This window comes from Cypionkella sp. PAMC25878 (assembly GCF_058135695.1).
In genome coordinates, this window is record NZ_CM176871.1 from 722,287 (window position 1) to 779,957 (window position 57,671).

Genomic DNA, 57,671 nt, shown 5'->3' on the forward strand with positions numbered 1-57,671 from the left:
GGGCGACCGTGGTGTGTTCGGTGGTCGATACCGCCGACGCCCGCCTGATCCGCAACATCTTTGATCGGATGGCGGTAGATACTTCGAACACCCGGCTGATGGTCGATCAGATCGCAGGCACGGGCAAGCGCGATGCTTTGGCGCGTTCGCTGCGCCTGATTGCAGGCGAGGCCCCAACCCGCCGCGATATCGTGTTGTTCGTCGATGGCGACAGCTGCGTGCCAGAAAACATTGTGGCGGCAACTGCGCCGTTCTTCACCAACCCCGATATGGGCGCTGTGACGACGGATGAAGAAGTCGAGATTCGCGCCACCGACATGCCGCTGTTCCGCGATTGGTTCATGCTGCGCTTTAACCAGCGTCAGGTGATGATGTCGTCGATGGGTCTGTCCGACCGCGTGCTGACCCTGACCGGGCGGATGAGCGTTGTGCGCGCTGATCTGGCCACCAACGCAGGCTTTATCAATCAGGTGCAAAGCGACTTTATCGACCATTGGCGGCTTGGCCGGGTGAACTTCCTGACCGGAGACGACAAATCCACTTGGTTCTGGCTGCTGAAGAACGGCTACAAGATGGGCTACCTGCCCGATGTCGCTTCGCTGTCGATGGAAAGCCAACCGCGTCCCGGTTTTGTCGATTCCGCCCTGACGCTGATGGTGCGCTGGTTCGGCAACATGCTGCGCACCAATGGCCGGGCACTGTCGCTATCCCCCAACAGCATCGGCTGGTTCACCTGGTGGTCGATCCTTGATCAGCGCGTCGGCATCTGGACCACGCTTGCGGGCCCGATCTCTGTCCTGTTCGGGGCGGTGTTTATTGAGCCGTTAGCGCTACCCGTCTACATCGCCTGGATCATGTTCACCCGCTACACCTACTGCTGGATCTTGGCGACGGTGCGGATGCAGCCCTTCCCGATCACCTATCCGTTCTTGCTGTACTTCAGCCAGATCACCGGGGCGGCCGTCAAAAGCTTCGTGCTGTTCCGCCTCGATCGCCAGCGCTGGACCCGGCAATCCGCCCGTAAAGCCCGCGTCGTAGCGCTCCCATTCCGCCAACGGCTGCAAGGCTGGTCGTCGGCTTTCTCCCACTCCCTCGCCCTTGGATGGCTGACTTTGGGTGTGGTTCTTCTGTCTGGCATTGTCTGAATTCGCGAAGGAATACGAAAATGGACACCAACACCGCTGAGAGCCAAACCATCGGCCACCTGCCCAATCTGCCCGTGCAGGGCGAGCATCCTTTGCTGGATATTCCCTTCGTCGTCGGCATCGACGGGCGGCAGTTCAAGGGCGAACGTCTGTCGCTGGTCGCCGCCGAAATCACCGGGCTGATGGATCCTGCCTTGGATGGCGCCACCCGCCTGATGCGCTTCATGTTCCCGTTCAAAGGCTTCAGCGTCACGCTGGAGGTGCTGGGGCAAGTGCAGTCCTTGGATCGTGGAAACGGTCACGCCACCGTCAATTTCGTTGATCCGGCGGGCGAGCATCTGCCGCAACTGCGCCATTTGATCAATTCTTACATCGCGGGCGATCTGGTCGCCTTGGGTGAGGTGATCGGCGTTGCGCCCTCGATTCCGTCCCCCGCCAACCGCGCGACGACCATGATCGCAAAGCGCCTGACGTTTAGCCGGGTCTTGGGCAGCGCTGGGCTGGCACTCGCCACTCTGGCTTTAGTCGCAGCGGTCGGCACCTTGGCCTATAACCGCATCTTCACCCTGCCGCTCGCCGCCCCCGGTCTGGCTGTGCAAGACGGCATGACGCTGACCGCGATCTCTGCGGGCCAAGTCGATTACGTCAACCTTGCCGCCGCCAAGGGCGAAGTCGCCTTCACCATCCGCGCCACCTCGGGCGAGATGCTGTCGATTGCGATGCCCTGCGACTGCAAAGCAACCGCCTTGGCCGCAACGGTCGGGGCCACCGTCAGCGCGGGCGAGCCGATGCTGAACGTTCATGCCGCCAATGCGCCGATGGTGCTGACGGCAACCGTGCCCGCCACCGATGTGCTGACCCTCGCCTTTGCCGATCACGTCAAGGTGCAGTTTGGTGATGGCAGCACGATCAACGCAGCTGTCGATCCCGCCAGCCTGCGCGCCGAAGCGACCAATGCGGGTCTGCCGGTGCGGTTGATCCCGGCCACTCCTTTGCAAGCCGAGCAGTTGGGCCAACTGGCCAAGCTGACCATCATCAAGAAACCTTGGTTCTAAGTCGAGCACTTCCCCCGTTACCACCTCTTTCAGATTTTTCCTTCGGGCAATGACCCAGCGGAGCGCGCAATGAAAACGTCGATTTACCCCTTGGTTCTGTGCGGTGGCATGGGATCGCGGCTCTGGCCGATGTCCCGAGTCGAGCAGCCGAAGCAGTTTCAGCCGGTGCAAGGCAAGGGCAGTCTGAGCTATTTTCAGACCACCCTGCAGCGTCACCGCGGCGGCGTGTATAAGTCACCGATCATCGTGACCAGCGCGGGGCAGACCCAGCTGGTCGCGCGTCAGATGCGCGATCTGCAACTGACGGGTTCGGTGATCGCTGAACCGATGGGCCGCAACACTGGCCCGGCGGTTCTGGCTGCGGCGCTGTCGGTGATCGCCGAAGACCCGGAGGCGCAGCTTCTGGTGCTGCCTTCGGATCACATCATCACCGGTGATCTGAACGCCACCGTGGTCGCCATGCAACAAGCCGCCGACAATGGCCGCATCGTGCTGTTCGGCGTCCCCCCAGCTTACCCCGAAATCGGCTACGGCTATATCGTCGATGGCGGCGGCTATACCAACTATCCCGGACTGCATCGGGTCGAAACCTTCATCGAAAAGCCACCCTATGAGCGTGCACAGGCGTTGATTTCCGGTGGCTATTCCTATTGGGCTTCCGGGATCAGCCTGTTCCGCGCCGATGTACTGATCGAAGAATTCCACCGGTTCGAGCCGGAAACCTTCTACGCCGTCTCCGCCGCTGTCAGTGCGGGCAAGCTGATCAACGGCGCGTTGCATCTTGAGGAAACCTCTTTCGTCAAAGCCAAATCCGAACCGACCGAGCGGCTGGTGTTTGAACGCTCCACCGCCGTCGCTTTGGCCCCTGCGCGGGACATTCAATGGGATGATGTTGGCGCGTGGAATGCGGTGCAGAAAATCTCCACCCGCAATGAGCATGGCAACGTGATCAACGGCGACGTGATTGCCTTGGATACGCAAAACTCGCTGATCCAAAGCGACTCTCGCTTGGTGGCGGTGATCGGTCTGCGCGACATGATCGTGGTCGATACGCCGGATGCACTTTTGGTAATGAACCGCGATCACGCCCAAAGCGTCAAGCAAGTGGTCGAGCATCTCAAGGGCATGAACCGCCCTGAAGTCTCCAGCCACCTTTTGCGCGATACCAACTGGGGGCAGGTCGAGTTGCTGGCCAAGGATGATGGCTATGATATGCGGATGCTGGTCGTGGCCCCCGGCGCTTCGCTGAAAGTTAACGGCACCGGCCACGGCCCCAGCCTGCTGACCTTCCTCAACGGCGGCGGCGTTTACGAGCGTGAAGGCAAAATGGTCGCGGTTGCGCGCGGCGACAGCGTCACCATTCCCGCCGATGTGACTTTGCCCCTGACCAATACCGGGTCGAAAGAATTGCGCGCGATGCAGCTTTTGATGACCTATGACGCCGAGAATGTCGCCGAAGTGGCGGCCTCGACCGTCAAAGCCGTGGCGTCTTTGTTCACCAAATCCGGACCTTTGAAACCCGTGACCGGGGCGGTGCAATAGGATGACCCGCATCTGGGCATATCTGGCGAGTGCTGTGCTGTTCAGCGCAAGCATAGGGCAAGCCGCCCCCAAGCTTGCCGACAGCGCCGCCTTGCACGCAGGCATCGCCGGATTGCAGCAAGACGCCGGCGGGATGAGCCCCCAAGGCTTCGCCTATGACGCGGTGGCGCAGATTGCCGGGCTTTATGGTTTGAAACCTGCGCCCCGTCCGCAAGCTTTTGCCGATGTGACACTGCCTTCGGGCGATGCCGCCAAGGTTGCGGCAGGGGATACCCAGATCGCGCTTACGCAGCTGTCGATCTCGGAAGGCACCAACAACCAGCTCCGCGTGCAGCAGGCCCAGCACAACAGCAAGGCCGGGATTTTCATCAGCGCGGGCGTGATCAGTCTGCAAGATCTGGCGACAGCGGCGCAAGCGCAGGGCATTGCGGGCATTGCGATGGCGGATGGCGTTGTCACGCTATCGCGTCCGCTGGTGATCTGGCAGGGCGCGACCTTGCTGATCCACCCTGGCGATGTGTTGCAGATGCAGGCGGCAGAGGGCGCTTTCCTTCTGAATTTCGGCAAACTTGACCTGCGCGGGGCTACTTTGCGCAGCGATGTCGCCGCCGACGCACCCGAGTCGCTGTATCGCCCCTTCGTGCTGACCTCAGGCTCCGGCCAAGTCTATGCCGAAGCCAATACGTTTCAAGCTTTGGGCATGGCCGAGCTTGGCCCCTTCGCGGGCTTCGTGATCTCAACCCAAGGCCTGTTCGCCTCGACCACCCCATCGGTGCTGCGCGACAATCGCTTTGAAGATATCGGCGGCGTTGCTCTGATCGGCACCAAAGCCGCGCAGGTGACGCAGAACGCGTTTCTGGCATCGCGCGGTGGCGCGCTGATCTTGGCGCAAGTCGGCGAAGGCGCGGCCTTGGGCAATACGATTTACGACACCAAAGCCGGGGCCGGCCTTCGGGTCACCGCGCGCTCGAAAGATATGCTGATCGCGGGCAATCTGGTGCTGGGCGGGCAGGGCAATGGCGTGCAAGTCGATGGTGGCAGCTTTGGCATCACCCTGCGCGGCAATGCAGTGCTGGACAACGCGCAGAGCGGGCTTACCGCCAAAACCGCCTCCTGCCTTTCGGTGCAAGACAACGTCATCGCCGCCAATGGCGCGGTCGGCCTGCGCTTGACTAAAACCGGATATGTCCAAATCGCAGGCAATGCGCTGGTCGGCAATGCAGGCTCTGCCATTGCCGTTGGCGCGCAGTTGACCAAAGCGCGGATGGAGTTGAACAGCAACTTGATGGCGCAAAACCAGATCGGTCTGACCGGCGCGGCTTTGCACCTTGTCACCCTGCGCGACAACGATCTGAGCGCGCAACTACCCCGCATTTTCGACGGTGAATTCGCCCAACATCAGGCCGCATTCCTCACCTCAGGCCGCACCGACCACGCGGCTGTTTTCCAGATTTCGAGCGCTGCGGCAGATGATGCCGACTTCGCCTCGATCTGCAGTCAGGAGTAACCTCATGGTCTTTTCATCGGAAACCTTCCTGTTTCTATTCCTGCCGCTGTTTCTGTGCATCTACTATCTGACGCCCGCCAAGGGCCGTTCGATGGTGATCCTGTTCGCGTCCTACCTGTTCTATGGCTGGTGGCGGTTCGACTTTCTGCTGCTGCTGTTCGGCACAACCCTGTGGACCTTCTACATCGGCCTGCTGATCGCCAAAAACCTCGACACCCCGCGCGCGAAAATGTGGTGTGGCATTGGGGTGGCGGGCTGTCTGGCCGTGCTGGGCGTGTTCAAATACCTCAACTTCTTCATCGACAGCCTCGCGCAACTGTTCGGCACTGATGCCGCTGGTTTGGGCGTGCATTGGCGCTTGATCCTGCCGATTGGTGTGTCGTTCTATGTCTTCCACTCGATCAGCTATCTGGTCGATGTCACCCGCAAAGACGCCGACGCGACGCTGAAATTCTTCGATTTCGCGGCCTTCATCGCGCTGTTTCCGCAACTGGTAGCAGGCCCGATCCTGCGCTTTAAGGATTTGGCCGATCAGTTCAAACACCGCACCCATTCGCTGGTGCTGTTTGCCGATGGCCTCGCCCTGTTCATCGTTGGCCTTGGCAAAAAGGTGCTGCTGGCCGATACCATCGCCCCCTTGGCCGACGTTGCCTTCACCACGCCGGACCCAAGCGCGGCCCTATCGTGGCTCGGCTCGATTGCCTATATGATGCAACTTTACTTCGACTTCTCAGGCTACTCCGACATGGCGGTGGGTCTCGGGTTGATGATGGGCTTTAGGTTCCGCAAGAACTTCGACATGCCCTATATCAGCCGCTCGATCACCGAGTTCTGGCGCCGCTGGCATATCTCGCTGTCGGTCTGGCTGCGCGATTACCTCTATATCCCGCTGGGCGGCAACCGTGTTGGCCCGACCCGCACCTATGTCAACTTGATGATCGTGATGGTGCTGGGTGGGCTGTGGCATGGCGCGAACGGTACGTTCCTGGCTTGGGGCATCTGGCACGGCGCTTGGCTCGCGATTGAGCGCGCCACCGGCTGGGCCAACCGCTCGTCCTTCATCGGCCTTGTGCAAACCCTGCTCTTGGTGCTGATCGGCTGGGTCGCCTTCCGCGCTGTCGACATGCACCAAGCGATGGATGTTTACGCGGGCATGATCGGCCTGCACGGCTTTGCCATCCCGATGGACGTGGCCTTCCAGATCAGCGGCGAAAGCATGGTGATGCTGGTGATTGCGATGATCTATTGCGCGGCTGAACCACACATCAACCGCATCGGCAAAGATATGTATTTCGCGCCGCAGGGAGGCATCGGCGTCAGCAGCAATGGCACGCTGACCGCCGCCACCTCGCTGCTGCCCGTCGCAGTTGTGTCGCTGATCGCCATGCTTGCGATCATGAAGCTGGCCGAGGCGAGCTTCTCGCCCTTCCTGTATTTCCAGTTCTGAAGGAGGATCGCCATGCAGCGCTTCTATCGGATATCTCGCTACTTCCTGCCGGTGATGTTTTTCGGCTACGTCCCCTTCGCCAATCTGGCGGTCTATGAAGAACCCGGCGGCAAGCTGGCGGCGTTTGACGTGGCCGCCCTGCGCGGCACCGTCACCCACAGCTTTGACACGCTGTACAAAACCGCGATGCCGCACCGCGAACCTTCGATCGGCGTGATGGGCGCGGCCCGCTACCTGCTGATCGGCGAAGGCCGTAAAGGCGTGGTCGTGGGCAAAGACGGCTGGCTGTTCACCACAGAAGAAACCCGGCCCTTGCCGAAAAGCCTGTCGCCCTCCGTCGCCAAAATCGCCGAGATCCGCGATACGCTCGCCGCCCAAGGCACCAAGCTGATCGTGGTGCCGCTGCCTGCCAAGGTTGATGTGCAAGCCGCTAAGGCCGCAGCGCCAGAACTCTCTGCCGAGATGGCAGGCTTCTACGCTGATCTGCTGGCGAAACTGAACGCCGCGCAAATCGAAACCGTCGATGCCCGCACGCCGCTGGTGGAACTGGTGAAAACCAAACCTGCTTTCTTCGCCACCGATACCCATTGGACGCTCGACGGTGCCGCCACCGTGGCCGCCGCCGTGGCGAAATCTGGCCTTATCCCGCTGGGCACCGCCGAGATGACGCGCACCGAAGAACCCAAAGCCGAATTCGCGGGCGATCTGGTGTCTTACGTCACAACCGAAGGCATCGCGCCGATGTTGGGCTTGGATCGTGAAGACGCCAACCCCTATGTCGTCGCAGCCCCCGCTGACACCTCCGACATCTTCGCTGCCGCCCAAGTCGATGTCGTGCTGATCGGTACCTCTTACAGCGCCAATCCGCATTGGAGCTTTGCCGAAGCCCTGAAACTCGACCTGCACCAAGACGTGTTGAACGCCGCCGAGCAGGGCCTTGGCCCGGTCAAACCGATGGACAAATACCTCGCCTCGGACAGCTTCCGCGACGCGCCACCGAAAGTGGTGATCTGGGAAGTTCCGCTACGCTACCTGACCGATCCCAAGCTGTGGGACGGCCATAAAATCGGGCAGGAGCTGGCAAGTGCAGATTAAATCTCTGATCATCGCCAGCGTGTTGCTGACCAGCTTTATGGCGACTCCGTTGCGGGTGCAGGCAGAAGATCGTGTGGTGCCGCCGACCGTGGTGTCAAAAGTCTATCCCAGCAAAGAAGAAAGAGCCGCGAAGTTGGCCGAAAGGTTGGCGCTGCAGAAGGCTGCGCGTTTAGCCGCCAAAGCCGCCAAACCTCCGGTTGCCCCAGTGTTGTCACGCCTGGAAACCCTGCACAAACGTATGATTGCCAAGGACGAATTGACCGCCAGCGAAATGCAGGAACTGGCGGATTCCGGTGATGGCCTTGCCGCGTTCTATTACGCCCGCAAGCTGGAAGAAAGCGGCAGAACCAGCGCGCTGCCCTCTGCCGTGCATTACTATGCGATGGCGTCTTATCTGGGCCGCGAATTCGCCATGAGCCGCATGATCGCGCTGATGAAATCGCCGGAAGTCACCCTGTCCGACAAACAGATCAAAAGCAGCAAGGATGCTCTGGTCAAGCTGGCGCGTTCTGGCAATACCGCAGCCGCACTTGGCCTTGCCGATATGTACGCCATTGGCCAACCTTTTGCCCAAGACACCGCCGAGTCGCGCAAATGGCTGATGCAGGCCGCCAAGGCAGGCGATGCCAATGCCGCGCAAAAACTGGCGCAAGCTGCGATCATGCCGCAAGACGGCAGCGCCCCCGATGTGCCCGCCGCCCGCGCGGCACTGGCGCTGATGATCGCCTCGAATGAACCCGGCAAAGTCGCGATGGCGCAGACCCTGCTCGCCCGACTTGACGCCACTGACCCCACGGAGGTTTCCCAATGAACGCAGCTTTCCGGCTCGCGGTGGCACTCGGCTTGGGCTTAACAGCCGCGCCCGCCTTGGCGCAAACCGCCTCAAACTTCGATTGTTCGGCCTATGAGTTCAACACCATTCTGCCTGCGATTGAAGGCAAAGACGGTGTGTTCTTCCGCACCTTCGCTGATCTGCGGATGCAGCATCCGCTGGACGAACGCACCGTGCATATGATGGGCCAGCTGGCGAAAGTGCTGAAAGAAAACGGCACCACGCTGATCTATGTGACCATTCCGACAAAGTCGCAGGTGATGCCGCAATACCTGCCCGCCCATGCCGCCGACTATGGCTTTCAGCTCGAAGTGGCGAATGCGATCTACACCGATTTCATCACCCGGCTGAACGCCGCGGGTGTCGAATCCCCCGATATGATGACCGCCCTGCGCAACAACAAAGGCGGCGAGCGCGCCTTGTTCGGCGACGACTTCCACTGGACCTCGCAAGGCGCGCGGCTGGGCGCACAAGCGATTGCCGAGCATATCAAGGCCGACCCGGCTTATGCCGATCTGCCGAAGCAAACCTTCGTCACTACCGCGATTGCGCCCGAAGTCGCCTTCTCGGGGATGCGCCGCACCCTGCAAGGCTATTGCGCGAAATCGCTGCCACCAACCGAGACGATGGCCTATAAAACCGAAGCCGTTGCCAGCACCGATGCGGCAGCGAGCGGCCTGGATATCTTCGCCACCCCCAGCGAGGTGCAGCCTGCGGTCCTGGTCGGCACCTCGTATTCCGACAGCCCGATCAACAATTTCGCGGGCTTTCTGGCGGAATATTCGCAACTGGAGATCGTCAACTACGCGATCACCGGCGGCAACCAGTTCGGCTCGATGACCTCGTATATGACCTCGGATGAATTCAAGGCACAGCGCCCACGCTTCCTGATCTGGGAAAATCCGATCTACAACAACCTAGCGCAATATGGTGCTGCGCCGATTGAAGAACTGATCGCCGCAGCGGGCAATACCTGCACCACCGCTTTGCCGATCACCAAGCTGGATGCCAACACGGTGGAGGCCTCGCTGGAAGGCCTCAAAGTCGGTGCTGATGATGCGATCTTTGCCGATTTCGGCGGCGAAGGTCCGCGCATCGCCAATTTTAGCATCGAAGGCGCCGATGGATTAATCCGGCACTCGAAAATAGAGCGCAGCCAAAGGTTGCGTTCTACTGGAAACTTCTACCTTGGGCTGTCGGCCTTCACGATGCCGAATATTACGAAAGTGACGGTGCATTTCGATCGCCCCGTCAGTGACTCCACGACCCTGAATTTCTGCGCGAATACCAAAGGAGACGCGTCATGAAGAAGAATAGCAGCTGGTTGATTGCCCTATGTGCGGGGCTTTGCGGCATGTATGCCACGACGGGGCTGGCTCAGGATGGCGGGCTCTATGAAGATGTGCCCGACCCCAGTGCCAGCTTTGTGCGCGTGGTCGCCGCCGCCCCAACCAATGCGGTGATCGACACCAAGACTTTCGATCAACTCGATGGCGGGATTTCCGGCTACGTTGTTGTCGCCAAACCTGGTGAGATCAAACTGGTGACCGGGGTGGATGACGCCACGGTCAAGGTCGAAGCAGGCAAGTATTACTCCTATATCATCGGCGCTGATGGCACCAAAACACTGGTGCCGGAAGACATCACGTCGAACCCGGCGCAAGCGGTGATCAGTTTCTTCAACCTCAGCGATCTGCCGAAGGTTGATTTGTATGTGCCTGCCGCCAAAGCGGTGGCCCTGCCGGGCGTGCCGATGAACGGCGCGGCCAATGTGGCGTTGAAAGCCCCGCTGACCTTGGACTTTGAGGTCCGTGACGGCGACAAAGTGCTGGCCTCCTTGCCTGCGGTCGATCTGCAACGTCGCGGCGGTGTGGCGATTGTGCTGCGCGGCTCTGCAGGCAACTACACCGTGGCGGGTTCAAACTCGACGCTTGCCAACTAAGCTTAATCGCCCAACCGCCGCGCGGATCATTCTGCGCGGCGGTACATCGGCAAAAGGATACACCATGACACGCGCCGCAGCCCTGCTTTCCCGCCCGTTCTTGCCGCTTTGCTTTGCCGCTCTGGCTGGCCTTCCCGCCTTTGCGCAAACCGCAGCCCCGCAAACCGTCGCGGTAAACTTTGAGCCGCCCCGGATCGAGGTGGAAAAGATCTGCGCGCCCAGCACGCCCGACGAACAACTCGCCGCTCAATGGGCCGCATGGGATGGCAAGACCCTGCCCGAAATGGCCCCTGATCTCATTCAACGCGATTTGCGCCGCCTGATGGATGCCGATGCAATCCGTTGGTTTGACACCATCGAAAAAGCCCAAAACCTGATGCCCTCGGTCGATCCGCAATTTGGCGCGGACAAGGCCCTGCTGGCGCGGGTAGAACTGCTGATCGCGGCGGGTCGTCTGAAAGAATTGACCAACCAACGCCTTGTCGATCAGCTGATGGCGACGGAAAACGGCGGCTCGCCCCGCTTGCAAAACATCCTTGCCGATTATCTGATGAACGGCACCGGCATCGCGGTTGATAAAGAAAAAGGTCTGAAACTTCTGGTCGCGGCAGGCTATGGCGGCAACGCCGATGCGCTGCTGAAGATTGTCGAATTGCAAGAAAAAGGCACGCAAATTCCCGGTTGGGACGTGCCCTCTGACATCGCCGTCACCATGGCCTTCGGTGCCTTGGTCGGCAAGATGGACCCGATGATCTGCGACCGCGTCGCCCGCATCGCCCGTGAATACATGAACGGCACCATCGTCACCCGTGACGTAAGTCTTGCCGAGAAATGGTTCCGCTTTGCCGCCGATATGGGCGATGGCGTCTCGGCTTGGAAAGTCGCCGAGATGCATATGCGCTCGGAAGATCTGGTGAAATCGAACGACACCCTGATCGCCTATCTGACCAAAGCCGCCGACGCTGGCCTGCCCTATGCTCAGGTGGCGCTGGGTCGCCTGTATGAACAAGGCGCTTTGGTCGGCAAGAAAGACATCGAACACGCCCGCGCGCTGTACGAGAAAGCCGCCAAATTCGGTGACCGTGCTGGCCTTTTGCGCAACGCGTTGTTCCTGCAATCGGAAGCGAAACTGGATGGCGCCTACCAGCCCGCCTATCGTGCCGCTCTGGAAGAATTCGCCAAACGCGCCGATGCCCCGGCTTGGATTTTCATCGCTCTGGGTGATTTTGAAATCGCGGACAAAGGCCGTTGGGGCGGTGAATCCGCCGCTGTCGCCTATTATGAAAAGGCCGAGGCGATGGGCGAGGCAAGCGCCACCAAACGCCTCACCCCGATCCGGTTCCGCTATGCCGACACGCCGAAGCAATTCTACCAAGTCATCGACGCGGTGATCGACACCGTCCACACTGGCGGTGAGATTGACCCGATGAACGGCCTGAAGGACGCCTTCAGTTGTCGTGCGCCACAGGCTCCGCAGCGCACAGAGGCGGAGTATTGGGAAGGCATCAGCGCCGCCACTGGCACAAAAACCGTCGAATTCAGCCCGGTCGATCTGTTGGCCCTGATCGCCAATCCCAACCCGCAAGACATTGCGCGGTTGCAAACACAGGCGCTTTACGGTCGCCCGACGGCCATTGCGCAATATATGGAAGTGCTGACGCGCAGCAATGCCGCGCCAGATGAGCTCGCTTTCTGGGAGTCCTATGCCAAACGTTTTGAAGGGGTTACCGCCGCACGCGGACGCTTGGAGCATAAGTTTGCCGAAATCGGCCAGAACCTGAGCGATCCCACCATCATGCTGCGCGCAGCGATTGCCGAAGGCGACACTTCCGCCGAAGTTGATCTGGCCGAGATCTTGCTCAAGCAAGATCCGCAGAAAAACGCAGCCGCTGCGCTTGCGGCGGTGGAGCCTATGGCCGAGATGGGCAATGGTGCCGCATTGCGGTTGCTGCCGCAGCTTGACCCCAAACGCTTTCCCGATCTGAAAACCGTCTACACCACCTACGCCGATGTGATCGAAGCGCGCGGCGACTTTGACGCCCTTGTGCTCGCATTGCCGTTCCAGCCCGACCTCGGGCGTCGCGACGATTACATGCACCGCGCCACCACCGCCACCGATTGCAGCTTTGACGAAATCAAAACCCTCGCCGATGCTATGGGGCAGTTGGGCGATCAGGCTGCCTTTACGAAATGGGTGGATGTGGCCGAGTTCCTCAGCGAAAATGACAGCTGGCGGCTGGTGCAACTCGGCGATCTGCTGCGGCTTTATGGCGGCGAGACGATGCAGACCGCAGAGTTGACCTTCTACCAGCGCGGCTATGACGGCGGCAACACCACCGCCATTCACCGTCTGCTTGACGTCTACGGCGATGCGGGTGCGCCGCAGTTCAACGCGGTGAAGGCAGCCGATCTCTACGTCGCGTTGGTCACCCACAGCCAACCCAAAGATATTCCCCGGGCGCTTTCCCGACTGGCGGTTGCCTCGCAGCCGATCCAAGACAATGCCTATGCCCGGCTTGACGTGCCAAAACTCTACCGCACCGCTGCCGAAGCCGGCAATCCCGCAGGGATGCGCGAATACGGCAAGCTGTTGCAGCTCAGCGCAAAATCGACGGCCGAGTTGGAGGCCTCGACACAATGGATATCCAAAGCCGCCGACGCGGGCGATGTCCCCGCCATGCTGACCTATGCTGACGCGCTGGCCTTCGGTCTAGGTGTGCCCGCCTCGCGGCAAGAGGCGCTGGTCTGGCTGCAAAAGGCCTCTGACGCAGGCAATACCGATGCCAGCGCCAAAGTGCGTAGCCTGACACTACAACCGGAGGTCAGCCAATGAGCGCCTGCATCACACGCGCGGTCTTGGTCTTGGCGCTGTTCAGCACCAGCCAAACCGCTTTCGCACAAACCGCCCCCGAACCCGCAGCAGAGGAGGTCAAAGCTTTCGCCTGCTTCGATCCGGTCCCCCCGGTGACAGAGCTTGCCATCCCAAGCCGCTATAAGGATGACAGCAAGAACCGCTCTGATTTCGACGCTGAAGCCAACGCCGCAGTCGAAGCTGCGCTGAATCCGGTCGATGATTTCATCAACCTTCTGGTCAAAAACGCCAACGCAGCACTTCAGATCACCGCCGCACCCGAGGTTGACCCAGAGACTCCGGTTGATCCCGCAGCCGAAGCCACTTCCGAAACCCCGCCCGATCTGGCCCAGCAAACCCTGATCGCCGATTGCGTGGTCGATCGCATCCACGACTGGGCCGCAGCCAATGCACTGGGCGACATGAAATCCCAAGGTGCGCAACTCTCGGTGCCCAGCCGGATTGGCGGCATTGCGATGGCCTACGCCCAAGTGCGCAGCCTTGCCACCCAAGACACTCGCCAGCCCGAGATTGAAGCTTGGCTGACCGCCCGGATGCAATCCAGCATGGTGTTTTTCGACACCGAAGCGCCGCCGAAATCGCGCGAAAACAACCTGCGCGCTTGGGCAGCTTTGGCTGCGGCGCAGGTCGGCTTGCTGCAAAACAACGAGGCGATGACCACTTGGGCCGCCGAGTCCGTCAAACTGGTGCTTTGCACCGCCACCCCAGAAGGCGCTTTGCCGAATGAAATGTGGCGCGGCAAACTGGCGCTGCACTACCAAATCCACGCCGTTGGTCCCTTGGTCGTCGCCAATGCGTTGCTGCAACCGACGCATCCCGATCTGCTGGCCACTTGCGACAACGCCCTGCTGCGCGTCGTCCGCTTCACCCTGAAAGCCGTCGAAGACCCCAAACTGGTCGAGGCGATCACCGACAAGCCGCAAAAGTTTGACCCCGCCACCGAGATGAAACGTGCCTTCCAATTCGCATGGCTCGCCCCGCTGGAAACCTTGGTGCAAGAACCCGAGTTCACCACCTTCGCGGCGAAGTTTGAGCTGCTCAGCAATTCCAAAATCGGCGGCAAGCAAAGTCTGCTCTGGCCCGCGCTGGACGCAAAAGACCCTGCGGCCACCGAAGAAGAACCCGCCACAACGCCATAACGGAACGGGTGGCTTTAGAGAGTTATGAACGGGGCAGGGGGCAATCCTCTGCCCCTTCGCTATGTTCCACTCGACATTGCGCGCAGATATTTTATACTTAAAGTAATTCCCGCCTCACCGGAGCCCCCCATGACCGAGGTCTATATCTGCGACTATATCCGCACCCCGATCGGGCGCTTTGGCGGCAGCCTGTCGTCCATCCGCACCGATGATCTTGCCGCCATCCCCCTGCGCGCCCTGATCGCTCGCAACTCCGGCGTCGATTGGGCCGCTGTCGATGATGTGGTGATGGGCTGCGCCAACCAAGCAGGCGAGGATAACCGCAACGTCGCCCGCATGGCCGCCCTGCTCGCAGGTCTGCCCATCAGCGTCAGCGGCACCACGATCAACCGCCTCTGCGGGTCAGGCATGGACGCGATCCTACTCGCCGCCCGCCAGATCAAAGCAGGTGAGGCCGATCTGATCATCGCAGGCGGCGTCGAGTCAATGTCCCGCGCCCCCTTCGTGATGCCCAAAGCCGAAACCGCCTTCTCCCGCGCCGCCGAAATCCACGATAGCACCATCGGCTGGCGCTTCATCAACCCCTTGATGCAACAGCAATATGGCACCGACTCGATGCCCGAAACCGCCGAAAACGTTGCCGAAGACTGCGCGATCTCCCGTGCCGACCAAGACGCATTCGCCCTCCGTAGCCAAGCCAAAGCCAGCGCCGCGCAAACCAATGGCCGCCTCGCCCAAGAAATTACCCCCGTCAGCATCCCGCAACGCAAGGGCGATCCCATCGTGATCAGCCAAGACGAACATCCCCGCGCCACCACCATCGAAGCGCTTGGGAAACTCGGCACCCCGTTCCGCAAGGGCGGCAGCGTTACCGCAGGCAACGCCAGCGGCGTCAATGACGGAGCAACTGCCCTGATCATCGCCTCTGCCGCAGCCGCCCACAAACACGGCCTCACCCCCATCGCCCGCATCTTGGGCGGGGCCACCGCAGGCGTCGCCCCCCGCGTGATGGGTCTTGGCCCGATCCCGGCCAGCCAGAAACTCATGGCCCGCCTGGACTTCACCCCATCCGACTTCGCTGTGATTGAACTCAACGAAGCCTTCGCCAGCCAAGGACTCGCCACCCTGCGCGCGCTTGGCATTGCCGACGACGACCCCCGTGTGAACCCCAACGGCGGTGCGATTGCCCTCGGCCACCCGCTCGGCATGACCGGCGCCCGCATCACCGGCACCGCCGCTTTGCAACTGCAACCCGGTCAGCGCGCGCTGGCGACCATGTGCATCGGCGTCGGTCAAGGCATCGCCATCGCGCTAGAGCGGGCATAGAAAAACCCGCCGCACCCTCACAGTGCGGCGGGCCTTTTCATTTCAACGGCTCAAGAAAACCGCTTCTTCCAGAACCACCGCCGCCCTTCGCGCAAGCTACGATTAGAGCGGCTGACCAGCATCAACAACGACGGCGTCACGATCAGCGTCAGGATCGTTGCAAACGCCAGCCCATAGACAATCGCCGACGACAGCGAAATCCACCATTGCGTCGAGGGCGCGCCAATCGTCGTCTCGTGGCTGAGCAGCTCAAGGTTCAGCCCGAATGCAATCGGGAACACCCCGAAAATCGCCGTCAGCGCCGTCAGCACCACCGGACGCGCGCGTTCACGACACGTCTCAAGCACCGCCTCGATCTTATCCATGCCCTCATGCCGCAACTGGTCATAGGTGGCGATCAGCACGATGTTGTTGTTCACCACCACCCCGGCCAAGGCGATCACCCCAATCCCGGTCATCACCACACCAAACGGCTGGCCCATGATCATCAGGCCAAGGAAGACGCCGATGGTCGACATCAACACCGCCGACAGCACCAAGCCCACCGAAATAAACTTGTTGAACTGCGCCAGCAGCACGACGAAAATCAGGAAGACCGCAGCCCCAAACGCCTTGGCCAAAAACGCCCCGGCTTCCGCCTGCTCCTGATCTTCCCCGGCCATATTCCAGCGCATTCCGGCCTTGGTATAGCCGCCAGTGGCAAACTCGGCCTCGATCATCGCCTGCACCTCGCCGCGCACCTGATCCGGCTGCACGCCTTCCGCCGCTGCAATCCCGGCCTGCACGGTAATGGTCCGCGCGCCACCAAGTCGGGTCAGCGTGCCCGTGGTCGCCGCCGCACTTCGCGTCACAAAGTTGGAAATCGGCACCGGCCCATCCGGCGTTTCAATCCGCAACTGATCCAGCGCAGCAATCGTGCGCTGTTCGGGCGGCAGACGCAGCACGATATCCACCGGATCATCCGACCCCGCCGGGCGATACTCCGACAGTTTCAGCCCCGATGTCACCATCTGCACCACAGCCCCAACAGCCGCAGGCGAAGCGCCATAACGCGCCGCCTCACCCCGATCGACCTGCAACTCCCAATCCACCCCCGGCAAGGGCAAACCGTTCGACACATCAATCACATTCGGAATAGCCTTCAGCTTCAGCGCAATCGCGCGGGCTGCATCATTCAACCCCGCCGGATCATCCGCCGACAGCTGAATCTGAATGGCTTTCCCCGTGGGCGGCCCCGCCGCAGGCACCGAGACTTCGATATCCACCCCCGGAATGCCCTGCATCGCCACCCGCAGATCGGCCAGAATATCATTGGCAGGCTTGCGCTCACGCCAATCAATAAACTCATATTGAATGGTGCCAATCGTATCGGCAGGCGCTTCACCGCCGCCCTGTCCAGCGCTGCCCACCCGCGTGTAAACCGTCTTCAACCCCGGCCAGCCCAGCATCCGAGACTCGGCTTGACGCACCAACAGGTCCTTTTCGTCAATCGACAGGTTGCCGCGCGCCTTCACATACAAAAGGCCATAATCCGGCTCGACATTCGGGAAGAACTCCACCCCGTTGCCGAACTTAGTGTAGCTGTAAGGCACCGCCACCAGTGTCGCCACCGCCAGAAACAACACGGTAAACGGATGCCGAATAGCCTTTCCCACCACCCACATATACGCTCCGTCCTTATGCTGGGGCGGATGCGCAAACGGCTTGGCAATGATCGCGCCCAAGGTTGGCACAAAGATCAGCGCATACAGCATCGACGCCGACAAAGTCGCGATCAGCGTGATCGGCATGTATTTCATGAACTCTCCCACCACCCCCGGCCAGAACAACAAGGGCGAGAACGCCGCGATCCGCGTTAGGGTCGAGGCGATCACTGGCCCCGCCATCCGATGGCTGGCCTCGGCAAAGGCATCGCGCTTGTCCATGCCCTCGCCCATCCGGCGCTCGGCATATTCCACCACGATGATGGCATCATCCACCAGCATCCCCACGGCGAGGATGAGGCTGAACAACACCACAAGGTTCACCGTCAACCCCGCCATTTGCAGCCCCAAAATCCCCATCAGGAACGAGGATGGAATGGCCAAACCGATCAGGATCGAAGACCGCACCGACAGCGCATACAGAATCACGATGAACACCAGTACCACCGCCGTCAGCACCGAGTTTTGCAAGTCAGACAGCATCTGCCGGATCGTGGTCGACTTATCCTGCGAAAACGATACCACCACCCCCGGCGGCATCTGCTTTTGCAATTCGGCGGTCACGGTCTTCACCTTATCCACCGTGTCAATCAGGTTCGAGCCGATCCGCTTAGACACCTCAATCGCCACCGCCGATTTGCCATCCAGCCGGGTGATGGTCTGAGGGTCTTTCAGCGCAGGCCGGATTTCCGCCAGATCGCTGACCCGCACAATCGCATTGCCTTCCGCCACCACCGGCAGCCCGGCCAAATCCTGCACGGTCTCAATCAGCGACGGCACTTTGATCGCATAGCGCCCCTCGGCGCCCTCCAACGACCCCGCCGCGATCAGCCGATTGTTGGCATTAAACCCGGCGATCATCGTATCGGGCCGCAGCCCGTAGGATGACAACTTCGCCGGATCAATCACGATCTCAACCACATCATCACGCACACCCTGCAAGGCGGCATCCAGAACGCCCGGAATATCCTCAATCCGGTCGCGCAACGCCCGCGCCGTGGCGTTCAGCGTGCGTTCCGGCACATCGCCCGACAGAGTGACAACCAGCACCGGAAACTCCGACAGATTGACCTCGTTCACCGTAGGTTCATCGACCTCGGCAGGCAGATCGGGCCGCGCATCATCAACGCCATCCTTCACATCCGACTTCGCCTTGGCCAGATTCGCCCCGGCCTGAAACTCCAGCAACACGTTGCCGCCGCCCTGATAGGCGGTCGCGGTCATCTTCTTGATGCCCTGAATAGACTTCAGCGCGGTTTCCATCGGCCGCAGCAACAGTCGCTCTGAATCCTCAGGCGAAATCCCATCCAAAGACATCGAGACATAGATGATCGGAATCTGAATATCCGGCTCCGCCTCTTTCGGGATCGAGTAATAGGCCAGCCCCCCTGACAAGATCAGGAAGATCAGCACCGAAAGCGTCAGCCGCGCATTGCGGATTGCAAGTTCGACCAGCTTCATTTCAGCGCCTCAGCCGCTTGCGCCGGGGTCAGCTCCGACACCGTCACCACATCGCCATCCGACACCAGATCCTGCCCCGCCACGATCACCCGCAGATCGGTCGGAACCCCGGTCACCACCATCCCCGCTTCGCCATCATCAATCACCGTCACTGGCGCAAACGCCGCTTTGTTGTCCGGCCCCACCACCCGCAACCCGATCACGCCATCCTCATTGATCGTGATGATTGACCGCGGCACCACCACCGCAGGCACCGCCGCCGTATACAGCCGCACCTCTGCCGTCATCCCCGCCGGGATCGCATGATCGCCGTTCGGCAAGGCCACCTCAACCCCAAACGTCCGGGTTTTCTCCGAGGCTTGCGCCGACACATGCCGCACCACGCCCTCCATCTCAACGCCGTCCACCAGCCGCACCTTGGCCTTCGAACCGATGGTCACAAACGCCACATCGCGCTCGCTGACTTCCGCCTTCACCACAATCGGGTCCAGCGCCAGAATCGTGGCAATCGCCGCCCCGGTCTGCACCCATTCGCCCAATTCCACATCCACCGTATCCACGGTCCCGGCAAACGGCGCTTTCAGCAGCAGCCGATCCTGCGCCGCATTGGCTTGCGACAACCCGGCCTCTGCCGCCGCCTTCGCAGCCCTGCGGGTGATCAACTCCAACTCGGGCAGGCTACCCTTGTCATACAAAGCCTGCCCCACCCGCAAAGTTTCCGTCGCCTGCTCCAAAGCCGCCTGCGCGGTATCCACCCCGGCGATCACTTCCGAGCCTTCCAACTCCACCACCAAGGCATCTGCCGCAATCTCGCCGCCCTGCGCGACACCCAGCTTATGCACGATCCCCGAAGCCCGCGCCGCCAGCACCGCCTGCTTATCCGCCTCGGTCGCCCCCGAAATCCGGATCTCCCGCGCATAGTCGATAAACATCGGTGCCACCGCCGCCACCGTGCGCCGCGCTGCCGCAGTCTCGGTTCCCGCAGTTTCCGCCGCCTCAGTCGCACCGGCTTCCGCAGCCGGAGCAGTCGCGTCCTTTTTCAATTCCTCGCTGCCCACAGCCGAGAATTCCCCGGTTGCCACCCAAGCGGCGGCGGCGACAAAAACGACAATGGCAGTGATCCGATGGGCGGTAAAAAATGACATGAGTGCAACCCTGACTGGTTCCGAAAATCCGCAGCAATGCGCAGGCTTCCGCTTTATCTGTTTCGATCACCAAGAATTTATGTCTTTGCCACAAAGGTCAATGCAGCGCATCGCTTTGGCCGCGCTATTTGAACGGCACAGTTCGGTTTAACGGCTCAATCGGCCTTTGGCTCGGCCAAATCCGCCAGCGCAATCAGCATCTCGATCAGTTGCGCCGTGCGGGTGGGGCCATAATCTGCCTCCAACTGCCGATAAATCGCCGTCGAATCCGGTGCCACCAGTCCCAACAATGCCCGCCCTTCGGGTGCAATCGACAGCATCACCCGCCGCCCATCGCTGGCATCGCGCGCGCGCGCAATCAAGCCGCGCTCGGTCATCGCCTTGATCATCCGCGTCAGGGACGGCGCAAGGATATTCGCCCGCACCGCAACTTCGGTAGCATCCAAGGCCTCAACCTCACCCAAAACCCGGATCACCCGCCATTGCTGCTCATTGATATCATGCGCTGCCAGCATCGGACGAAACCGCGTCATCACCGCCTCGCGCGCGCGCAACAGCGCCATCGGCAAAGCATGGCGCGTGTCGCGCGGAGGGGGGTTTTCCTGGCTCATCCCCCAACTATCGCCTTTGTGCCGATTGGCGCAAGCCGCCAAAGCCTGACGGTTGCGCAGCGGCATCATCCGCCCCCTGTCCCGTGCCGCCATTCGTGCTATGAAATCCCCAACCGCCGCTTCGACAACCCCAGCAGCAAGGACCGCCCATGCCAGCCTCCAAAAACCACCTGAAAGCGGCGCTGGCTGCAAAGATCCCGCAATTCGGTATCTGGCTGAACCTCGCCAGCCCCTATTCCGCCGAACTGCTGTCGGGCTGCGGCTTTGATTGGCTGCTGATCGACGGCGAGCATGGTCCAAACTCGATCCCCACTATGTTGATCCAAGCCCAAACCGTCGGCTCCCGCACCAGCACCGTCGTGCGGATTCCGGTGGGCGAGACGCATCTGGTCAAACAAGTCCTCGACCTTGGCATCCAAACCGTGATGGTGCCGATGATCGAAAACGCCGCCCATGCCGAGCAAATGGTGCGCGCGATGAAATACCCACCCGAAGGTGTGCGCGGCTTGGGTGCGGCGGTGGCCCGTGCTGCCGATTTTGGCCGTGTTAGTGACTATTTGGCGACCGCCAACGCGGAAACCTGCCTGATCCTGCAAATCGAAAGCCGCGCGGGTCTGGTTGCCTTGCCCGAGATTCTGACCCTCCCCGGCATCGACTGCATCTTCATCGGCCCCTCCGATCTTGCCGCCGATATGGGCTTTCCGGGCAACACCGCCGCGCCCGAAGTGCAAACCGCCATCGACGCCGCGATGCACCAAATTATCGCCAGCGGCAAAGCGGCGGGGATTTTGACCTTTGATCTGGCGCTTGCCAAACATTACCGCGAGATGGGCGTGACCTTGCTCGGCGTCGGGGGCGATATTCCCCTGCTGCTGAACGCCGCCAACGCCTTGGTCGCCGCCGCGCGCGAATAGGCTCTAACCCGCCTGATTACGCGCCCGAAAAGCTGCCAGCTCTGCCGCTGTCGGCGCTTTCCCGGTGAAGATCAGCACATAGTCTGGGATGTTGTGCAGCCGGAACTCCAGCGATTCCTCGGTCCGCATTGAGATATATCCCACCTGCGTCAGATACACAGTCTGCGCCCGCACCCGAGCCTCATGTTGCGGGTAAGAAAACGTCTCGAACATGGCAGTTAGAGCCTGAAGCCGCGCCAAATCCGCCGCCTTCAACACCTCTGCCAGAGCGCTATCCGTCAGCGCCCAAGTCCTGATCGCAAACTCCATCCGGCTGTCAAACAGCGCCGGCGTGATCCAGCAATCGTTGACGTTCAGCATGGCCTCCGCAATCGTCTGCGCCGGGGCCTGCGTGCGGGCGATCAGATTGGCAGTGTTTTGGCTTTGCCAACGCGCGATCAGCCCGGCCAAAAGCGCCTCGCGATCCGCGAAATGCCAATAGAAGCTGGTGCGCGACAGCCCCAGCTTGGCGGCCAAAGGCATCACCTTCACCGCCTCAACCCCGCCATCAACCAGCAAGTTATAGGCCGCGTCCAGCCACACTTCCGGCGTGCCGCGCCAACCACGTTCCGATGTTTGTTCCATGCTCATGGTCCCAACCTAAAGCCCGCGCCTGCGCATATCAACCACCAGACAAGAAAACTTGACACATATGTCGATTTCTGTTTTGCTGCCAAAAACCCCAGCCCCCGCGAGGCCAAAATGTCCGCCGATCCCCTGCTGCAACCCTACAAGCTCAAGCACCTGACCCTGCGCAATCGCATCATGACCACCAGTCACGAACCGGCCTACCCCGAGGACGGGATGCCGAAGGATCGCTACCGCCTCTACCACCTCGAACGCGCTAAGGCGGGCGTTGCCCTGACGATGACCGCAGGCTCGGCAGCGGTGTCGAAAGACAGCCCCCCAGTGTTCAACAACATCCTCGCCTATAAGGATGAAGTCGTGGCTTGGATGAAAAAACTCACCGATGATTGCCACGAGGCGGGCGCCGCCGTGATGATCCAATTGACCCATTTGGGCCGTCGCACCCGCTGGGACAAAGGCGATTGGCTGCCGGTTGTTGGTGCCAGTTCCGCCCGCGAACCCAGCCACCGCGCCTTCCCGAAGGTGATCGAAGACTGGGACATCGAGCGCATCATCCAAGACTACGCCGATGCAGCGGAACGTATGAAAGAAGCCGGCCTCGATGGCGTCGAGTTCGAATGTTACGGCCATTTGATGGACCAATTCATGTCGCCCTTCACCAACAGCCTCGCCGCCCCCTATGGCGGGTCTTTGGAGAACCGCGCCCGTTTCGCGATGGATGTGCTCGCCGCCTGTCGCAAGCGGGTCGGGGAAAACTTCCTGCTCGGCGTCCGCTACACCGCAGATGAGGTCGAACAGGGCGGCATCTCCGCCGATGAAGGCGTCGAAATCGGTAAAATGTTCCGCGACTCGGGGCTCGTTGATTTCCTGAACATCATCAAAGGCCGTATCCATACCGACCCCGCGATGACCGATGTGATCCCGATTCACGGCATGAAATCCGCGCCGCATCTGGACTTCGCAGGCCGCATCCGCGCCGAGGTCGGCCTGCCCACCTTCCACGCCGCCCGCATCCCCGATGTCGCCACAGCCCGCCACGCCATCGCCTCGGGCCAGCTGGATATGGTCGGCATGACCCGCGCCCATATGGCCGATCCGCATGTGGTGCAAAAGATCGTCGAGGGCCGCGAGGATGACATTCGCCCCTGCGTCGGTGCCACCTATTGCCTTGACCGCATTTACCAAGGTGGCATGGCTTTGTGCATCCACAACCCCTCAACGGGGCGCGAAGAAACCCAACCGCATGCCATCGCCCCAGCCATAACCAAGCGGCAAGTGGTGGTGGTCGGTGCCGGTCCGGCAGGGCTTGAGGCCGCCCGCGTCGCCGCCGAGCGTGGCCACAAAGTCACCGTGTTTGAGGCAGCAAGCCAACCCGGCGGCCAAGTCCGCCTCACCGCCCAAACCAAACGCCGCGCCGAATTGATCGGCATCATCGACTGGCGCATGGCGCAATGCGCGGCGCTTGGGGTAGAGTTCCGCTTCAACACTTGGGCTGAAGCCGCTGAGATTCTCGCAGAAAACCCCGATGTGGTGATCATCGCCACGGGTGGGATGCCAGAAAAAGACATCCTGAAATTCGGCAATGACCTGACCGTTTCGGCTTGGGATATCCTGTCCGGCGATGTGAAACCCGGCAGCAACGTTCTGCTCTACGACGACGCGGGTGATCACGCCGCCCTGCAAGCCGCGCAGACCCTCGCCGAAGCCGGAGCAAAAGTCGAAATCATGACCCCCGACCGCACCTTTGCGCCGGATGTGATGGCGATGAACCTCGTGCCCTACATGCGTGCGCTGCAGGATAAACCCGTCACCTTTACCGTGACGTATCGCCTGACCGGAGTGGAGAAAGACGGCAACCAGATCAAAGCTACCGTCGATTCCGACTATATGACCCTGGGCAAAACCGCGCATTACGATCAAATTGTCGTCAACCACGGCACCCAGCCCTTGGCCGACATCTACTTTGATCTCAAACCGAAATCCGTCAACCAAGGCGCTGTCGATTACGAGGCTTTCATCGCAGGCCAGCCGCAAACCTATGGCGGCGGTCCCGCAGGCTTCCAACTGTTCCGCATCGGTGACGCGGTAGAGGCCCGCAACATCCACGCCGCGATCTATGACGCCTTGCGGTTGGTGCGGGAAATCTGAACCAACATCCCGACGCGCCGCAACCTGGTGCGTCGGTCTACGCCAGACGGTAGCAGCGGCTTTGCTTGTCAAACCCGACGATCCGCTGCCCCCGCGCCATCCGCTCTTGCAACGCCTGCCGCAACTGTATCCGCAGGGCCGAGGTCGCTGCCATATCCTGTGCCAACAGCGCGTCGAGGTCCTGCGGCAAAGCCAACGCTAAAACCTCGCCATAAACGCTCATATCAACATCCCCCAAAGCCCGCGCCGCGACCACCTCTGAATCAAGCACCCAATCGACCAACAAACGGTCCGAGGCGATGCCGCGATTGATCCCCTCCATCTCGCCATAATAATCCACCAGATAGCGGCCCGATTGCGCGCCCAGACGGTGAATATTCAGTGCCGCGTTGACGTGGCGCAAGGGATCATAGGTCCATTGCACCAGCGCAATACCCCGCGCCAAACACCAGTCGCGCTGATAGAATTTCAACCGCACGCCCAGCCCAAACCCGCGCGCTTCAGGCAGCACCGCCAAGCGATGCGAATGCTGTACCGCAGTGTCGCGCGACGGCAGGCCAAAGATATAGCCCATCAACACATCGCCCGCAAAAGCCCCGCCAACCAACCCGCCCAAGCCCTGCACCACCATCATCAGATCGGCCGGATCGGGCTGATCCCCCGCGCCCCAGACGCTGCGCTGCAAGTCTTCAGCGGCGCGAAACTCGTCCATGCCCGCCAGGTCGCGAAAGGTAAACTCGCTCATGCCGTGATGCTTTCAAAGCTGAGCGTGGCGGTTTTCAGGTAATCGAGATCAAGGCTCACCCCAATCCCCGCCCCCTGCGGCACCGGCATCCGCCCTGCCACGGTTTCCAGCTTTTGCGCGATAATGTCGCGGGTGAAATAGCGGCTGGCGGATGAGGTATCGCCCGGCTTGGTGAAATTCGGCAGGGTGGACAAATGGATATTATGCGCCCGCCCTATCCCTGATTCCAGCATTCCGCCGCACCAGACCGGCACCGCAAACGCCTCACACAGATCATGGATGCGCAAGGCGTTGGTATAGCCGCCAACCCGGCCCACCTTGATATTGATCACCCGTGCCGCCCCCGTTTGCAGGGCCTTGCGGGTATGATCGACGGTGCGGATACATTCATCCAGACAGATCGACGTGCGCAGCCGGGTTTGCAGCGTGGCATGGTCGTGAATGTCATCCCAAGCCAGCGGCTGCTCAATATAGTCCAGATCAAACCCATCCATCTGCTGCAACAGCGCGGTATCGGCCAAAGTATAGCAGGAATTAGCATCCACCGTCAGATGTGCGTCGGGAAATTCCGCCCGCGCCGCCCGCAGCAATTCAAGATCATGCCCCGGTTTCACCTTTAACTTGATCCGTTGATAGCCCTGCTCCAGATGGCTGGCGATCCGCTGCATCGTCGTGGCAATCGGCCCGATCCCCAATGAGACCCCAACATCAATCGCATCGCCCGACCCACCCAGGACGCTTTGCAGTGGCAAGTTCAGCGACTTCGCCCACAGATCCCAGAACGCCATCTCGACCGTGGCCTTCGCCATATGGTTCGCCCGCCACGGCACCAGCTTGCGCGCCAATTCCTGCGGATGCGCAAAGCTTTGTCCGACCAGTTGCGGCAGCAACACATCGCGCAACAGCCCCATCGCCCCCGCCACGGTTTCCTCCAGATAATCTGGCAGCGGGTCCATCACGCCTTCGGCATAGCCCTCAATCCCATCGGCTTTCAGCACCAGCAGCGGAAAAACCTTCTCAGTCATCGTGCCGGTGGCAATGGTGAACGGCGTCACCAGTGGCAGGCGCACAAGGCGCAGATCGGCGGCGTCAATGCGCAAAGGCGCGAGGGTCTGGGTCATGGCTGGCCTCCTGTCAGCGGTGCCGTCACGCTAGATTTATTTCAGTTTACTTGCAAGATTGACCGAATGACAGAATCCTGACAGTCTTTCGGGATACCCAAAAGGAACCCCGGATTTGCCGCAAGACGACCCGCCTTTTTCGGAAGTCCAGACCGCCGCCTTGGGCGATCTGCGGCAACGCCTGACGGCGGCGCACGCCGATGGCACCCCGTCAGATCGCGCCATTGCCGGGTTTCTGCTGGCCAATCTGCAATCGCTGCCGTTTGAAACCGCCGCTTCGGTCGCGGCAAAGGTCGGAGTGTCAGAGGCGACGGTCGGCCGGTTCTGCCGCACCTTGGGCTATCGCCATCTGAAAGACCTCAAAGGCAGCCTCCAGCTTGATCTGGGTGATACCGCGTGGCTGATCGGCGATCGGCTGCAAGATTTCCATCGCCGCAGCCACAGCGGCAATGCCGAGCTTTCGCGCGCGCTGGAACGCGAGATGGCCGCGCTTGTCGCGGTCTACGAAATGGCCGCCAGCCCTGCCTTTGATGCCACCGTCAAGCGCCTGTCGCACCGTCGCTCGGTCTGGGTCGCAGGCTTTCAGACCGAACGCGGTCGCGCTGCCGAACTCGCCCACAACCTGCAATACCTGCGTGCGGGCGTGCATCTGTGCGATGTCGCCGCCGGCCACTTTGCCGAAGTTTTGCTGGACGATCCCGGCGAAACCACCCTCGTTCTGATTGATGCCCGCCGCTATTCCCGCCTGACCCGCGATCTGGCCTTGGCCGCGCGCGATGCGGGCATCCCGGTGACGCTGATCACCGATCCCTATTGCGCATGGGCGCATGACACCGTCACCGAAGTCTTCGCCGTGCCCACCGATCTGAACCATTTCTGGGACGCCACCTCGGCGATGTCCTCGCTGATAGGCCTGATGATCAACGGCGTTTTCCGCGAACTCGGCGCGCAGGTAGAGGCGCGCATGGCCCGCGTCTCGGCTCTACACGGCAGCTTTATCGGCCATATCGGCTCGGCCCGCGGCCCCACCAAGCCCACAACATAACAAACAAAAAACCAACAAAGGAGGATCTGCCATGACCATGAGTATCCGCAAAACGCTTCTCTCCGCCAGCGTCAGCCTGTTCGCGCTGTTCGCCGCCCAAGCCGTCAGCGCGCAAGAAGCCGTGTTCGTGCTAAACACCAGCGAGGTCGGCGCGCCCACCTATAACCCGATCAAAGCCAACAACCTGAACAAAGCCACCACGCTGATCTTCGACCGCATGGTCAGCCAAGCGGCCGATCTGTCCTATCATCCGTGGCTGGCTGAATCCTGGGAAGAAGCCCCCGATGGCATGTCCTGGACCTTCCATCTGAAGCCGGGTGTGAAATTCCACAACGGCGAGCCGTTCAACGCCGCCACCATCGGCCCGTGGCTGGAAGCCTTCAAGGGCAGCGAAAACGCCTACATGACCGAAGCCATTGCAAAGGTCGAAGTGGTTGATGATCTGACCGTCAAGCTCGTGATGGCGCGGCCAGAGCCAAACATGCTCTACAACCTGTCCTCCAGCTTTATGTCGGTGATCGAGCCGAAATCCTACGCCGCCTTGGGCGACAATTACGGTGTGACCGAGGTTTACGGCACTGGCCCGTTCAAGCTGGAAAGCTTCACCGTCGGCCAGGAAACCGTTCTGGTGCGCAATGACGATTACACTTGGGGCTCGCCCTTGGCGAAAAACGCCGGGCCCGCTCATATAGCCAAAATCACCTTCCGCGAAATCGCGGAGGATTCCACCGCGTTTCTGGAGCTGAAAACTGGTGGCGTCGACATGCTGCTGGGTGTGCCCGCTGACCTGCTGTCAGAGGTCAAAAAAGAGCCTAACCTTGCGGTTTTGACCCTTCCGGGCCAAGACGTGTACTACATGCCGATCAACGTCACCAAAGCCCCCTTCGATGATATCAAAGTCCGCGAGGCTGTGGCTAAAGCGATCAACCAAGAAGAAATTCTGGCCTCGGTGTTCGGCGGCATCGGCTCGGTTGCTGACACCTTCCTGATCTCCGCCCTGCCGGAAAGCCATGTCGCAGACAGCGCGAAAATCCACTACGACCCCGCCCGCGCCAATGCCCTACTGGACGAAGCCGGTTGGGTGATGGGGGCCGATGGTGTCCGCGCCAAAGACGGTGTGCCGCTGAAAGTCAGCCTGTGGACCCAAAGCGACAGCATCTTCCGCCGTCTGACCGAAGTGGTGCAAGCGCAGCTGAAAGCCGTGGGCGTAGAGGCCGAAATCACCACCTTCGACAGCTCGATGATCCGCGATCAATACAAAACCGGCACTCAGCAACTCGCGGTGCGGTCCTATGATTGGGACAATGCCGATATCGTCGATTGGTTCTTTGGCGCAGACCGTCTGGGCTATCCGAACATCTCGATGTTCAACGATCCCAAAGCCGAAGAACTGCGCAAAGCGGCCATGACAGGCTCGAAAAACATGGCCGAGCGGGTCGCCAACTTCACTGCCTACCATGAATATGTGCTGACCCAATTCCCGATGGCGCCGATCTATCAGCCGGTCGAAAGCGTCGCCTATAACGCCGACCGTCTGGTGATGCCCGAGGTGCTGAACGCCTCGGCGATGGGTTCGGTTGCAGTGATGGACATGGAAGTGAAGGAATAACGGCGCAGGGCAGGGGACACGGCCATGTATTCTTATCTGATCCGTCGGGTCTTGATGCTTGTGCCGGTGTTCCTTGCCGTCTCGCTGGTGATATTCCTGATCCTGCATTTCATCCCCGGCGATCCGGTCGACAATCTGTTGAAGGTCGGATCGTCCCCCGCGGCTCGCGCCGAGATGGAAGCCCGATATGGTCTCGATCAGCCCCTACCCGTGCAATACGGCATCTGGCTGTCCCGGGTGATGCAGGGCGATCTCGGTACCGCCATCGTCGCCCGCCGCCCGGTGTCTGATCTGATCCTGCAAGCCCTGCCGCACTCGCTGCGGCTGGGTGGGCTGGCGCTGCTGTTCTCCTCCGTGGTCGGCGTCGGCCTAGGCGTTCTAGCCGCCCTAAACCGTGACAAATGGCCGGATAGAGCCGTAATGGGCGGAGTCCTGCTTGGCTCCACCATGCCCAGCTTCTGGCTTGGCCTGATCCTGATGCTGATTTTCTCGGTCTGGCTCGGCTGGTTCCCGGTGTCCGGCGCGCGCAGCGCCAGCGCCTTGGTCTTACCCGTGCTGACCATCGGCTTAGGCGGCACCGCCCTCGTCGCCCGCATCACTCGCGTCGCGATGATCGAAGCCTCTGGCCGCGATTTCGTCACCCTGCTGCACGCCAAGGGTCTCTCTGCCCTGCGCATCCAACTCCGCCACGTCCTGCGCCACGCGCTGATTCCAGTAGTCACCATCCTCGCCCTGCGCATCGGCTGGATCTTAGGCGGTGCGGTGACGGTCGAGGTCGTCTTCGCCCGCCCCGGCCTTGGCACCCTGCTGATTAAATCGCTCAGCCAACACGATTACCCCGTGGTGCAAGCCTGCCTGTTGATGCTGGCGATGGCCGTTATGCTTGGCACCCTCTTGGGCGACATCCTACAAGCCGCAATGGACCCGCGCGTCCGGGCGGCCCTCGCATGACCCTCCCCGCCCCACTCCGCGCGCTTAGCCGCCCCGCAGGTGCCCCGGCTGGCCTTTGGCTGATCCTTGTGATCCTCGCGGCTATCGCCGCCCCGCTGCTGACCCCCTATGCCTATGATATTCAAGAGCTTCCCTCCGCGTGGCAGCCCCCCTCGGCAGTCCATTGGCTTGGCACCGATGAATTCGGTCGCGATCTGCTGACCCGCCTGATCTACGGCGCGCGCACCTCGCTGTCGGTCAGCAGCATCGCCATTTCCATCTCCGTCCTCTGCGGCATGACCCTCGGTGCCGCCGCCGCATGGTTCGGCGGCTGGTTCGACCGCGCCGTCACAACCGTGGTCGATCTGACATGGAGCTTCCCCGAAATCCTGATCGCCCTCATCTTGGTGGCCATCATCGGCCCCGGCACCACCGGCACCATGGTCGCCATTTCAGTCGCCTATCTCGCGCAATTCACCCGCCTGACCCGCGCCCAGATCATGACACTGAAAGGCGAAACCTTCATCGAAGCCGCCGCGAGCCTTGGCGCGGGCAACGGCCACATCCTGTTCCGCCACCTGCTGCCGAACGCCCTCGCCCCCGTCTTGGTCAGCGCCATGCTGGCGACCGGAGACGCCATAATCTTGGAAGCCACCCTCGGCTTCTTCGGCCTCGGCGCACAACCCCCCGTCCCATCCTGGGGCGGCATGATGTCGGCAGGCTCGGCCCTCGTGTTCAAAGCGCCCTGGATCATCATTTTCCCCGGCCTTGCCGTCGCCATCACCGTCGTCGCCATCAACCTCTACGGCGATGCGCTGATCGCCGAACTCGACATCCGCGCCCGGATGCGGAGGGCGGTATGAGCGCGCTGTTGGAACTGCAAAACGTCAGCGTTGCCATTGGTTCGGCCCAGTTGCTGGATGGCGTTAGCCTAAAGCTAGAACGCGGCCAAACCCTCGGCCTCGTCGGCGAAAGCGGCTCCGGCAAATCCCTGACTGCCATGGCCGCAATGGGCCTGCTGCCCCTGATCGGCGGTCGCGTCAGCGCTGGTTCGGTGCGGTTTGACGGCCAAGACGTTGCGAGCCTAACCGACCCCCAACGCCGCGCCCTGCGTGGCCGCCGCATCGGCTTTGTCACCCAAAACCCGATGACCGCGCTTGATCCCGTGCAGCGCATCGGCGCGCAGATCGACGTGGTCTCGCGCCTGCATCTTGGCCTGACCAAACAAGCCGCCCGCGCCCGCACCCTCGATCTGCTGACCCAACTGCGCATCCCCGAAGCGGCCGCCGTGGCCGAGGCTTGGCCGCATCAGCTGTCCGGCGGCATGAAGCAACGCATCGTCATCGCCATGGCTCTGGCAGGCGACCCCGAACTGATCGTCGCGGACGAGCCGACCACCGCGCTAGACGTCACTGTGCAGGCCCAAATCATCCAAATCCTCGCCGCCCTCATGCGTGAAAAAGGCGTCGCCCTGCTGCTGATCACCCATGACATGGGCGTCGTCGCGCAAATCTGCGACCGGGTGGCGGTGCTCTATGCGGGCCGTCTGGCAGAGGAAGGTGCCGTCGCCCCGATCTTCTCCGCTCCGCAGCATCCCTACACCAAAGCCCTGATCACCTGCATCCCGCAAGAAGGTATGGCGCGCGGCACCCTGCGCGGCATCCCCGGCGCAGTCCCCTCCGCCCACCAATACCCGACAGGCTGCCGCTTCCATCCCCGCTGCGCCAAAACCACTGCCGAATGTGCCCAGCAAACCCCATCCCTGACCACCCGAGGCAATGGCCAAGCCGCCTGCCTGCACCTGCCAGAGCCCGCGCAATGACCGCCCCGATGCTGCAGATCGATGCCCTCACCAAACGCTTCCAAACCGGTGGCGGCTTCCTCAAACGTCCGCGCGCCATGCTCGCGGTCCGCGATGTGTCCCTAACCATCGCCAAAGGGGAAGTTGTTGGCGTCGTCGGTGAAAGCGGCTGCGGCAAATCCACCCTCGCCCGATTGGTTTTGCGCTTGTTAGAGCCTACTTCTGGCCGTGTGTTGATGGACGGCACCGACCTGACCCACCTCAACCCCAGCGCATTGCGCGCCGCCCGTAAGCGCATGGCGATGGTGTTTCAAGACCCCTATTCCTCGCTCGACCCGCGCTTTTCCGTCACCGATGTACTGACCGAACCCTTCACCGTGCAACGTCGTCCACTACCCCCCGGTCAGATCGCCGAGATGCTCACCGCCGTCGGTCTGCCGCCCGAAATGGCCACCAGCCACCCGCACCAACTCTCCGGCGGCCAACGCCAACGCGTCGGCATCGCCCGCGCCCTCGCGCTGCGCCCCGAATTCGTGGTGCTCGATGAACCAACCGCCTCTTTAGATGTCTCTATTCAGGCCCAAATCATCGACTTGCTGGCGGGCCTGCGCGATCAGATGGGCCTGACCTACCTGTTCATCAGCCACGACCTTGGCCTTGTGCGCTATTTCTGTGACCGTATCGTGGTGATGTATCTCGGCGCTGTGGTCGAAGTCCTGCCCACCGCCCATGCCAAACCCCGCCACCCCTACACCCGCGCCCTGATCGACAGCGGCTTCGCCCCCGATCCCACCCGCCGCCGCGCCATCGCGCCCCTCAGCGGTGAAATCCCCAGCCCCTTCGATCTCCCCCCCGGCTGCGCCTTTGCCGGGCGCTGCCCGCGCGCGTCGGACCGTTGCCGCGCCGAGCGGCCCGTGCTGGACGTAACCACTCACCCCACCGCCTGCTTCCACGCGCTTTGAAAGCCCAAACATGCCCTTCCACATCCTGACTGGCTCTTTCGTTCACGAAAGCAACACCTTCAAACGCGGCGAAACCAGCCTGCAAGACTTCCGCAACGATGTGCTGGACGAGGGCCAACTGGCCATAGACCGCTTCGGCGATGTCAATGAAGAACTCGCCGGTTTCCTCGACATCGGCCGCAGCGCGGGATGGCAAATCACCCACACCGTCTCCGCCCACGCCACCCCCGGCGCGCGCGTCTCCCGCGCAGCGTTTGACCATATCGCGGGCCTGATCTGCGACGGCGCGCGCCAACATCGCGACACGCTCGACGGCATCCTGCTCAGCCTGCACGGCTCGATGGTGCCGACGTTCTGCGAAGATGGCGAGGGCGAACTCCTGCACCGCCTGCGCGCCATCGTCGGCCCGGATATGCCCATCGCCGTCACGCTCGATCTGCACGCGATGGTGACGCCCGCGATGGTCGCGGCAGCCCAGATCATGGTCAGCTACAAAACCTATCCGCATATAGACATGCGCGAAACCGGCCGCCACGCCGCTCGCCTGCTGGATGCGACCCTACGCGGCCAAACGAGGCCCATTACCCTGCGCGCCCACCTGTCGATGCTGGATGAAGCCAACGCAGGCCGCACCGATGTGCCACAAACCGCCGCCCTTTATACCCGCGCCACGCAGCACGAATCCGAGCCCGGCATCCTCGCCGTCTCGATCAACGCAGGCTTCGCCGAGGCTGATATTCTGGAAGCTGGCCCCACCGTTCTGGTCAGCTACGACCAAAACATCCCCAGCGCTGCCCCGCGCGCGCAACAGATTTCCAAAGCCTTGGCCGACACGATTTGGCAGCAGCGCGACTCTGTATCAAACGATTTCCTCACCCCCGCCGCCGCCGCCCTGCAGGCCCGCGATTTTGACAGCAGCAAAGGCCCGCTGATCATCGCCGACTACGCCGACAACCCCGGCGCAGGGGCCTACGGCGACGCCACCGCGCTGTTGCAGGCGCTGTTTGACGCCAAGGCCACAAGCGGCGCTTTCGCCCCGATGATCGACCCGCAGGCCGCAGCCATCCTGCATCGCCACAAAGTCGGCGATCATGTCACCCTCGCACTCGGTGGCAAGCAAGACCCCAGCTTTGGCGGCGGCCCACTGAACGTAACGGGCGAAATCATCCACCTGTCGGATGGCAGCTATACCGGCAACGGCCCGATCCTCGGCGGTATCACCCACAGTTTCGGCCCCACCGCCGTGCTGCGCGTTCAAGGTATAGATATTCTGGTCGTCACCCAACCCGGCCAGATGCTCGATCTGATGCAAGTCCGCACTTTCGGCATCGAACCCGCAACCCAGCGCTTTCTGGTGGTGAAATCCATGCAACACTTCCGCGCCGCCTTCGAGCCGATTGCAGGCAAAGTCATCGTCTGCGACAGCGGAGCCCTCGCCACCCCGCAAGCCCACCTGCGCCCCTACACCCGCGTTCGCCGTCCGGTCTGGCCACTGGATCGCACCGGGTTTGGAACCTCATAAAATGCTCTAAACGGCCCATAGGCTCAATTTTTAACTGGTAGCTTCCTCAAAGAACCGCACCATCCGGGCCGCGATCACGTCACGATCTGCAGCCACATCCAAACTCGTCCGCGCCTGCACCGCCACCTCCGCTGGCAATTTATCCGCATATTCTGCCACCAACGCCGTCATGAACCCCTGCGTCATCTCGGGATGATACTGCGTGGTCAGCACCCGCCGCCCCATCGCAAAACTCCCCACCGCACAATCAGCATTTCCCCCCAACACCACCGCCCCGCCTGGCACGCACAGAACTTGCTCTCTATGCGCCGCATAGAGCCGTATCTGTACGCCTTCCATCATCGTCTCCACCGCGCCAAACACCCAGCCACCGGGGTTCTCGCCCACCACGCCCCCCAAGGCCACAGCAATCGCCTGATGCCCAAAGCACGCGCCAAACAGCGGTTCCCCGCGCGCCACGATCTGCCTGATCAGCCCCAACAACCGCCCCACCCAAGCGTCAGAATCATGCACCGAAGCCGGACTGCCGGTGATGATCCAGCCATCAAACCGATCCGCTTCTGCCGGAAAATCCCCGTCCTTCACCGAAAAAGCACTCACCCGCCAACCGGGTCGCAACCCCTGCAACAGTGCCGCGAACTTCGCCCCATCTTTCGGATGTCTCTGCGCAAAGTCACTCTCGTCGGTGTTCGCCACCAGCACCGCAATATGCATAATCTTTCTCTTTACATATTTATGAACATGTATAGCATATTTATAAATTGACCACATGGCAAGCGAGGATGAATGACGCTCTGGACCCCCACCGACGATGGCCATGCCGATCTTTCCAGCCATGACGCCTTCGCACAAGGCGCGCCGCTGAATACCTTCGCCCGCCTGCGCCGCGATGATCCGATGCACTGGACGGAATATGCCCAAGGCGAAAACTACTGGTCCGTCACCCGCCACGCCGACATTCTCGAACTCAACCGCCAAACCGACCTCCTGTCCTCCGCCCGTGGCATCCGCATCGAGGATCAGAGCTACGAAGAATACCTCGCCCGCCGCACCTTTCAGGAAACCGATGGGGCTGAGCATATGGCCACCCGCATCCGCGTCGCCAAAGCCTTCTCGCGCCCGGTGATCGCGCAATTCGAACAGGTGATCCGCGACATCTGCATCGACATTCTTGACCACACCCTGCCGAAACTCACTTTCGACGCCACCGCAGAAATCGCCCGCCAACTGCCGATGCGGATGCTGGGCCGCATCATGGGCACCCCCGACGCCGATCTGCCGTGGCTGGTCGCCAAAGGCGATGCGCTGATCGCCAACACCGACCCCGATTTCACCAGCCATGTCCTCGACAAGATGACCACCGACGAATTCCGCATGATGCCGTTCAACTCGCCAGCGGGCGCGGAACTTTTCGTCTATGCCAAAGACCTGATGGCCCGCAAAGCCGCCTCGGGCGACCGATCCGGCATCCTGCCGCTGATCATGGAACCCGCCGCCGATGGCACCACCATGCCCGAACATGAATTCCGCAATTTCTTCTGCCTGTTGGTCGCTGCGGGCAACGACACCACCCGCTATTCCATCGCCGCGGGCCTGCAAGCCCTCGCCCATCAGCCCGAACTGTTGCCCCTGCTGCAAACCGACACTGTCTGGGACACCGCCCCCGATGAAATCATCCGCTGGGCCACTCCCGCGATCTATTTCCGCCGCACCGCCACCCGTGATTTCGACTACCACGGCAAGCAGATCAAAGCCGGGCAAAAGGTGGTTTATTGGTGGCTCTCGGGCAACCGCGACGAGAACGCCTTTGACACCCCTTGCCGCGTCAACCTCGCCCGCCAAAACAACCGCCACATGGCGTTCGGCCAAGGCGGCCCGCATGTTTGCCTTGGCATGTGGCTCGCCCGCTTAGAGGTGCGTGTGCTGTTCGAAGAACTTGCCAAACGTATCCGCAAGATCGAACCTGCCGGGGATCACAAATACCTGCGCTCGAATTTCGTCGGCGGTCTGAAATCCTTGCCCGTCACCGTCACGCTCAACTAAGCGACCAAAAAAGCGGCCATCAGAGCCGCCTCAGGGAGTTACCATGACCGATCACCCCCAGCGCCTGCGCGCGATGTTTTGCGATCACCTCTCAATCATGCGCGGCAAATACCTGCCTGCCAGCAAGTTAAAAGACGATGAAAGCCGCTTCGCCCGCCCGACGTTTTCGGTGCATTACGACAAAGACCTGCTGATTGAGGCTCCCGGCACCATGTGTCTCGAAGGCCTCCCCGACATGACCCTGCGCTGGAACGGCAACGAAATCCGTCAAGGTTGGGAGCCGAACACCAAAGTCGTCACCGGAGACCTCTATGCCGCCGACGGCACGCCGATCCCGATGTGCCCGCGCACCGCCCTGAAGCGCGCCGTCGCCGCGTGGGAGAAACACGGGCTGACCCCGAAAGTCGGAATCGAGTTGGAGGCTTACGCCTTCATCCGCCGCGATGATGGCCAGATCGTGCCCTATGACACCCCCGGCGGCGTGGTCTACGGCACCGGAAACTTCACCGACCCGCGTCGTTTCACCGATGCAATCTGGAACAAAGCTCAAGACATCGGCCTGCCGCTGGATCTGATCACCGCCGAATATGACACGCCGCAATATGAATTCACCCTCACGTTCAACAGCGCTGTCCAACACGTTGATACCGTCGTGCTGTTTCGCCAAATGGCCCGAGAGATCGCCTGGGATCATGGCATTATCCTGACTTTCCTGCCGAAACCGATCCCCGGGAAGGGCGGCAACGGCATGCATATCAACCTGTCGCTCACCGATGCCAAAGACCACAACGCGCTGGCCAATGGCGATCATGGCGACCCTGCCAACCTCAACCCGCTCGCCAAAGGCTGCATCGCCGGATGGATGCAGCATCACAAAGCTATGGCCGGCCTGATCGCCCCCAACGCCCAATCCTATAACCGCCTGCAGCCCGCCAGCCTGTCGGGCTATTGGTGCAACTGGGGCGGTGACAACCGCAACGTCACCGTGCGGCTGAGCGCCGAGGGCGGCAAGAAAGCCCGCCTCGAACACCGCATGGCTGACGCTGCCGCCAATCCCTACACTGCCGTGGCAACTGTCTTGCAAGCCGCGCTGCTCGGCTATGAAAACCACTACGCTTTACAACCGATGGAATCCGGCAACGGCTTCTCTTCCAACGATGCCAAACACGGCACCGCGGCCTCCCTCTCCGACGCCCTCAATGATCTGGACTCCGACGCCATCCTCACCACGGCCGTGGGCGCGGGCTTGGTCGAAAACCACCTTTATATGAAACGCGCCGAAGTCGAAAAAACCGCCGCTCTTTCCCCCGACGCCCTGCGCGATTGGTACATTTGGTATCTGTAACCCGCCAATGCTTTCAAATCGGTAAACGTCCAAGCGGGCCGCGCTAAAAACTGCAAACCAACCCTCCAGCCCTTCACATTGGTCTAAATATCCCGGGGGTCCCGGGGGCTTGCCCCCGGCATCTCCGCCAAACCGGAGCCTGAAATGCAAGCCACCTGGCACCTCCCCAACGGCAAAACCGTCACCGCCGAGGTCAAACCCGGCCTCAACCTGATGGAAGCCGCCGTCGCCAACAATATCCCCAACGTGATCGGCGAATGCGGCGGCTCGCTGTCCTGCGCCACCTGCCACGTCGTCGTTGATCCCGCATGGACCAGCCGCGTAGGCCGACCCAGTACCTTCGAAGATGACATGCTCGACGTCACCGACGCCGACCGCCAACCCACTTCCCGCCTATCCTGCCAGATCAAAATGACCGAAGCGCTCGACGGCATCATCCTGCATGTTCCGGGCTAAGCGCCTATGGGTAGGGCGGGTTCACCGCGCCGCCCGATGCGCCGCTCGACCCCTCAAGCCACCACCAAGCCCAACTGCGCCACCAGTTCCGCCGCCTGTTTGCGCGACACGACCGCGCCGCGAAACTTGCCCGCATCGGCGATCTTCAATCCGCCCAAATCGGCACCCCTTAAATCGGCACCCTCAAACCGCGCCCCGCTCACATGGGCCTCGCGCAGCGAACAGCGCTCAAACACCGCCTCGCGGAAATCGCAGCCCGCCAAATCCGCGCCCGAGAAATCCACCCCCTCCAGCACCGCACGGCGCAAAACCACCCCCCGCAGCCGCGCATCCGCCAGCAGCGTATCGACCAACACCAGCCCCAAAGTCCCCGCCTTGGCCAAATCCGCCCCGGTCAGCTTGCAGCCCTCAATCCGCGCCCCGGTCAGCACCGCTCCTTCAAACCCCGCATTGTTGAAATCGCAGCCCTGCAGCACCGCCTCCCCCAGCCGAGCCGCCGCAAACCGCGCGAACCCAGCCCTGCAGCCGACAAACGCCACCCCCTCCAGCACCGCCCCAATAAAATTCACCGCCTTCAAGCTACAGCGCTCAAACCGCCACCCCGACAGATCCACTCCCGCCAGATCCGCCCCCTCCATATCACACCCGCGCAACACCGCAGGCCCCGCCAAGGCCATAACCTCGGCCCGCCCCAACACGCCGCCCTCCACCGCAGTCATCGCTTGCATTCCCCCACACGCCCCGCCATCACCACCCAAACAACCCCAAGGCCCGTCATGACGCTCATCCCCGCCTGGATCAACGGCACCCTCACCCCCACCGACAAGCTAGAGGTCCACCGCCTAGGCCTGCGCCACAAAGCCGTCTCGGTCTTCGTCCTCTCGGGTGACCACATCCTGATCCAACAACGCGCGCTATCGAAATACCACACCCCCGGCCTCTGGGCGAACACCTGCTGCACCCACCCGCACTGGGACGAAGCCCCAATAACCTGCGCCCACCGCCGCCTGAACGAAGAACTAGGGCTATCAAACCTAACCCTCACCCCCGCCGGCCAAGTCGAATACCGCGCCCCCGTCCCCCCCGACATGATCGAACACGAAGTCGTCGACATCTTCACCGCCCAAGCCCCCCGCACCCTCAAAATCACCCCAAACCCACACGAAGTCCTCACCACCGCCTGGGTCCCGCTCCCGAAACTCCTGCACGACACCCAAACCACCCCAGAAATCTTCACCCCCTGGCTGCGCATCTACCTGCACGACCACCCCCACATCCTACAGAACGCCCAACAAACCCAACCTTAACCACGCCCCGGCACCCTGACCCGAACAGGAGGCCACATGATCACCACCGAAATCACCCAGATCCCCACCGCCGAAATCCTCGACCAAGCCCTGCTGCGCGACCGCTCCCACCTCGACACCGCAGCCCTCGAAGACCTCGCCCAATCCATCCACCGCGACGGCCTGCGCCAACCCATCGAGGTCTGGGCGCTTTCCCAACCGACCGAGACCCACCGCTACGGCCTGATCTCCTGCCTGCGCCGCCTCACCGCCACCCGCCTGCTGCACAGCCGCAACCCCAGCTTGCACACCACCATCCCCGCCTTCCTGCGCACCCCCGCCTCGATCCCCGACGCGATGGCGCAAATGATCGCCGAAAACGAAATCCGCGAAAACCTCACCCCGTGGGAGAGGGGCCTCACCCTCGCCACCTGCGTCACCCAAGACCTGTTCCCCAGCATCGACGCCGCCATCGCCGCCCTGCACCCCACCGCCAGCAAACAAAAACGCACCCGCCTGCGCACCCTCGCCCTTGTGGCAGAGGAGTTGGAGCACTGTTTCACCACCCCCGAACTGCTCTCGCAAAGCCAGATCGAGCGCCTCGCCGCCTGCCTGCGCGGCGGCCTCACCGACCTCATCCACCAGATTCTAAAGGAAAACCGTCGCGCCAGCCTGCCCAGCCAATGGGCCGCCCTGCTCCCCACCCTGACCGAAGCCCTAGCCCCCGAGTCCGACCCCACCCCCACCAAACCCGGCCGCCCGCGTCGGCTGCTGACCCTGAAACAGGGGCTGACGATAAGGCGAGAGAAATGCATCGGTGGCTGGTCGCTGAAATTCACCGGCCCCCACGCGCGCAGCGGGGGCTTGATGGACGACGTGATGGACGAGATCGAGCGGTTGTTTCAGCCGGAGTAGGGGGGCAGTGTGTTCCGTGTCAAAACTTGGCGAACTTTTTTCTCATAATATCGAAAGTATTTATGCAGGAAATATTTCGAGAAACGCATAAATTTGGCAGTGGCACTCGTTTTTTAGCTCCGACGATAGGTACTTCGTGCGTTACGATTATACCGCCAAGGACCTCAGCTTTTGCTATAAGCCACGGATCTGCGCCAGAGAGAAATTTCTCGACGCCGGGTGTGTTGTAGTCCGATGTACTTAACTCCGCAGCAATGTGGGCAAAGGCTAGCTGCGTTTGCTCATCATCAACAGGCAGTATCCAATCCGCATTTTTGCGAGCTTTGAACCAGTTCCCAAGTTCATCGTCTTTGACTAGAAGTTCATCGCGCACGGGTATGATTGTTCTCACATCCTCACCGACCACACGCTCCATCCAACTCCAAAATGCGGGAACAAGATCAAATGCATAGTAGCGATTTTTGGCCTCAATAAAGATGTTCGCATCAAATAAATACACGCTAGGGTCCAGACTCATTGATCGTCAAAGCCAGAACAAGACGGTTGCGGCGAGAGCGACGGCGGAGAGGAAGACTTTTGGGCATCTGTCGTAACGTGTTGCCACCCGCCGCCAGTCTTTGAGACGGCCAAACATGATCTCAATCCGATTGCGGCGTTTGTATCGGCGTTTATCGTATTTGACAGGCTTCGCGCGTGACTTCCGGCCGGGGATGCAAGGCGTGATCCCCTTGTTTTTCAGGGCGTCTCGGAACCAGTCGGCGTCATAACCCCGGTCAGCCAGCAGCCACGTCGCTTTGGGTAAGCTGCCCAGTAAGGCCGCAGCGCCGGTGTAATCGCTGACCTGACCTGCGGTCATGAAGAAGCGGATCGGTCGGCCGTTTTCGTCAGTGACGGCATGCAGTTTGGTATTCATGCCACCTTTGGTCCGGCCAATCAGACGACCGCGCCCCCCTTTTTCACCCCAAGGCTTGAAGCCGTGCGGTGCGCCTTGAGATAGGTCGCGTCGATCATCACCGTCTTCGGGACCGCCGCCTCGGAGGCCAACCCTTCCATCATCCGGGCAAAGACGCCCATGTCGCCCCATCGCTTCCAACGGTTGTAAAGCGTCTTCGCCGGGCCGTATTCCTTCGGCGCGTCAGACCAACGCAAGCCATTGCGATTGATGAAGATAATGCCGCTCAAGACCCGACGATCATCGACACGCGGCACCCCGTGGCTCTTGGGAAAGAAGGGTTTAAGTCGAGCCATCTGCTCGTCCGTCAGCCAGTAAAGGTTGCTCATTGCTCAGTCTCCTTGCGGAGCCTGAATCACGGCTGCGTTGCAAAATCAATAGGTCCTGACCCTAGGGCTACATCCTTTCGTAGATTTCTTTGAGCTTACCCGGTTGCACTCCTAAGAGCGAGGCCGCCTGCCGCAACAGCATACTTCCACGCATTGCTTCCTGCACAACAGCTCTAGTGAAGTTTCTACCATTTCTAATCGGTAAGGTGTTAAAGAAATTTCCACCACTTTTCTTGCGTTCTTTTAGTATCTGCCATCTTTGTTGTTCCGAGGCGTAGAAAGCACGATACACATCATCGTTTATAAAACCATAGTCTCTAGCTCTACGCGCAACAACGATTCGGCTCACTTTGAAATGGGCCGAAATACTATCCACCTGATCATTTAGACTTAAGCGTGTAATCCACCGCGCTCGAAATTCGACTTCAGGTGTGAGAAATTCCGCAGCAACTTTGTTGCAGAATTTTTCTATAGAACTGCGTGTTCCAAAATCAGGTTCATCCAATCGGATACTAGATACCCCAGATTCTCCAATCCAAAGATGCGCCAGTTCATGAGCAAATGTGAATATTTGCGCAGAGGTGCTATCTTGCCCATTGATTATTACTAATGGGATGATTGGGTCCGCTATTGCCATTCCCCTAAATGCAGCGACGGAAAGAGGTCGATGGGTATTGCTGCCGACAATACCAGTACGCATCACCCATATTCCTCGCGTTTCAGCACAAGCCATCAAATAGGTTAAATAATCTTCGTAGTTACTAGATTTTGGCCTTGCGGAATCTCCGTGCAACTCGATCAGAATATCTGCTGCGACGATTTTGGGGTCGCTCTGCAAGGTGTATCTTTTTATGAACGGAATTGGATCATACCCATTCAACTCTTTGTATTCTTTGTACCAATCCCTTTTGAACATCACGTCACCCAACAGAGTTTTGGTGTTGATGTCCATTTTGCGCTGTTCGCCACCTACTGTTCGGAAATCAGGGAGAAGAGTTTGCTCGATAGGAGGTGTGGGCAGATATAGGTAGCCAAATGGGATGCTCAGCACATCGGCCAGCTTTTGAGCTTGTAGGAACGTAGGGCGATCCGAACCTTCAAGCCAAGCTGTGACCACTTCTGGACGAACATTTAGACGTACCGCAACAGCGTCAGGCGTTGCATCCGCCCGACTCAACGCCCAAACTATAATGTCTTTATTTATCAGTGCTTTAGACATAATGTGCGACCATTCCTCTGACTTGAGTATATAGGCCGAAAATTAATTTAATTGCACCTTTTGCCGAGAATGTTGCCGGTTTTGGGGAGAATGTTGGCCGTTGCGACATTTTCGACTCAATGTCGCAACCGACACATCAAGCGCGGCCATGTGGACACCACAAGTCCCCCAAACCTTAACAAATCCTTAAATCCACCACCCCAACCCACTGATATAAAACAACAAAAAAAGGTCCCGAGTTGGGGCCCTACCCGATCCGCCCCCGAACCCCGCCGGTCTGACCCCGGTCCAGCAAAAGATGGTCGGCCAGAACGCAGGCCATCATCGCCTCCCCCACCGGAACCGCCCGGATCCCCACGCAAGGGTCGTGCCGCCCCTTGGTGACCAGATCAATCTCCGCCCCCGTCGCATCAATCGTCGCCCGGGGGGTCAGAATAGACGAGGTCGGCTTCACCGCGAACCGCACCACCACCGCCTGCCCGCTGGAAATCCCGCCCAAGATCCCCCCCGCATGGTTCGACAAGAACTCCGGCCCGTGCGCCCCCATCCTGATCTCATCCGCATTCTCAACCCCGGTCAAAGTGGCAGCATCGAACCCGTCGCCAATCTCGACCCCCTTCACCGCATTGATCGACATCATCGCGCTTGCCAGATCGGAATCGAGCTTCCCATACAACGGCGCCCCCAACCCCGCAGGCACCCCCGAAGCCGTCACCTCAATCACCGCCCCCACCGAATTGTGGTCCAGCCGCAACCCATCCAGATAGTCAGCCCACTCCGCAACAGCCCCCGGATCAGGACAAAAGAACGGATTGCTCCCAATCACCGCCGCATCAAACCGCGACCGATCAATCCCCATCACCCCCATCCGCACCATATACCCCGAGATCTTCAACCCCGGTACCAACGAAGCCAACACCGCCCGAGCCACCCCACCAGCCGCCACCCGCGAAGCCGTCTCCCGCGCTGAACTCCGACCACCCCCGCGATAATCCCGGATCCCGTATTTCTGATGGTAGGTGATATCCGCATGCCCCGGTCGAAACGCCTGCGCGATGTTGCTGTAATCCTTGCTGCGCTGGTCGGTGTTCTCAATCATCAACTGAATAGGCGTCCCCGTCGTGCCCCCCTCAAACACCCCCGACAGAATCCGCACCTCATCCGCCTCTTTCCGCTGCGTCGTAAACTTCGACGTCCCCGGCTTGCGCTGATCCAACCAAGGCTGCAAATCCGCCTCCGACAGCCGCACCCCCGGAGGACAGCCATCCACCGTGCAGCCAATCGCAGGCCCGTGGCTTTCGCCCCAAGTGGTGACGCGAAACAGATGACCGAAGGTGTTCAGGCTCATGCGCAGGCTCCTCTTTGCACCCCCAATAAGCCAAGCACTGCCCCCGATAAACCCTTAAAACTCCAACGCCCCCTGTGCGCTGCCGTCAACCTCCTTCGCCGCCTTCTTAAACCCGTCATCCCTGCGAGCGGGTAAACGCACCGCCCGGTCGCGCAGCGCCATGGCATGCTCTATCGTCACGATCTGGATGCGGGGAACCGCGGCGAAACCGGGCAGCTCATACAGCCCCGCCCCCGCCGCTTCGGTGATCATTGGTTTCGACGGCTCGGTCAGGGTCAGAAACACACCCTCCCCGGCACGCTCGCGCTCGATCACCCCACGCAGATCGCGGATCATCGCCACACCGACGTTATCGCCCGCCTTCACCGAGACAATCGGCGCCCTCAGATTTCGCGCCGAAATACAGGTTGCCATCAATGCCCTTATCCGCGCCCTTCTTAGAAAGGTTGCCCGGTTGCGCCGCAATCAGTGACAGCGCCCATTTTTCAAACTCGAAGTAGTAATTCTTGTCGTCGCGGCCCCGCGACGCGAGGTTGCGCGCGCCCTCGATATCCTGCGGCACGCCGTGGGTGAGGAACTGCACGCCTTCAAACGCATCGCGCAGCCGCTTTTCGATCAGCCCGATGGCAAGATGCGTCACATCAATGCCAATCCACTGCCGCCCGAGTTTCTGCGCCGCATGCACCGTGGTGCCGCAGCCGCAAAACGGATCGAGCACCACATCGCCGGGATTGCTCGAGGCGTTGAGGATACGCTGCAAGAGGGCGACGGGTTAACATGATGGGGAGGCACCCTATATACAGCTGCGGTACCCATACGCGAACGCTCATATGAACATATTCGAAGCAGCAATTTGGACGAAAGTTTCTGGCGAAGTTAGCCGCCACAACTCGCAAATATGTCGGGCCCCGTGCTAGGGTCCAGACTCATTGATCGTCAAAGCCAGAACAAGACGGTTGCGGCGAGAGCGACGGCGGAGAGGAAGACTTTTGGGCATCTGTCGTAACGTGTTGCCACCCGCCGCCAGTCTTTGAGACGGCCAAACATGATCTCAATCCGATTGCGGCGTTTGTATCGGCGTTTATCGTATTTGACAGGCTTCGCGCGTGACTTCCGGCCGGGGATGCAAGGCGTGATCCCCTTGTTTTTCAGGGCGTCTCGGAACCAGTCGGCGTCATAACCCCGGTCAGCCAGCAGCCACGTCGCTTTGGGTAAGCTGCCCAGTAAGGCCGCAGCGCCGGTGTAATCGCTGACCTGACCTGCGGTCATGAAGAAGCGGATCGGTCGGCCGTTTTCGTCAGTGACGGCATGCAGTTTGGTATTCATGCCACCTTTGGTCCGGCCAATCAGACGACCGCGCCCCCCTTTTTCACCCCAAGGCTTGAAGCCGTGCGGTGCGCCTTGAGATAGGTCGCGTCGATCATCACCGTCTTCGGGACCGCCGCCTCGGAGGCCAACCCTTCCATCATCCGGGCAAAGACGCCCATGTCGCCCCATCGCTTCCAACGGTTGTAAAGCGTCTTCGCCGGGCCGTATTCCTTCGGCGCGTCAGACCAACGCAAGCCATTGCGATTGATGAAGATAATGCCGCTCAAGACCCGACGATCATCGACACGCGGCACCCCGTGGCTCTTGGGAAAGAAGGGTTTAAGTCGAGCCATCTGCTCGCCCGTCAGCCAGTAAAGGTTGCTCATTGCTCAGTCTCCTTGCGGAGCCTGAATCACGGCTGCGTTGCAAAATCAATAGGTCCTGACCCTAGATCGGAAGCAGCGGTTTAATCACTTGCCATAATTTGTCGGCGGCCCCCACCAATGCTGTCACCCCACTAACTTTTTCCGAGATTGCTTTCATAACTGCCGTGATAGTTGCTGGCTTGCGTTTTCCGACTATTTCCTCTGCCAGAGTTTCAGTTAGTTCAATGATTTCAGTTTGCTGTGCGACGTCCAATTCTTTAGATGTAATCACAGCTTCTGTAAGGCTCTTAATATATGTGCCGACTTCCTCTGCATCTGAGGCCTTCGACAGCGTGATGGCAGCATCGATTCTTTGAATCGAGCCGGTATTTAGCACCCCGATTTGCGACTGAGATATACTGATGTTGTTCAATGTGTGACTCCTCATCATCGCCTGAGCGAGGGCTTGCACAGGCATTCTTCCACCCTGACTTGGATAGCCCGTAACCATCTCCATGTCGTTCAAAGCTTGATTCATCATCGCGGCATTTTGGAGAAACTGCATATTCATGATGTGCGACCATTTTCCATAGCAATCTAGGCAGACGGGAATGCTGTTGTTTTCGCCAATCAAATACATCGCTGGACGGTCGCACTGATGGCATTTCATTGCACCAATCTTCCTCTAATCGTCTGTCGCTTACTTATTAGCATGGCGAGAAGCGTCTGAGTCACCGCGCTTTACTGGACTGGATCGTTTCGTCAAACGCCTCTATCTGCGCGGCAGACTCCGCGCCCGCTGGCCCTTTGAACAGCACATTATAGCTGGCGTTCGAGTTGAACGGCGGGTCAAGGTAGATCAGATCGACGCTTTCATCGCGGATAGACTCGCGCAGCACTTTCAGGTTGTCGCCGTAATACAGATGGTTCATCCCGCCCCCGTGTGGGCCAGGTTGACCCGACCCAAATCCCATTCTCGCAGCCGATGGTTAAGGCAAGGTTAGCCGCGCCAAGGGGCTATCGCAAGCCGCCACAAGGCCTGCACAAAACGCAAAATCTGGCGGCGGCAGAGCGGGCAAAGCTTAACAAATGATGAATCAGCATAGGCTAAGTCCTTGATATATATATTCTGAAAATTCTGCCACACGTGGACACGCCACGGCCAAAACTCCCCCTTGCACCCATCCACGGTTTCCCTATGCTCTGGCTTACCTCGGGGTGCCCAGGGTCGTTTCCCACAAACGGCCCGAAGGCTGAGATGCAGCGATGCGGACCCGTTGAACCTGAACCGGATCATACCGGCGGAGGGAAGGTGCTGGATCTCTCCATCCCCGACCATTTCCGTCGCAACGTTGGAGAGAAAGATGACCACCAAACTCCTCGCTGCGGGCCTTGCATTCCTCGCCTCGCCCGCGCTGGCTGACACGCCCGTTCTCACCGTGCTGACCTACGACAGCTTCACCTCGGAATGGGGCCCCGGCCCGGCGATTGAGAAGGGATTTGAGGCGACCTGCGGCTGCGACCTGAAATTCGTCACCGCAGGCGATGGTGCCGCTTTGTTGGCGCGGGTGAAGTTGGAGGGGGCGGATAGCAAGGCCGATGTCGTCGTAGGCCTCGATACCAACCTCACCGCCGACGCCACCGCAACCGGATTGTTCGCACCCGTAGCGGCCCAGCCTAATACCTTGCCGGTGCCGTTCGAGGACCCCAACTTCATCCCGTTCGATTGGGGTTACTTCGCCTTCGTTTACGACAAAACCAAGGTAGCAACACCGCCGACCAGCTTTGAAGAACTCGCGGCGTCTGATCTGAAAGTCGTGATCGAGGACCCGCGGTCTTCGACGCCCGGTCTGGGGCTGGTTTTGTGGGTGAAGGCGGCTTACGGCGACAGGGCCCCGCAGATCTGGGCGGATCTCGCCGATAACATCATCACGGTGACGCCCGGATGGTCGGAGGCTTATGGCATGTTTACCGAGGGGCAGGCCGATATGGTGCTGTCTTACACCACCTCGCCCGCCTATCATCTGATCGCCGAGAAGGACGATACCAAGGCGGCGGCGGCGTTTTCTGAGGGGCATTACATGCAGGTTGAGGTGGCGGGCAAACTGGCCACGTCGCAGCAATCGGCGCTGGCGGACCAGTTTCTGGCCTACCTGACCGCAGATGCGGCGCAGTCGGTGCTGATTACCACGAACTGGATGTATCCGGCGAAAACACCGGCGGAGGGTTTGCCGAAAGGGTTTGAAACGCTGGTCCAACCGGCGAAATCTTTGCTGATGTCGGCATCAGAGGCCGAAGCCGCCCGCGCCCCAGCGATTGCGGAATGGCAAGCCGCGCTGTCCCGCTAAGCCCAGCCGTCGGGCTGAGCATCGCCATTGCCGCACTGATCCTTGGCAGTGCAGTGATGGTGGCCGCGCGCGCGGACAGCTTCGCTTTGGCCCCGGCGGATTGGCAGGCTGTGCGGTTCACCGTGCTGCAAGCCAGTCTTTCGGCCGCGGCGTCAGCCCTACTCGCGATCCCAGTCGCCCGGGCTTTGTTCCGCCGCCGCTTTCCGCTGCGGGGGGCGCTGATCCGGTTGCTGGCGGCACCTTTCGTGCTGCCGGTGGTGGTGGCGGTGATGGGGCTGCTGACGGTGTTTGGCCGGGGTGGGCCGATCAATATGGCGCTGGCGCCGTTGGGGCTGTCGGAGGTTTCGATCTTTGGGCTGCACGGCGTTGTGCTGGCGAATGTATTTTTCAACATGCCGCTTGCCACACGAATGCTGCTGCATGGCTGGCAGTCGATCCCGGCCGAGCGGTTTCGGCTGGCGCAGTCACTGGGCTTGCCGCCATCCGCGCAGTTCCGGCATCTGGAAGCACCGATGTTGCGGGCACAACTACCGGGGATTTTCGCGGTGATCCTGCTGATTTGTCTGGCGAGTTTTGCCATCGCTTTGATGCTGGGCGGGGGGCCAAAGGCGAGCACGCTGGAGCTTGCGATCTACCAATCGTTGCGGTTCGAGTTTGATCTGGGCCGCGCGGCTTTGCTGGCGGCGGTGCAGTTTACTCTGTGTGCAGCGATCACGCTGACTGCGGCGCGGTTGACCTTGCCACAGGGCTTTGGCGCGGGGCTGGGACGGCGCATAGAAATGCCCGCTGCCGCTGGTTGGCGGTGCGTTTTGGATGTGCTGGCGATTGCCGCCGCCGCACTGTTTCTATTTGCGCCGTTGCTCGCGGTGGTAATCAAGGGCGTGCCGGGGCTCGCTGCGCTGCCGAACGGGCTTTGGCCTGCGGTATTGCGCTCGGTTTCGGTGGCAGTGGTGTCGGCTTTGCTGGCAACGAGTGCTGCGTTGGTGTTGGCGACGGGGGCGGCGCGCAGCAAAAGCCGCGCCATCGAACTGGCGGCGATGCTGCCGCTTGCGGCGAGCTCGCTTGTGTTGGGAACCGGGCTTTTCCTGATGGTGCGGCCGTTTGTGACGCCGGAAACCTTGGCGCTTCCGATCACTGTTCTGGTCAATGCCACGCTGACTTTGCCCTATCTTTTCCGCCTGTTGCTGCCGGAAGCCCGCCAAATTGAGGTTGATTATGGCCGGTTGACAAAATCATTGGGCTTGCCGCACCGCACGACGCTGCGCTTTGTCATCCTGCCGCGATTGGCGCGGCCTTTGGGCTATGGCGCGGGGTTGGCCGCCGCGTTGTCGATGGGCGATCTTGGAGTGATTGCGCTGTTTGCGGGCGATGGGGGCGCGACTTTGCCGCTGTTCGTGCAGCATTTGATCGGAGCGTATCGGCTACAACAGGCGGCTGCGGCGTCACTGATACTGGTAACGATCAGCTTTGCGCTGTTCTGGGCCTTTGACCGATTGGGAAGCCGCTATGCTGACGCTTGAAACGCTGGTTTTGCAGCAGGATGATTTTCACCTGACCGCGCATTGGTCGGTGGCCCCCGGTGACAGGGTGGCGTTGCTCGGGCCATCAGGCGCTGGGAAATCGACGCTGCTGATGGCTTTGGCTGGGTTCTTGCCGCCCACGCAGGGGCGCATCCTATGGCAAGGCGCTGATCTGGCCGGGGTCTTGCCGGGGGATCGGCCCTTAACCATTCTGTTTCAGGACCAAAATCTGTTTCCGCATCTGACCCTGGCGCAGAACCTTGGGCTTGGCCTGTCGCCAACTTTGCGTCTGACCTCAGCGCAGGCGGCACAGATTGAGACGGCGCTGGCGCGGGTGGGGCTTGCGGGCATGGGCGCGCGCAAACCCGGCCAGCTTTCCGGTGGGCAGCAGGGCAGGGCGGCACTGGCGCGGGCACTTTTGCGGGCGCGTCCTGTGCTGTTGCTGGATGAGCCGTTTGCGGCGCTGGGGCCGGCTTTGAAGGCTGAGATGCTGGATTTGCTGGATGAGGTGGCAACCGCGACAGGGGCGGCGGTGCTGATGGTGACGCATGATCCGAGCGATGCGAAACGCTTTGCAGGTAAGACCGTGCTGGTGGCGGATGGGGTGGCGCAAGCTCCGGTGACGACTGCGGAGTTGTTTGCTAACCCACCACAAGCGCTAAAAGATTACCTCGGTTAGCCATGAAAAAACCCCGCGCGAGGCGGGGTTTTTCCGAAAGCAATAATCCAAAACTCAGTGCAGTTTCTTGCCTTTGACGCCCGACCACAGCCGCTTGTTGGTCAGATACAACAGCGAGGACAGCAGAATCAGGAACAGCACGGCCTTGAAGCCTGTGTCTTTACGCGCATTCAGCTTCGGTTCAGCCGTCCACATCAGGAAAGCCGCCACGTCTTCGGCCATGTGCTTGACATCATTCGGCGCGCCATCGGCGAAGGTCACCTGGCCATCGGCCAAGGGCGGCGGCATCTTGATCCAACCTGTTGAGAACACGGGGTTTTCGTAGAAGGTCGAGCCCGCTTCATCTTTCTGCTCGCCGGTGTAACCATGCAGCAACGACACGATATATTCCGGCCCGCCCATGCCCTTGAAGATCTGGTTGAAGCCAAGACCGTAGGGGCCGTGGAAGCCCGCCCTTGCCTTCGCCATCAGCGAAAGATCGGGTGCGCCAGCACCTGTATTGGCGGGAAACAGGTCAACCGGCAGGCCGGGACGATCTTCACCGGTGTCCTTATCGGTCACGGTAAAGGCCTTGGCGTAGGCGCGCACTTGGTCTTCCGGCAACTGCGGGCCGCCCTCATCCCCAAGCGTGCGGATTGGCACGAAGTTCAAACCGTGGCAGGCGGCACAAACCTCGGTATAGACCTGAAGCCCACGTTGCAGCTGATGGGTGTCATAGCTGCCGAACGGGCCTTCAAAGCTGAAAGCTACGTCCTCAACATGGCCACCTTCTTCCGCGGCGAAAGCTGCCCCGGTCATCAGGCTTAGTGCAGAGACAGCGCTGATTGCGATCTTGCGAAACATCTCAGTCAGTTCCTTTCTCTCACTCGGCCGGATTGGCGTAGTGCGATTTGAAGTCTTCCTCAATCGTTGCCGGTTGCGGCAGCGGTTTTTCCAGCACGCCCAGCAGCGGCAGGATGACGAGGAAATAGGCGAACCAGTAGGCCGACGCGATCAGCGAGATCCACGACATCAGTTCGTTTGGCACCTGTGCGCCGACCCACATCAGCACGATGAAGTCGATCACCAGCAGCCAGAACCAGGCCTTGAACTTCGGACGATAGCGACCCGAGCGCACAGAGGAGGTGTCCAGCCACGGCACCAAAGCCAGCACGGCAATCGCGCCGAACATCGCCACCACGCCGAAGAATTTGGCGTCAACGATGCCGAAGGTGACGAAATGCACCAGTTGCACCACCCAAACATCTGCGGTGAAAGCGCGCAGAATCGCGTAGAACGGCAGGAAGTACCATTCTGGCACGATATGCGCCGGGGTCGACAGCGGGTTGGCCTGCACGTAGTTGACGGGATCGCCGAGGAAGTTCGGCATGAAGCTGACGACCGCGAAGAAGATCACCAGAATGACACACAGCGCGAACAGGTCTTTGATCACATAATACGGCCAGAACGGCACGGTGTCTTTCGCGGCATCCTCTTTCGAGGTGCGGCGCACTTCAACACCGGTCGGGTTGTTGTTGCCGGTGTTGTGGAACGCCCAGATGTGCAGCGCCACAAGGGCGGCAATCACGAAGGGCAGCAGGTAGTGCAGGCTGAAGAAGCGGTTCAGCGTGGCATTGTCCACCGCAGGGCCGCCCAGCAGCCATTCCTGCACGGTCGGGCCAATGCCGGGGATAGCCCCGAACAGGCCGGTGATCACCGTGGCACCCCAGAACGACATTTGGCCCCAAGGTAGAACGTAGCCCATGAAACCCGTCGCCATCATCGCCAGATAGATCAACATGCCGATGATCCAAGTGACTTCGCGCGGGGCTTTGTACGAACCGTAGTAGAGGCCGCGGAAGATGTGCAGATAGACGGCAAAGAAGAACAAAGACGCGCCGTTGGCGTGGATGTAGCGCAGCATATAGCCGCCGTTCACATCGCGCATGATATGTTCAACCGAGCGGAACGCCAGATCGACATGCGGCGTGTAATGCATCGCCAGCACCACGCCAGTGATGATTTGCAGACCCAGACAGAACGCGAGCACGATGCCCCAGATCCACATCCAGTTCAGGTTTTTCGGCGTCGGGATCATCAGCGTATCATAGGCAATCGCGACGATCGGCAGACGGTTGTGCAGCCAGGTCTGAAAGCCCGGCTTTGGCTCATAGTGGTCGTGCGGAATTCCGGCCATGGTTTGTGTCCCTTATCCGAGCTTGATCGTGGTGGGGTTTTCGAACTTCGCCACCGGAACCGGCAGGTTGCGCGGGGCTGGACCTTTGCGAATACGGCCAGCCATGTCGTAGTGTGAGCCGTGGCACGGGCAGAACCAGCCGTCGAAATCGCCGGCATCGCCCAAGGGCACGCAGCCAAGATGGGTGCAAACCCCCATCATCACCAGCCACTCACCCGCTTCATCCAACGTGCGATTTTTGTCTTCTGCGGTGGCAGACGCATCAAGGTTGGCGTTCTCGGCATTGGTGTCGGGCAGATCGGTCAAAGCCACAGCGCGGCCCTTTTCGATATCATCCGGGGTGCGGCGGCGAATGAACACCGGCTTGCCGCGCCATTTCACCGTGATCTGAGTGCCAGCGGTGACGCCCGAGATATCGACCATGATCGAGGCCAAGGCGCGGGTATCGGCCGAGGGGTTCATCTGGTTGACCAGCGGCCAAACCGCCGCGCCAGTTGCAACGACGCCTGCCCCGGCGGTTGCGTAGTACAGGAAATCCCTGCGGGTGCCTGCGTGATCGTCTGCGTGGGACACGAGAACTTCTCCCTTCAAAGGCCGCAAGGCGTGCGACCGATATATAGCTGCGGCCCCGGTTTCCCGGAGCCTTACACGGCGGGTTTAGCCACAGAACGCGCGGGCGTCCAGCGGACAAAGACGCGCAGGGGCGGCGGAAATCAGCTTTTCCTGATGTGCGACCTTGAAGCTACGCAAATCATTCCCATACGCCGCCCGTTTGGCGCGATTTGTTGTAATTAAAGTATTTTTGTCAGGATTTCATGACTCAAACTTGCACCGGACGAGTCGCCAACATAGCCGGACGCTTGGCAAATTCTACTTCCCATGCCGCCAGTTGTGGCCGCCCCTGCCGCCAATTTCGCGCATCGTGCCGGAAGTCGAGATACCCCAGCGCGCAAGCCAGCCCGATTTGTGGCATCTCTAGCGGTCCGTTCAATACCTCCGCCCATTCCGCCTCAACCACATCCAGCGCACGGGCGGCTTTGACCCATTGCGCTTCAATCCATTCGGGGAATTGCTTGTCCACCGGGCGCAGGCGCACTTCATAAGCCATCGCCAATGCGGCCTCTAAGATTCCGTCCACCGTGGCCTCACGCGTCAGGCAGGACCAGATCGCGGGGCCGCTCGGATACATCGCACCTCCTGCCAGATCATTCAGGTAGCGGCAGATCACCCGGCTGTCATAGATGGCACCAGCGTCGGTTTGCAGCGCAGGGATCTTGCCCAACGGGTTCTGATCCACCGGCAGCGACCCCGGCGCCAGCGGCGTGCCCATGACGTTGCTGATCTCAATACGGTCTTGCAGGCCAAGTTCCAAAATCAACGCCATGACCTTGCGGCCAAAGGGCGTCGCGGGAGAGGTGTAAAGCCGCATGATGTCTCCGTTCATAATGATTCGCTGATTTGCCGTCAGTTAAGCCGTGTCAGCCCCCGCATGACAACACTTGTCAGTTGCCAACTGCGCCCGGGCCGTCGCACGCTGCAAACATTCTTGCCGGAGTATTGCAGTGCGCGCCCTTATCCTTGCCGCCTTTCTCGCCACGCCTGCGGTGGCTGAAGACGCCTTTCAATGGGTGGTTCAGCCCAGCTTTCAGGATGCAGGTGCCGCGCATCAAGGCGTGGTGCCGCTGAAGCAAGGTGATCTCTGGGGGTTGATGGGGCGCGATGGTCAATGGCTTGTGGCGCCACAATACCAAGCGGTCGGCGATCCGGGCGAAGGCTGGTTTCCGGTGCAGAAGGCCGGAAAATGGGGCATGGTTGATCTAACCGGAGCCGAGGTCGCGGGCTTTGACTATGAGGCCATCGGCAAGCCCGCCAGCTATACCCCGTTCAAGTATCAGGGCCTGTGGTACGCGCTGGCCCCCAGTGGCGACTTTGAGGCCAATCCGCTGCCGTTCGATACCCTGCTGGCCAATGACGGCACCTGCATCACCGGCACCCGGAACAACAATTTTATCAGCTATTCGGGCGGCACCGAGCCGTTCATCCAGACCCTGCCGGAAGTGCAAGACGCGCTGCCGCCGTCGGAGGGCATGGTTGCGGTCAAGCTGCCGGGTGGCTGGGTGCAGATGAATTGCGCCGATGGCTCGATGGTGATCGGTGACGATGCGCCCTTTGCGGCGACCCGCCCGGTCAGTGACGGCTTTGCTGCCGTGCAGGGGGATCAAGGCTGGGGCTTTGCCACCCCTTACGGCGTCGGTATCGAGTTCGGCGGTGACTATACGGCGGCGGGCGATTTCTCCGAAGGTCTGGTCCCTGTACAGATCGCAGGCGGCAAATGGGGCTATATCAACAAACAAAACCAGTTGGTGATCCCGGCTGAATATGACCGCGCCTATGGCTTTACCGATGGGCTGGCGGGCGTGCTGATCGGCGACAAACGCGGCTTCATCACCCCGGATGGCAAATTGGTGGCCGAGCCGCAATTTGATGATTTCTGGCGGCATGATGGCGGCGTTGTTCCGGTGCGGCAGGGTGATCTCTGGGGTGTCATCGCCCCCAATGCGACGGACCCGTTGACCCGTTTCAATCTACCGCTGGCCGATCTAACCGCCGCCCAAGCCCAGCATCCTACAGGCTTTGAACTGGTGCCATCCAACCCGCACTACTATGTGGCACAAGATGATGTCTCGCTACATTCCATCAGTTTCGCGCAGGATGGCACGGTGATGCTGACGGTGTTGGCCAATGGCTTTAACGCGGAACTGGCGTTGTGGGACATGCGCAGCCATCGTCTGATCCGCAAGGTGAAGCAGCCTGATTTAACGCAGGCTTTGCTGGTCCCCGGCAGCAATCTGATCGTGGCGGGCTATGCCTCGGGCCATATCGCGGTGCAGGATGCGCTGACCGGGGCCGAGGTGTTCCGTCTGCATCCGTTCAAAGGCCCGGTGCTGGATATGGTGATCTCACCCGATGGCAAGATGCTGGCGATGGCCGATGGCAACGTGATCCGGCTGTGGAACCTGACCACGGGGGCCGCAATGACCCCGATGGCAGAGCCAGCGCAAAAGCTGCGGTTCAGTACCGATTCGACGTGGATATATGCCGCCAACCTACAAGGCGGTCTGGTCCGCCGCGCGCCGAGTGGCGAGATTCTTGCCCGCGTGCCAGAAGGCCCGGCGCAGGAAAACGCGCTGCCGCTGACCGCGGCGATCACAACTATGGCGCTTGGGCCAGACGGCACCCTGGTGCTGGCGGGCAGCCAGTTGGTGCAGCAGTCGGATGGGTTTTACAAACCGCAAAACTGGCTGGATGTGATTTCTGAGACAGGCAGCCGCCGCATTGATCTGCCTGCGAGTGTTTATCGGCTGATGACGCTGGACATTTCGCCCGATGGCAAAACCCTAGCCTATTCCAGCACGCAAGACGATCCCTACGTCGCCTATCTCGCCAGTCTGAACCTTGCCGATGGCAGCCTGATTGCGGAGGTGACTCTGGATAACGCCGCCGATGCGCAAGCCAAGGGGATGCCGCGCGCGATGTCTGCGCTGGACCGGATCAGCTTCGGCCCGGATGGCGGCTTGGTGCTGATCGGCTCGCAGGGCACCGATATTCTGACGGTTGATCCTGCTACGCTCACCAAACAAGCCACCTTCGCCACACCCTTGGCCAATGCCCAAGACGGCACCGCCTTGCTGGAAGGCGACCGCTTTTTCACCTCTGATGGCGCGGGCACCGTCTGGGCCTGGAACCTGGCGCAAGCCCAGTTAGAGGCGCGGGTGCCGATGACAGGCGCGGGCTTTGGGGTGGAGGAACAGATCGAGCCTGCTGGAGATCGGTTCTACCTGTATTCGGGTCTTGAGGAAGGCATGGCGGCGGCGTTTGACATGAAAATGCTGGCGCAGATCCCGCTAAGTCAGGATGAGATCAACACGGTTCTGGCCGACATGGATTACGACCCCTCGTTGCCTTACAGTGATGCGTTGAACGCGCAGTTTCGCGATTTGAACGTGGAAGGTCAGCGTGCGGCGTTGCTGGGCGGGCGGGTTGGGGTGGTGCTGGACCCGGTGGGCATTCACCATGCCTATGATCTGAAAACCGGGGCGCTGCTGGCGGAGTTTCTGGCAACGCCGGATGGCGAATGGCTGATGCTGACGCCCGAGGGGTTCTTTGCGGCATCCCTGAATGGCGCGCAGCTGGTGTCGGTGTCGAATGGCTTGCGGGCGTTCTCGGTGGATCAGGTCTATCAGGCTTTGTACCGCCCCGATCTGGTGGCGGCAAAGCTGGCGGGCGACCCGAAGGGGCTGGTCGCCAAGGCTGCGGCCGAGTTGGACCTTGCGCGTGTGCTAGGGTCCGGCCCCGCGCCGATCACTCGGTTCAAGCTGCCAACAGCGAAGTCGTCGGAGCCTGACTTTGAGGTTGAGATCGAGCTGCAAGATGAAGGCGGCGGTATTGGGCGCATCGAATGGCGGCTGAACGGCATGACGGTTGAGGTGCAGCCGACCCGCGCGCCGGTGGCGTTGGATGAAGACCTGCCCACCGCGAAGGCTCGCGTCGCGCTGGATCCGGGTGAGAATATCATCGAGGTCGTTGCCTATAATGCCGCTGGTCTTGTGGCCTCACCGCCGCGTCAAATGACGGTGACGTGGGATGGTGTGGCCAGTTCGGAACCGCCCGCCTTGCACGTTCTGGCGGTGGGAGTGAATGATTACGCAGATGGCCGCTTGCAGTTGAAATATGCCGTCGCCGATGCGCAAGCTTTTGCAGATGCGATGAAAAAATCCGGTGCTGGGCTGTTCAAAACGGTGAATGTGGTGACCCTGCTGGATCGCGACGTGACCGAGGCCAAACTGGACGCGGCCTTCACCGAAATGGGCAAACAGGCGAAATCGCAGGATGTTTTCCTGTTCTTCCTCGCAGGGCATGGCAAGACGGTTGAGGGCAAATACTACTTCATCCCGCAGGATTTCCGCTTTGAAGGCGATGATCCGATCCGCACCAAGGGGATTGACCAAGACCGTTGGCAGGAATGGGCGGCTCGGGTGAAGGCGAAAAAATCGGTTATGATCTACGACACTTGCGAAAGTGGCAGCCTGACGGGGACGCGGTCTGTCGATGCCGCGATGGCGCAATCGGCGGCGG

At 60.7% G+C, this 57,671-nt stretch carries 51 protein-coding genes and 1 riboswitch (2 of these 52 only partly in view); of the genes, 30 read left to right on the forward strand and 21 right to left on the reverse strand.

Going from position 1 to position 57,671, the window contains the following annotated elements:
• The 12 genes from ACS5RD_RS03350 to pcaF all read left to right on the forward strand — a co-directional run.
• Nucleotides 1-1,145, forward strand: partial view of a glycosyltransferase gene (locus ACS5RD_RS03350; RefSeq protein WP_489929986.1) — the 3' portion only. Its footprint begins 334 nt before the window's first position; only the last 1,145 of its 1,479 coding nucleotides appear in the window; its start codon lies beyond the left edge, outside the window; it ends in the stop codon at nt 1,143-1,145.
• Nucleotides 1,146-1,165: 20 nt separating this feature from the next.
• On the forward strand, nt 1,166-2,200 hold the full coding sequence (locus tag ACS5RD_RS03355) for a hypothetical protein (protein ID WP_489929987.1): 1,035 nt from the start codon (nt 1,166-1,168) through the stop codon (nt 2,198-2,200).
• A gap of 69 nt (nt 2,201-2,269) precedes the next feature.
• Nucleotides 2,270-3,742, forward strand: coding sequence for a mannose-1-phosphate guanylyltransferase (locus ACS5RD_RS03360; protein WP_489929988.1), 1,473 nt, complete (start codon nt 2,270-2,272; stop codon nt 3,740-3,742).
• A gap of 1 nt (nt 3,743) precedes the next feature.
• Nucleotides 3,744-5,249 (forward strand): right-handed parallel beta-helix repeat-containing protein, encoded by a 1,506-nt coding sequence (locus ACS5RD_RS03365; RefSeq protein WP_489929989.1) that lies wholly within the window; start codon nt 3,744-3,746, stop codon nt 5,247-5,249.
• Between the two features lie 4 nt (nt 5,250-5,253).
• Entirely contained in the window at nt 5,254-6,696 is a 1,443-nt protein-coding gene (locus ACS5RD_RS03370) for an MBOAT family O-acyltransferase (RefSeq protein ID WP_489929990.1), read from the forward strand.
• A 12-nt stretch (nt 6,697-6,708) separates the two neighbouring features.
• Nucleotides 6,709-7,791 carry an alginate O-acetyltransferase AlgX-related protein gene (locus ACS5RD_RS03375; protein WP_489929991.1) on the forward strand — a complete coding sequence of 361 codons (1,083 nt, stop codon included), beginning with the start codon at nt 6,709-6,711 and terminating at the stop codon, nt 7,789-7,791.
• Nucleotides 7,781-8,602: a hypothetical protein gene (locus tag ACS5RD_RS03380; RefSeq protein WP_054006635.1), complete on the forward strand. Its 822-nt coding sequence runs from the start codon at nt 7,781-7,783 to the stop codon at nt 8,600-8,602. The genes ACS5RD_RS03375 and ACS5RD_RS03380 overlap by 11 nt, the downstream gene beginning before the upstream one ends.
• The gene (locus ACS5RD_RS03385) at nt 8,599-9,930 is read left to right on the forward strand and encodes an alginate O-acetyltransferase AlgX-related protein (protein WP_489929992.1); all 1,332 of its coding nucleotides are present in this window, start codon (nt 8,599-8,601) and stop codon (nt 9,928-9,930) included. Before ACS5RD_RS03380 ends, ACS5RD_RS03385 begins: the two co-directional genes overlap by 4 nt.
• Nucleotides 9,927-10,565 (forward strand): alginate O-acetyltransferase AlgF, encoded by a 639-nt coding sequence (locus ACS5RD_RS03390; protein ID WP_489929993.1) that lies wholly within the window; start codon nt 9,927-9,929, stop codon nt 10,563-10,565. Before ACS5RD_RS03385 ends, ACS5RD_RS03390 begins: the two co-directional genes overlap by 4 nt.
• Nucleotides 10,566-10,629: 64 nt before the next feature.
• Nucleotides 10,630-13,398, forward strand: a complete 2,769-nt coding sequence (locus ACS5RD_RS03395) for a tetratricopeptide repeat protein (RefSeq protein WP_489929994.1) — start codon at nt 10,630-10,632, stop codon at nt 13,396-13,398.
• Nucleotides 13,395-14,576: an alginate lyase family protein gene (locus ACS5RD_RS03400; protein WP_489929995.1), complete on the forward strand. Its 1,182-nt coding sequence runs from the start codon at nt 13,395-13,397 to the stop codon at nt 14,574-14,576. Before ACS5RD_RS03395 ends, ACS5RD_RS03400 begins: the two co-directional genes overlap by 4 nt.
• Nucleotides 14,577-14,705: 129 nt before the next feature.
• Entirely contained in the window at nt 14,706-15,902 is a 1,197-nt protein-coding gene (pcaF, locus tag ACS5RD_RS03405) for a 3-oxoadipyl-CoA thiolase (RefSeq protein WP_489929996.1), read from the forward strand.
• Between the two features lie 50 nt (nt 15,903-15,952).
• Here pcaF and ACS5RD_RS03410 read toward each other — a convergent pair whose 3' ends face one another.
• From ACS5RD_RS03410 to hpaR, 3 genes are all read right to left on the reverse strand, one after another.
• Entirely contained in the window at nt 15,953-19,066 is a 3,114-nt protein-coding gene (locus ACS5RD_RS03410; RefSeq protein ID WP_489929997.1) for an efflux RND transporter permease subunit, read from the reverse strand.
• Entirely contained in the window at nt 19,063-20,211 is a 1,149-nt protein-coding gene (locus ACS5RD_RS03415; protein WP_489929998.1) for an efflux RND transporter periplasmic adaptor subunit, read from the reverse strand. The genes ACS5RD_RS03410 and ACS5RD_RS03415 overlap by 4 nt, the downstream gene beginning before the upstream one ends.
• A gap of 155 nt (nt 20,212-20,366) precedes the next feature.
• Nucleotides 20,367-20,888, reverse strand: a complete 522-nt coding sequence (gene hpaR / locus ACS5RD_RS03420) for a homoprotocatechuate degradation operon regulator HpaR (RefSeq protein ID WP_489929999.1) — start codon at nt 20,886-20,888, stop codon at nt 20,367-20,369.
• 83 nt (nt 20,889-20,971) lie between these two features.
• Here hpaR and ACS5RD_RS03425 point away from each other — a divergent pair, with 83 nt between their 5' ends.
• Nucleotides 20,972-21,736, forward strand: a complete 765-nt coding sequence (locus ACS5RD_RS03425) for an HpcH/HpaI aldolase family protein (protein ID WP_489930000.1) — start codon at nt 20,972-20,974, stop codon at nt 21,734-21,736.
• 3 nt (nt 21,737-21,739) lie between these two features.
• Here ACS5RD_RS03425 and ACS5RD_RS03430 read toward each other — a convergent pair whose 3' ends face one another.
• Nucleotides 21,740-22,366, reverse strand: coding sequence for a TetR/AcrR family transcriptional regulator (locus ACS5RD_RS03430; protein ID WP_328287147.1), 627 nt, complete (start codon nt 22,364-22,366; stop codon nt 21,740-21,742).
• A 111-nt stretch (nt 22,367-22,477) separates the two neighbouring features.
• Between ACS5RD_RS03430 and ACS5RD_RS03435 the strand changes: the two genes are divergently transcribed.
• Entirely contained in the window at nt 22,478-24,511 is a 2,034-nt protein-coding gene (locus ACS5RD_RS03435) for an oxidoreductase (RefSeq protein WP_489930001.1), read from the forward strand.
• A gap of 37 nt (nt 24,512-24,548) precedes the next feature.
• Here ACS5RD_RS03435 and ACS5RD_RS03440 read toward each other — a convergent pair whose 3' ends face one another.
• A complete protein-coding gene (locus ACS5RD_RS03440) occupies nt 24,549-25,256 on the reverse strand; it encodes a GNAT family N-acetyltransferase (protein ID WP_489930002.1) in 708 nt (235 codons plus the stop codon).
• Entirely contained in the window at nt 25,253-26,377 is a 1,125-nt protein-coding gene (gene menC, locus ACS5RD_RS03445; RefSeq protein ID WP_489930003.1) for an o-succinylbenzoate synthase, read from the reverse strand. Before menC ends, ACS5RD_RS03440 begins: the two co-directional genes overlap by 4 nt.
• Nucleotides 26,378-26,492: 115 nt before the next feature.
• Here menC and ACS5RD_RS03450 point away from each other — a divergent pair, with 115 nt between their 5' ends.
• From ACS5RD_RS03450 to ACS5RD_RS03480, 7 genes are read left to right on the forward strand one after another with little or no spacing between them, the layout of a single operon-like run.
• Entirely contained in the window at nt 26,493-27,422 is a 930-nt protein-coding gene (locus tag ACS5RD_RS03450; protein ID WP_489930004.1) for a MurR/RpiR family transcriptional regulator, read from the forward strand.
• A gap of 31 nt (nt 27,423-27,453) precedes the next feature.
• Entirely contained in the window at nt 27,454-29,031 is a 1,578-nt protein-coding gene (locus ACS5RD_RS03455; RefSeq protein WP_489930005.1) for an ABC transporter substrate-binding protein, read from the forward strand.
• Nucleotides 29,032-29,055: 24 nt separating this feature from the next.
• Nucleotides 29,056-29,982 (forward strand): ABC transporter permease, encoded by a 927-nt coding sequence (locus ACS5RD_RS03460; protein ID WP_489930006.1) that lies wholly within the window; start codon nt 29,056-29,058, stop codon nt 29,980-29,982.
• Nucleotides 29,979-30,824, forward strand: coding sequence for an ABC transporter permease (locus ACS5RD_RS03465; protein WP_489930007.1), 846 nt, complete (start codon nt 29,979-29,981; stop codon nt 30,822-30,824). The genes ACS5RD_RS03460 and ACS5RD_RS03465 overlap by 4 nt, the downstream gene beginning before the upstream one ends.
• On the forward strand, nt 30,821-31,783 hold the full coding sequence (locus ACS5RD_RS03470) for an ABC transporter ATP-binding protein (protein ID WP_489930008.1): 963 nt from the start codon (nt 30,821-30,823) through the stop codon (nt 31,781-31,783). The genes ACS5RD_RS03465 and ACS5RD_RS03470 overlap by 4 nt, the downstream gene beginning before the upstream one ends.
• A gap of 8 nt (nt 31,784-31,791) precedes the next feature.
• Nucleotides 31,792-32,724 (forward strand): ABC transporter ATP-binding protein, encoded by a 933-nt coding sequence (locus ACS5RD_RS03475; RefSeq protein ID WP_489930009.1) that lies wholly within the window; start codon nt 31,792-31,794, stop codon nt 32,722-32,724.
• Nucleotides 32,725-32,734: 10 nt separating this feature from the next.
• Nucleotides 32,735-34,246: a M81 family metallopeptidase gene (locus ACS5RD_RS03480; protein WP_489930010.1), complete on the forward strand. Its 1,512-nt coding sequence runs from the start codon at nt 32,735-32,737 to the stop codon at nt 34,244-34,246.
• 30 nt (nt 34,247-34,276) lie between these two features.
• Here the strand turns inward: ACS5RD_RS03480 and ACS5RD_RS03485 are convergent, their stop codons facing one another.
• A complete protein-coding gene (locus ACS5RD_RS03485; RefSeq protein ID WP_489930011.1) occupies nt 34,277-34,960 on the reverse strand; it encodes a type 1 glutamine amidotransferase in 684 nt (227 codons plus the stop codon).
• A 72-nt stretch (nt 34,961-35,032) separates the two neighbouring features.
• Between ACS5RD_RS03485 and ACS5RD_RS03490 the strand changes: the two genes are divergently transcribed.
• The 3 genes from ACS5RD_RS03490 (at nt 35,033) to ACS5RD_RS03500 (ending at nt 38,090) form a co-directional block, all read left to right on the forward strand.
• On the forward strand, nt 35,033-36,289 hold the full coding sequence (locus tag ACS5RD_RS03490; protein WP_489930012.1) for a cytochrome P450: 1,257 nt from the start codon (nt 35,033-35,035) through the stop codon (nt 36,287-36,289).
• Between the two features lie 43 nt (nt 36,290-36,332).
• Nucleotides 36,333-37,634, forward strand: a complete 1,302-nt coding sequence (locus ACS5RD_RS03495) for a type I glutamate--ammonia ligase (protein ID WP_489930013.1) — start codon at nt 36,333-36,335, stop codon at nt 37,632-37,634.
• 144 nt (nt 37,635-37,778) lie between these two features.
• Nucleotides 37,779-38,090 (forward strand): 2Fe-2S iron-sulfur cluster-binding protein, encoded by a 312-nt coding sequence (locus tag ACS5RD_RS03500; protein WP_489930014.1) that lies wholly within the window; start codon nt 37,779-37,781, stop codon nt 38,088-38,090.
• Nucleotides 38,091-38,143: 53 nt separating this feature from the next.
• Here the strand turns inward: ACS5RD_RS03500 and ACS5RD_RS03505 are convergent, their stop codons facing one another.
• On the reverse strand, nt 38,144-38,809 hold the full coding sequence (locus tag ACS5RD_RS03505; protein ID WP_489930015.1) for a pentapeptide repeat-containing protein: 666 nt from the start codon (nt 38,807-38,809) through the stop codon (nt 38,144-38,146).
• Between the two features lie 57 nt (nt 38,810-38,866).
• Between ACS5RD_RS03505 and idi the strand changes: the two genes are divergently transcribed.
• Nucleotides 38,867-39,397 carry an isopentenyl-diphosphate delta-isomerase gene (gene idi, locus ACS5RD_RS03510; protein WP_489930016.1) on the forward strand — a complete coding sequence of 177 codons (531 nt, stop codon included), beginning with the start codon at nt 38,867-38,869 and terminating at the stop codon, nt 39,395-39,397.
• Between the two features lie 36 nt (nt 39,398-39,433).
• A complete protein-coding gene (locus tag ACS5RD_RS03515; protein ID WP_489930017.1) occupies nt 39,434-40,291 on the forward strand; it encodes a ParB/RepB/Spo0J family partition protein in 858 nt (285 codons plus the stop codon).
• A 19-nt stretch (nt 40,292-40,310) separates the two neighbouring features.
• Here the strand turns inward: ACS5RD_RS03515 and ACS5RD_RS03520 are convergent, their stop codons facing one another.
• From ACS5RD_RS03520 to ACS5RD_RS03560, 9 genes are all read right to left on the reverse strand, one after another.
• On the reverse strand, nt 40,311-40,790 hold the full coding sequence (locus tag ACS5RD_RS03520) for a DUF4411 family protein (RefSeq protein WP_489930018.1): 480 nt from the start codon (nt 40,788-40,790) through the stop codon (nt 40,311-40,313).
• Between the two features lie 24 nt (nt 40,791-40,814).
• A protein-coding gene (locus ACS5RD_RS03525) for an IS5 family transposase (protein ID WP_489927796.1) occupies nt 40,815-41,572 on the reverse strand; the annotation gives its coding sequence in 2 pieces (ribosomal slippage) (nt 40,815-41,254 and nt 41,254-41,572; 759 coding nt in all).
• 67 nt (nt 41,573-41,639) lie between these two features.
• Nucleotides 41,640-42,791, reverse strand: coding sequence for an ImmA/IrrE family metallo-endopeptidase (locus ACS5RD_RS03530; RefSeq protein WP_489930019.1), 1,152 nt, complete (start codon nt 42,789-42,791; stop codon nt 41,640-41,642).
• A 247-nt stretch (nt 42,792-43,038) separates the two neighbouring features.
• Nucleotides 43,039-44,139, reverse strand: a complete 1,101-nt coding sequence (gene aroC / locus ACS5RD_RS03535; RefSeq protein ID WP_489930020.1) for a chorismate synthase — start codon at nt 44,137-44,139, stop codon at nt 43,039-43,041.
• 54 nt (nt 44,140-44,193) lie between these two features.
• Nucleotides 44,194-44,505: a hypothetical protein gene (locus ACS5RD_RS03540; RefSeq protein ID WP_489930021.1), complete on the reverse strand. Its 312-nt coding sequence runs from the start codon at nt 44,503-44,505 to the stop codon at nt 44,194-44,196.
• Nucleotides 44,489-44,899: a DNA methyltransferase gene (locus ACS5RD_RS03545; protein ID WP_489930022.1), complete on the reverse strand. Its 411-nt coding sequence runs from the start codon at nt 44,897-44,899 to the stop codon at nt 44,489-44,491. The genes ACS5RD_RS03540 and ACS5RD_RS03545 overlap by 17 nt, the downstream gene beginning before the upstream one ends.
• Before the next feature lie 176 nt (nt 44,900-45,075).
• Nucleotides 45,076-45,833, reverse strand: a protein-coding gene (locus ACS5RD_RS03550; protein WP_489930023.1) for an IS5 family transposase whose coding sequence is annotated in 2 segments (ribosomal slippage) — nt 45,076-45,515 and nt 45,515-45,833 — 759 coding nt in all. Because the reading frame shifts where the segments join, the coding sequence is not laid out codon by codon here.
• Between the two features lie 61 nt (nt 45,834-45,894).
• Nucleotides 45,895-46,482 (reverse strand): hypothetical protein, encoded by a 588-nt coding sequence (locus ACS5RD_RS03555; RefSeq protein WP_489930024.1) that lies wholly within the window; start codon nt 46,480-46,482, stop codon nt 45,895-45,897.
• A gap of 61 nt (nt 46,483-46,543) precedes the next feature.
• Nucleotides 46,544-46,744, reverse strand: a complete 201-nt coding sequence (locus ACS5RD_RS03560; protein ID WP_489930025.1) for a hypothetical protein — start codon at nt 46,742-46,744, stop codon at nt 46,544-46,546.
• 272 nt (nt 46,745-47,016) lie between these two features.
• Nucleotides 47,017-47,139, forward strand: a riboswitch (TPP riboswitch).
• Between the two features lie 37 nt (nt 47,140-47,176).
• Here ACS5RD_RS03560 and thiB point away from each other — a divergent pair.
• From thiB to ACS5RD_RS03575, 3 genes are read left to right on the forward strand one after another with little or no spacing between them, the layout of a single operon-like run.
• Nucleotides 47,177-48,160, forward strand: a complete 984-nt coding sequence (gene thiB, locus ACS5RD_RS03565; protein ID WP_489930026.1) for a thiamine ABC transporter substrate binding subunit — start codon at nt 47,177-47,179, stop codon at nt 48,158-48,160.
• Nucleotides 48,136-49,680: an ABC transporter permease subunit gene (locus ACS5RD_RS03570; protein ID WP_489930027.1), complete on the forward strand. Its 1,545-nt coding sequence runs from the start codon at nt 48,136-48,138 to the stop codon at nt 49,678-49,680. The genes thiB and ACS5RD_RS03570 overlap by 25 nt, the downstream gene beginning before the upstream one ends.
• Nucleotides 49,667-50,359 (forward strand): thiamine ABC transporter ATP-binding protein, encoded by a 693-nt coding sequence (locus ACS5RD_RS03575; RefSeq protein ID WP_489930028.1) that lies wholly within the window; start codon nt 49,667-49,669, stop codon nt 50,357-50,359. Before ACS5RD_RS03570 ends, ACS5RD_RS03575 begins: the two co-directional genes overlap by 14 nt.
• 54 nt (nt 50,360-50,413) lie before the next feature.
• On the opposite strand, the gene ACS5RD_RS03580 is transcribed toward ACS5RD_RS03575, so the two are convergent.
• From ACS5RD_RS03580 to ACS5RD_RS03595, 4 genes are all read right to left on the reverse strand, one after another.
• Nucleotides 50,414-51,202: a cytochrome c1 gene (locus tag ACS5RD_RS03580; RefSeq protein WP_489930029.1), complete on the reverse strand. Its 789-nt coding sequence runs from the start codon at nt 51,200-51,202 to the stop codon at nt 50,414-50,416.
• 19 nt (nt 51,203-51,221) lie between these two features.
• Nucleotides 51,222-52,535 (reverse strand): cytochrome b, encoded by a 1,314-nt coding sequence (gene petB / locus ACS5RD_RS03585; RefSeq protein ID WP_054006600.1) that lies wholly within the window; start codon nt 52,533-52,535, stop codon nt 51,222-51,224.
• Nucleotides 52,536-52,547: 12 nt separating this feature from the next.
• Nucleotides 52,548-53,108 carry a ubiquinol-cytochrome c reductase iron-sulfur subunit gene (gene petA / locus ACS5RD_RS03590; RefSeq protein ID WP_054006599.1) on the reverse strand — a complete coding sequence of 187 codons (561 nt, stop codon included), beginning with the start codon at nt 53,106-53,108 and terminating at the stop codon, nt 52,548-52,550.
• Nucleotides 53,109-53,355: 247 nt separating this feature from the next.
• Nucleotides 53,356-53,964, reverse strand: a complete 609-nt coding sequence (locus ACS5RD_RS03595; protein WP_489930030.1) for a glutathione S-transferase — start codon at nt 53,962-53,964, stop codon at nt 53,356-53,358.
• 133 nt (nt 53,965-54,097) lie between these two features.
• On the opposite strand from ACS5RD_RS03595, the gene ACS5RD_RS03600 reads away from it, so the two are divergent.
• Nucleotides 54,098-57,671, forward strand: the 5' portion of a protein-coding gene (locus ACS5RD_RS03600) for a WG repeat-containing protein (protein WP_489930031.1). 506 nt of this gene lie beyond the right edge of the window; 3,574 of the gene's 4,080 nt are visible here — the first part of the coding sequence; its start codon is at nt 54,098-54,100; its stop codon lies beyond the right edge, outside the window.

What these genes read in the sequence shown, in the direction of transcription:
- ACS5RD_RS03355 (WP_489929987.1), top strand. Translation starts at nt 1,166, where the DNA reads ATGGACACCAACACCGCTGAGAGCCAAACCATCGGCCACCTGCCCAAT.
- ACS5RD_RS03360 (WP_489929988.1), top strand. Translation starts at nt 2,270, where the DNA reads ATGAAAACGTCGATTTACCCCTTGGTTCTGTGCGGTGGCATGGGATCG.
- ACS5RD_RS03365 (WP_489929989.1), top strand. Translation starts at nt 3,744, where the DNA reads ATGACCCGCATCTGGGCATATCTGGCGAGTGCTGTGCTGTTCAGCGCA.
- ACS5RD_RS03370 (WP_489929990.1), top strand. Translation starts at nt 5,254, where the DNA reads ATGGTCTTTTCATCGGAAACCTTCCTGTTTCTATTCCTGCCGCTGTTT.
- ACS5RD_RS03375 (WP_489929991.1), top strand. Translation starts at nt 6,709, where the DNA reads ATGCAGCGCTTCTATCGGATATCTCGCTACTTCCTGCCGGTGATGTTT.
- ACS5RD_RS03385 (WP_489929992.1), top strand. Translation starts at nt 8,599, where the DNA reads ATGAACGCAGCTTTCCGGCTCGCGGTGGCACTCGGCTTGGGCTTAACA.
- ACS5RD_RS03390 (WP_489929993.1), top strand. Translation starts at nt 9,927, where the DNA reads ATGAAGAAGAATAGCAGCTGGTTGATTGCCCTATGTGCGGGGCTTTGC.
- ACS5RD_RS03395 (WP_489929994.1), top strand. Translation starts at nt 10,630, where the DNA reads ATGACACGCGCCGCAGCCCTGCTTTCCCGCCCGTTCTTGCCGCTTTGC.
- ACS5RD_RS03400 (WP_489929995.1), top strand. Translation starts at nt 13,395, where the DNA reads ATGAGCGCCTGCATCACACGCGCGGTCTTGGTCTTGGCGCTGTTCAGC.
- pcaF (WP_489929996.1), top strand. Translation starts at nt 14,706, where the DNA reads ATGACCGAGGTCTATATCTGCGACTATATCCGCACCCCGATCGGGCGC.
- ACS5RD_RS03410 (WP_489929997.1), bottom strand. Translation starts at nt 19,066, where the DNA reads ATGAAGCTGGTCGAACTTGCAATCCGCAATGCGCGGCTGACGCTTTCG.
- ACS5RD_RS03415 (WP_489929998.1), bottom strand. Translation starts at nt 20,211, where the DNA reads ATGTCATTTTTTACCGCCCATCGGATCACTGCCATTGTCGTTTTTGTC.
- hpaR (WP_489929999.1), bottom strand. Translation starts at nt 20,888, where the DNA reads ATGCCGCTGCGCAACCGTCAGGCTTTGGCGGCTTGCGCCAATCGGCAC.
- ACS5RD_RS03425 (WP_489930000.1), top strand. Translation starts at nt 20,972, where the DNA reads ATGCCAGCCTCCAAAAACCACCTGAAAGCGGCGCTGGCTGCAAAGATC.
- ACS5RD_RS03430 (WP_328287147.1), bottom strand. Translation starts at nt 22,366, where the DNA reads ATGAGCATGGAACAAACATCGGAACGTGGTTGGCGCGGCACGCCGGAA.
- ACS5RD_RS03435 (WP_489930001.1), top strand. Translation starts at nt 22,478, where the DNA reads ATGTCCGCCGATCCCCTGCTGCAACCCTACAAGCTCAAGCACCTGACC.
- ACS5RD_RS03440 (WP_489930002.1), bottom strand. Translation starts at nt 25,256, where the DNA reads ATGAGCGAGTTTACCTTTCGCGACCTGGCGGGCATGGACGAGTTTCGC.
- menC (WP_489930003.1), bottom strand. Translation starts at nt 26,377, where the DNA reads ATGACCCAGACCCTCGCGCCTTTGCGCATTGACGCCGCCGATCTGCGC.
- ACS5RD_RS03455 (WP_489930005.1), top strand. Translation starts at nt 27,454, where the DNA reads ATGACCATGAGTATCCGCAAAACGCTTCTCTCCGCCAGCGTCAGCCTG.
- ACS5RD_RS03460 (WP_489930006.1), top strand. Translation starts at nt 29,056, where the DNA reads ATGTATTCTTATCTGATCCGTCGGGTCTTGATGCTTGTGCCGGTGTTC.
- ACS5RD_RS03465 (WP_489930007.1), top strand. Translation starts at nt 29,979, where the DNA reads ATGACCCTCCCCGCCCCACTCCGCGCGCTTAGCCGCCCCGCAGGTGCC.
- ACS5RD_RS03470 (WP_489930008.1), top strand. Translation starts at nt 30,821, where the DNA reads ATGAGCGCGCTGTTGGAACTGCAAAACGTCAGCGTTGCCATTGGTTCG.
- ACS5RD_RS03475 (WP_489930009.1), top strand. Translation starts at nt 31,792, where the DNA reads ATGCTGCAGATCGATGCCCTCACCAAACGCTTCCAAACCGGTGGCGGC.
- ACS5RD_RS03480 (WP_489930010.1), top strand. Translation starts at nt 32,735, where the DNA reads ATGCCCTTCCACATCCTGACTGGCTCTTTCGTTCACGAAAGCAACACC.
- ACS5RD_RS03485 (WP_489930011.1), bottom strand. Translation starts at nt 34,960, where the DNA reads ATGCATATTGCGGTGCTGGTGGCGAACACCGACGAGAGTGACTTTGCG.
- ACS5RD_RS03490 (WP_489930012.1), top strand. Translation starts at nt 35,033, where the DNA reads ATGACGCTCTGGACCCCCACCGACGATGGCCATGCCGATCTTTCCAGC.
- ACS5RD_RS03495 (WP_489930013.1), top strand. Translation starts at nt 36,333, where the DNA reads ATGACCGATCACCCCCAGCGCCTGCGCGCGATGTTTTGCGATCACCTC.
- ACS5RD_RS03500 (WP_489930014.1), top strand. Translation starts at nt 37,779, where the DNA reads ATGCAAGCCACCTGGCACCTCCCCAACGGCAAAACCGTCACCGCCGAG.
- ACS5RD_RS03505 (WP_489930015.1), bottom strand. Translation starts at nt 38,809, where the DNA reads ATGACTGCGGTGGAGGGCGGCGTGTTGGGGCGGGCCGAGGTTATGGCC.
- idi (WP_489930016.1), top strand. Translation starts at nt 38,867, where the DNA reads ATGACGCTCATCCCCGCCTGGATCAACGGCACCCTCACCCCCACCGAC.
- ACS5RD_RS03515 (WP_489930017.1), top strand. Translation starts at nt 39,434, where the DNA reads ATGATCACCACCGAAATCACCCAGATCCCCACCGCCGAAATCCTCGAC.
- ACS5RD_RS03530 (WP_489930019.1), bottom strand. Translation starts at nt 42,791, where the DNA reads ATGTCTAAAGCACTGATAAATAAAGACATTATAGTTTGGGCGTTGAGT.
- aroC (WP_489930020.1), bottom strand. Translation starts at nt 44,139, where the DNA reads ATGAGCCTGAACACCTTCGGTCATCTGTTTCGCGTCACCACTTGGGGC.
- ACS5RD_RS03555 (WP_489930024.1), bottom strand. Translation starts at nt 46,482, where the DNA reads ATGAAATGCCATCAGTGCGACCGTCCAGCGATGTATTTGATTGGCGAA.
- ACS5RD_RS03560 (WP_489930025.1), bottom strand. Translation starts at nt 46,744, where the DNA reads ATGAACCATCTGTATTACGGCGACAACCTGAAAGTGCTGCGCGAGTCT.
- thiB (WP_489930026.1), top strand. Translation starts at nt 47,177, where the DNA reads ATGACCACCAAACTCCTCGCTGCGGGCCTTGCATTCCTCGCCTCGCCC.
- ACS5RD_RS03570 (WP_489930027.1), top strand. Translation starts at nt 48,136, where the DNA reads ATGGCAAGCCGCGCTGTCCCGCTAAGCCCAGCCGTCGGGCTGAGCATC.
- ACS5RD_RS03575 (WP_489930028.1), top strand. Translation starts at nt 49,667, where the DNA reads ATGCTGACGCTTGAAACGCTGGTTTTGCAGCAGGATGATTTTCACCTG.
- ACS5RD_RS03580 (WP_489930029.1), bottom strand. Translation starts at nt 51,202, where the DNA reads ATGTTTCGCAAGATCGCAATCAGCGCTGTCTCTGCACTAAGCCTGATG.
- petB (WP_054006600.1), bottom strand. Translation starts at nt 52,535, where the DNA reads ATGGCCGGAATTCCGCACGACCACTATGAGCCAAAGCCGGGCTTTCAG.
- ACS5RD_RS03595 (WP_489930030.1), bottom strand. Translation starts at nt 53,964, where the DNA reads ATGCGGCTTTACACCTCTCCCGCGACGCCCTTTGGCCGCAAGGTCATG.